Source organism: Agrobacterium sp. NPDC090283, assembly GCF_044769685.1.
Lineage (GTDB): Bacteria > Pseudomonadota > Alphaproteobacteria > Rhizobiales > Rhizobiaceae > Agrobacterium.
Genome location: NZ_JBIVYG010000004.1, coordinates 115344 through 171994, shown reverse-complemented (window position 1 = coordinate 171994; position 56651 = coordinate 115344). Strand labels below are relative to the sequence as shown.

Below are 56651 nucleotides of genomic sequence, written 5' to 3'. Positions count from 1 at the left end.
CTTCTCTCCGAAACCGCGACCATCGGCGGCAGGAGCGCCGCGGATTTCGCCGCAAACTGCGTCGCCGAACTCGAAGCCCTGCCGAATGTGACGGTGCTGCCGCGAACCACGGCCTTCGGCTGGTATGATGGCAATGTCTTCGGCGCGCTGGAGCGGGTGCAGAAACACCTGGCCAACCCGAAAGCGCATGTGCCCGTGGAGCGCCTGTGGCGCATCGTGGCCAAGCGCGCTTTGCTTGCCACCGGCGCCGAAGAGCGGCCGCTGGTGTTCGGCGGCAACGATATTCCCGGCGTGATGATGGCCAGCGCCATGCGCAGCTATCTCAACCGTTATGCCATAAGTCCCGGCACGGCGACGGCGATTTTCACCACCAACGACAGCGGTTATGCGCTCGCCCGCGACCTGGAAGCACAGGGTGTCACGCTCGCCGCCATCATCGATAGCCGCGAGCAGGGCAATCCGGGCTACGAAGGCAAGGCGCGGGTCATCAAAGGTGGCGTCGTTTCGAATGCGAAGGGCGGCAGGGCGCTTTCCGCCATCGAGATTTACGCGAATGGCCGCACGGAAAGCCTCAACGTGGATGCGCTCGCGATGTCGGGCGGTTTCAGTCCCATCATCCATCTCGCCTGCCATCGCGGCGGCAAGCCGGTCTGGTCGGAAGACCATGCCGCTTTCCTGGCGCCCGGCAATCTCAGGGGGTTGGAACTCGCCGGCGCGGTTTCCGCAGCGAACGGCATCGCTGCTTGCCTTGAGGATGGCGCGAGAAAGGGCGCGGCGCTCGCGCAAGACCTCGGCTTTGCATCAACCACACCGACATTCGGCATGGTGGAAAACGATATCGTGGCTCCGCCAGCAAAGGCGCTCTGGTCGATCCCCGGTATCAAGGCGAAAGCCTTTGTCGATTACCAGAACGATGTTCATCGCAAGGATCTGGGTCTCGCCATCCGTGAAGGTTACGGCCATGTCGAACTGGCCAAGCGTTATACGACAAACGGCATGGCGACCGATCAGGGCAAGCTTTCCAATGTCAACGCCATAGGCCTGCTGGCCGAAGCCCGCGGCGTTTCCCCGGCGGATGTCGGCACCACCACCTTCCGGCCGTTCTATACGCCCGTCTCCTTTGGCGCGCTCACCGGAGCCTATCACGGGCACCATTTCCAGCCTGTGCGCAAATCGCCGCTGCATGGCTGGGCCGAGAAAAACGGCGCGATCTTCGTTGAAACCGGCCTCTGGTATCGCTCCTCGTGGTTTCCGCGCAAAGGCGAAAACGGATGGCGGGAAAGCGTCGACCGCGAGGTATTGAACGTCCGCAAAAATGCCGGGCTCTGCGATGTCTCGATGCTCGGCAAGATCGAGATCTGCGGCAAGGACGCCGCCGAATTCCTCAACCGGGTCTATTGCAACGCTTTCCTCAAGCTGCCAGTCGGCAAGGCGCGTTATGGCCTGATGCTGCGCGAAGACGGCATGATCTACGATGACGGCACCACCAGCCGGCTGGAGGAGAACCGCTTCTTCATGACAACCACCACGGCCTATGCGGCGGGTGTCATGAACCATCTGGAGTTCTGCGCGCAGGCGCTCTGGCCGGACCTTGATGTACGCCTCGCCTCCGTCACCGATCAATGGGCGCAGATGGCGATTGCCGGACCGAAGGCACGCACCATCCTCCAGAGAATCGTCGATGAGGATATTTCCAATGAAGCCTTCCCCTTCCTTGCGGCCAGGGAAGTCTCGCTGTTTGGCGGGCAATTGCACGGACGCCTGTTCCGGATTTCCTTCTCCGGCGAACTGGCCTACGAGCTTGCCGTCCCGGCCGGCTACGGTGAAAGCGTTGCCGATGCACTGATGGAAGCAGGAAAGTCCAATGGCATCATGCCCTATGGCGTCGAGGCGCTGGGCGTGCTGCGCATCGAAAAGGGCCATGTCACCCATAACGAAATAAACGGCACGGTGGTGCCCACCGATCTCGGCTTCGGCAAAATGGTCTCCGCCACCAAGGCCGATTTCATCGGCCGGCGGATGCTGGAACGCGAGGGGCTTTCCGCAGCGGAGCGTCCAAGCCTCGTCGGCGTCGTGCCGCTTGATAAAAACCAGTCCTTCCGCACCGGTTCGCATATTCTCGAAAGGGATGCGGCGGCAACGCTGGAAAACGATCAGGGTTATGTGACCTCAAGTGCGTTTTCACCGCATCTCGGCTCCACTATCGGCCTCGCCCTCGTCAAGAATGGCCCTGCCCGCCACGGCGAGGAGGTCATGGTCTGGAACGGTCTGCGCAATGAATTCACCGCCGCCCGCATGTGCCATCCGGTTTTCTTCGACCCTGAGAACGAGAAGCTCCATGTCTGATTTCAAGCCTGATTTCAAATCCGGTTTCCGGCCGACGCTCCGCCCGGTGCTGGGCGCAAAGGGGGCGATTGCTTCCACCGCCATCAAGCTCTCTGCCCTGCCGGAAGGCGCGATCATCCATGTGCTGGCCGCGCCCGGCGCAGCGGATATGGAAGTCCGCCTGCGCAGCTTCGCAAAAGGCGATGTGCGGGCGGTCTCTCCCGGCCAATGGTTCATCGTCGGCGAAGAGCCACTGTCTCATGCGGATATGAAAGCGGTTCTCGCGGCACTTGAGCCGCAGGCAACGGGTGTGGACCAAAGTCAGGGGCGCGTACGAATCCGCATCGAAGGCAAGATGACCGAGCGGGTGCTGGCAAAAGGAACGGCGGTCGATCTTTCCCTCGCAGCCTTTCCGGTGGGACGTTCGGCCACGACATTGATCGGCCATATCGCCGCCCATCTCACTCGGCTTGATGAGCAGGTGTTCGAAGTCATCGTTTTGCGCGGTTTCGCCGAAAGCCTGTGGGACGATCTCGCCCGGATGAGCCTCGAATTCCAGTGATCCTGTCGACCTAGGTCCAGATGCTTTCGGGCGTCAGAATTTCAAAGGGAACGATCCGTTGTTCGACGGAGGACGAATCTCCGTTTTCGATGCGCCGTAACATCACATCGATCAATTGCTGCGGCATCCTGTCGAGGGGAAGCGGCAGCGAGGCGGTGATCAGCCCTTCGTTGAGGCCCTTGCGCGTTTCCGGACCGATATCGTTACAAACGATCTTTATGCCGCGCTGTTTCTCTGCAGGCAGTTCCCGAAGTGCCCGCAGAACGCCCGATATGCCACCGCCATTGACGTAAATTCCCCTGAGCCCGGGTTCGGCGGCGATCATGTCGCGAACAATGACATAAGCATTTTCCGGCTCCTCGTGGGTCAACAGCGTTTCTGCGACCTGCAATTCAGGTGTGTTCTCGCGCATGTAGGAGCGGAAACTCGCATCCGAAACATCCTGACACTGGTAACGATTGCTGCCGATAAGCGGCACGACCGTCCCCTCGTCCTTCACCGTCTGGCTGAGGAACCATGCCGCCGTGCGGCCGCGTTTCCAGCTATCGGTTCCGACAAAACCCGCCCGGCTTGCCGCCGACAAATCGGATACATAAGTCACCACGGGTACGCCCCTGCCACGCAGCTCATCGATTGCCTGGCTGACAAGCGGATGATCGGCCGTCACCACCGCGATTGCGCCGCAGGATTGCCCCATCTTCAGGAGATTGGCGGAAACGGCCTCGGGTGAAAGATCGTCCTCGAAAACGACGTCCGGCTCGATGACGCTGTCCGGCCTCTGGCGTGCAGCGGCGACGATCCCTTCCGCCCAAAGCCGATAGAGCGGCCGATGGGATTGCTGCAGCAGGAAACCGAGCCTGTAGTGGGGCATGGCCTCACGGCGCCGGTCCTTGATGGTGCCCAGACCATAAAAACCGATTTCCTCCGCCGCCTTGAGAATTTGGTCGATCGTATCCTGGCGCACGGCGGTCGAACCGTGCAGCAACCGGTTGACCGTGGAGATGCTGACGCCAGCGGCCTTGGCAAGATCGGTAATGGTCGGTCGGTTCATGGCGCCTCACAATCGTATCATCCATGAATGACATGGAATGATACGAAATGCAACATTAAATGAAATATAAATTCCATTCCTATGAAAATGAAAGATATAAATCATCTTGTCATTTTGGCCCATCGGGAGAATGGGCAGGGAGGAAACAATGGCATATTTCAAGAAATTTCTCATCGCGGGTGTCGCATCGCTGGTGATGGCGTCCGGCGCATTTGCGGCCAATATTGCCGTTGTCGGCGGCAAGAACGACGATGCGTTCTGGAACCTTATCAAAAAGGGGCTGGATGACGCACGCCTCGTGGTCGAGGCGAATGGCGGCAAGGTCAATTATCTCCGCCTGCAAACCTACGACAATTTTGCGCCCGATGTGGTGCAGCTGATCCAGACCGCCATCAGCCAGAAGGTCGATGGTCTCGTCATTCCGAACTGGGTACCGGAAGGCGAAGACCCGGCGATACGCGAAGCCATCAAGGCCGGTATCAAGGTCATTCTCATGAATGCCGGGGGCCATGAAAAGGCGAAAGAACTCGGTGCGATCAATTATGTCGGCTCCGACGAATATCTGGCGGGTGTGGCCGGCGGCGAATATTTCGCCAAACAGGGCAAAAACAACGTCATCTGTGTCAACACCGTTCCGGGCGCCGCCAATCTCGAAGCTCGATGCAAGGGCGTTCTGGACGGCATCACCAAGGCCGGCGGCACCGGCAAGCAGCTGCCGCTGCCCGCCACCAGCTTCGGCGACGCCACCGCCGTGGCTGAAGCAATCAAGGCGACACTGCTTCAGGACGGCAAGATCGACGGCGTTCTGACCATTTCCGCCGGTGATGCGGATTCGGCCGCCATCGGCGTCATGCAGGCCGGCAAAACCGAAACGGCCCTGCTCGGCACATTCGACCTCAACCAGTCCGGCCTCGACCGCATCAAGGACGGGACACAGGGTTTTGCAATCGACCAGCAGCCCTATCTGCAGTCGCTGCTGGCGGTGACGCTTCTGGCCTCGGCCATCGATTTCGGAACCGACCTGCCGACCGCACCGGTGCTGACCGGCCCCAACATCGTCGACAAATCCAACATCGAGGCCACGCTTGCGGGCGTCGCCAAGGGTGCGCGCTGAGCAATGATCCACGCTTTGTCCCGATCCCGATAGCCGGGCTCGGGACAAGCGGACAGGGACATCGACGCAAAACCCGGAATCTATCGTGGAGTAACGACGTGAAAAATCTCTCTTTGGGCGACCTTCTGCGCCGCCCGGAATCAGGCGCCTTTCTCGGCCTTGTTTTTGTTCTTGTCTTCTTCGTTGTCTTCGGCAGCATCGAATTCCTGAAACCGGCGGGCGCCGCAAGCTGGCTGAATGTCGCTGCCAATCTCGGCATCGTCGCCATTCCCGTCGGCCTTCTCATGATTTCCGGCGAGCTGGACATTTCCATCGGCGCGATGATCCCGGCCGGCGCACTGACTGTCGCCATCATCACCGGTTATTATGGCATGCCGATCTGGCTCGGCATCATCGGTGCGCTTGGCCTTGGGGTGCTTGTCGGGCTGATCAACGGCTTTCTGGTCATAAGAACCGTGGTGCCATCCCTGATCGTCACCCTCGGCACGCTCTTTGCCGTGCAGGGGCTGATCCTCGGTTTTTCCGTGCTGCTGACCGGCACGACCAGCGTGGCGCTGAGCCCGGCGCAATCCGGTCCGATCGCAAAATTCCTGTTCGGACAGTTCATCGGCGGCAGTTTTCAGGTCAGCATCGTCTGGTGGCTGCTGCTGACGGCGATCTATATCTTCTACGTCCATTATTCGCCCTTCGGAAACTGGATCTTCGCCATGGGCGGCGACCGGGTGAGCGCCCGCAACGCCGGCATTCCCACCGACAAGCTGACGGTCACGCTTTTTGTCCTGTCCTCCGTCAGCGCCTCCTTCGTCGGTGTCTGTCAGGCGATCCTCTTCAATGTCGCCCAGGTTTCGGCCGGCATGACCTTCATCTTCAACTCCATCATCGCGGTCGTCGTGGGCGGGGTGCTGCTGACCGGCGGTTTCGGTTCGGTGATCGGCATTTTTCTCGGCACCATCACCTTCGCCATCGTCAATCAAGGCATCTATTTCACCGCGTTTGACCGCAACTGGTCGAGCCTCATCATCGGCGTCATGCTGCTGCTCGCGGTGCTGATGAACAACACCTTCCGCGTCATGGCGCTCACCTATTCACCGAAGAAGAAGTGAGGCGGGACCATGACCACACCCATTCTCGAACTCAGAAACGTCAACAAGTCCTTCGGTCCCATCGATGTTCTGCACGATATCTCGCTGAAGGTGCGCGCCGGCGAGGTGCTCTGCCTGCTGGGCGACAACGGTGCTGGAAAATCCACACTGATCAAGACACTGGCCGGGGTTTATCAGCCCAGTTCCGGTGAGTTGCTGATGGATGGCAAGCCGGTTCATTTCGACGGGCCGCGCGATGCGCAGCGCATGGGCATTTCCACCGTGCACCAGTTCGGCGGAACCTTTCCGCTGATGAGCATCGGCCGTTCCTTCTTCATCGGCGCAGAACCCACGAAAGGCTTCTGGCCCTTCCGGATTTACGACCGCAAGAAGGCCAATGAAATCGCGGTCAAGGCGGTGCAGGAATTCGGCATCACCCGCATCGATGACGGTGACCGCCTGATCGGCGGGCTTTCCGGCGGCGAGCGGCAATCGCTCGCCATTGCCCGCGCGGTGCATTTTGGCGCACGCGTTCTGATCCTCGATGAACCAACGGCGGCGCTGGGCGTGAAACAGGCATCGCACGTCCTGCGCATCGTGCTGGAGGCGCGCAAGCGGGGCATCGCGGTGATCTTCATCACCCATCAGGTCACCCACGCCATCGCCGTCGGCGACCATTTCGCCGTGCTTATTCGCGGCGCGGTCGCCGCCAATTTCCGCAAGGGCGAAAAATCCCGCGAGGAGATCACCGACCTGATGGCCGGTGGTGAGGCGCTCGCCGATCTCGGCGCAGAGGTGGAGAATTACATGGCCAGCCATGGCGGCCATCCGCCGCAGCAGCCATCGAATTAAGACAGAGACAAGGATCAAGACCGATGAAAATCGCCATCGACCCCCACATGCACCGTTTCACCAGCCTCGATGAGCTGCCCGCCAAGGTGAAGGAACTCGGCTTCGACTGGATCGAACTTAGCCCGCGCGCCGATTTCCTCGAATGGTTCAAGGCGCCGCGCGTCTTTCCCGAGCGCATCCGGTCCTTCAAAAAGGCGCTGAAGGAGGCCGATGTCGGCATCGCCTCACTGTTGCCGATGTATCGCTGGGCCTCCAATGACGAGACCGAGCGGCAGGCGGCGGTAAAACACTGGAAGCGCGCCATCGAGATCGCCATCGAACTCGAGGTCGACACAATGAACTCCGAATTCGGCCGCGGACCGCATCCCGACAAGGGATCATGTTATTGCTGCCATACCGGCTCGATGATCGAGGCCTGCGAGGATGCCTGGTGGCGCTCCATGGAAGAGCTGGTACCGATCTTCGAACGCGAAAACATCAACCTGCATGTCGAGCCGCACCCGGAAGACTGGTGCGAAACACTGCAGCCGGCGCTGGATATCATCCGCACCGTCAATTCGAAGAATGTCAAATTCCTCTATTGCGCGCCGCATACCTTCTATTTCGGCGACGACACCAAGGCGATGCTGCGTGAAGCGAAGGACGTGCTGGCGCATGTGCATGTGGGCGATACCTTCAACCACAAGGCCAGCTCCGGGCTTCGCTATATCCTCAACCCGCCGGGCACGCAGGCGCGGGTGCACCAGCACCTGAATATCGGCCAGGGCGAAGTGCCGTGGGATGACTTCTTCAGCACACTCGCCGAAATCGGCTTCGACGGCATCATGACCTCCTGCGTCTTCGCCTGGGAGGACAGGGCGGATGAATCGAGCCGGTTCATGCGCAGCAAAATGCAGGACTATATCGACCTCTACTTCAAGAAATAACGCGGCAAACCGGCGCTGAAGCTGAGGCGGACCCTGCCTCCGGCCACGGCCATTGGCAACATCAAATGGAAAGACGACCGACATGATCAACGGAGAAAGACTGATTTCACGCCCGCTGCGCTGGGCCATGGTGGGCGGCGGACGCACGGGACAGGTGGGCTACAAGCACCGCACGGGCGCCCTGCGCGACGGCAATTACCAGCTCGTCGCCGGCGCATTCGACCTCGATGCCGAAAGAGGCCGTGACTTCGGCGTCAATCTCGGCGTGGCGGCGGAACGCTGCTATGCGGATTACAAGGCGCTGATTGCCGGCGAAACGGCGCGCGAAGACGGCGTGGACGTCGTCTCCATCGCCACCCCCAATTTCACCCACTACGAGATCACCAAGGCCTGCCTTGAAGCGGGGCTGCATGTGATCTGCGAAAAGCCGCTATTCTTCACCGTGGCCGAATGCGATGAAGTGGCGCGGCTGGCCGAACAGAAGGGGCTGATCGTCGGCGTCACCTATGGTTTTACCGGGCACCCGCTCGTCCACCAGATGGCGGCCATGGTGAAAAAGGGAATGCTGGGCGACATCCGCATCGTCGACCTGCAATATACCCACGGCTTTAATGCCGGTGACGATGTCGGCGCGGGCGAGGCCGTTAAATGGCGCACCAATCCCCGCACCGCCGGCCCGACTTTCGTTTTGGGCGATATCGGCACGCATCTTTATTATCTCTCGGAAGTCGTGCTGCCGCATATGAAGGTGGAACGCCTGCTCTGCGACCGCAAGGCCTTCATTCCCACCCGCGCGCCGCTGGAGGATCACGCCACGGTTCTGATGCATTACGACAATGGCGCACGCGGCCGCCTCTGGGTCTCCTCCGTCAATGCCGGCAATATGGGATCGCAGCGTTACCGTTTCGTCGGCTCCAAGGCTTCGCTCGAATGGTCCGATTCCCATCCAGACCAGCTGATCTACGAGGTTCAGGGTGAACCCGGCCGCATCCTGCACCACGGCATGCCCTATCTGGAACAGGAAAGCCTCGCCATCGACCGCATGGGTGCGCTGCATACAGAAGGTCTCGGCGACAGCTGGTCGAACATCTATCTATGGATCGCCCAGGCAATCGACGCGGCAAATCGCGGTGACAAGGCCTTTCTGACGACCCACCACTATCCCGGCATCACGGCCGGCACCGAAGGTGTTCGCTGGCTGGAAAACTGCGTGCGCTCAGCCGATGCCGGCGCCGCCTGGGTCGACTTCGCATAACCAGATTGGGGGCGCGCCGGACCACTCTCCCGTCCTCCTCTTCCTCATGCGCGTCCCCATGCCCTTTTTAGAAAGACGATACGATGAAACTCGCGATTTGTACTGATGTCATGGCGAACCTGCCGTTCACCGATATGCTCGACAAATGCGTCGCGCTCGGCGTCGAGGGCATCGAAATGACCGGCGGCGGCTGGTCCAGCGGTCCGCATTTCCGCGCCGACGAACTTCTGGCGGACAAGGGGCTGCTCAAATCCAGGCTCAAGGAAATCGAGGCCCGCGGCCTCGAAATCGCCGCGCTGAATTGCTCCGCCAACCCGCTCGATCCGGGCGACATGGGCAGGCGCCACCTGAAGGAAATGCAGGACACCGTCCGGCTGGCGGGCGAAATCGGCGTGACGAAGATCGTCACCATGTCCGGCCTGCCGGAGGCAGCACCGGGCGACACCGTGCCGAACTGGCTCGTCTACACCAAGAGCTGGCCGAACGAGATGCCGGAACGTGACCGTTACCAGTGGGAAGACCGCGCCTTTCCGCTCTGGCACGGGCTCGTGAAGCTCGCCAAGGAAGCGGGCGTCGAAAAATATGCGCTCGAGAATTTCTCGGCCATGCTCGTCTGGAACCCGGAGACCCTGTTTCGCCTGCGCAATGAGGTCGGCCCGACGGTCGGCATGAACCTCGATCCGTCACACCTGATGTGGATGGGGGCCGATCCCATCGCCTCTGCCCGTGCACTCGGCGGCGCAATCCACCATTGCCACGGCAAGGACACCCGCATTGAACGCGGGCTGGCGGATGTGAACGGCCTGTTGGAGCTGAAAGAGGTGACTGACGTCGCAAACCGCAGCTGGAACTATGTGGCAGTGGGCGCCGGCCGCGACCTGCAATGGTGGAAGGAATTTTTCTCCGTGGTGCGCATGGTCGGTTACAATGATTGGGTGAGCCTGGAAATGGAAGATTTCACCATGTCCACCGACGCTGGCATCCAGTCCTCCATCGATGCCCTGCAAGCCACCATCAGCCGCTGATACCCGCTCCGGGCCGCAGAAGGTGGCCCGGCGTCAATTGCGCCACGAGGATGCCATGACCAACCCGATCACCATCACCACCGCTCCCTGCTGCTGGGGGGTCGACGACGTGAAAAATCCGCATTTGCCCGATTGGGAAAGGGTGCTGGACGAGGCAAAGGCCGCCGGCTTCGGCGGTCTGGAACTTGGTCCCTATGGCTATCTGCCGCTCGATCTCAGTCGCGTTTCCCAGGCGCTGGACGAGCGCGGTCTGAAGATCGTCGCGGGCACGATCTTCGACGATCTCGTCTCACCGGGAAACCGTGACAAGCTGATGCGCCAGACCGACGATATCTGCGCGCTGATCACCCACCTGCCGAAACCGGAAACCCATGCCGGCCAGCGCTTTGCCGCGCCTTATCTGACGGTGATGGACTGGGGTCATGACGAACGTGATTTCGCCGCCGGACATTCCGCCCGCGCGCCACGCCTCGATAAAGCCACCTGGAACGGCATGGTGGAGAACATCCGCGCCATTGCAACCCTCGCTCGCGACAAATATGGCGTGCGCGCCACCATCCATCCCCACGCCGGCGGCTACATTGAATTCGCTGACGAGTTGCAGCAGATCGTTGAGGACATTCCCGCCGATCTGGCGGGCCTGTGCCTCGATACCGGCCACATGGCCTATTCCGGAATGGACCCCGTTGCCACACTTCGCAAATATTGGGACCACGTCGACTACATTCATTTCAAGGATATCGACGCCAAGGTTTTTGAAGAGGTTATGGCGGAGCACATCCGCTTCTTCGACGCCTGCGCCAAGGGCGTCATGTGCCCGATCGGTCGCGGCTCGATTAATTATCCGGCCATCCGCGGCCTTCTGACGGAACTAGGCTATGGCGGCTATATCACCATCGAACAGGAGCGCGATCCACGCAATGCCGGCAGTATTCTGGCTGATCTGGCGGCCAGCAGGGCGTTTCTCGCGGAAAATGGATTCTGAGCCAAACGGGCATCGTGACCCATGCCCGGCAGTTCACGCGCGATAAACGACCGCTCCGCCCGTCATACCGGCACCAGCCGCCGTCAAAAGCAGGGTTTCGCCTTCCGCAAACGGCCGTTCGGCATTGGTGACCGAGAGCGAAAGCGGGATGGTTGCGGCGGAGGAATTGCCGAAGGTTTCTATGGTGCGAACCGTCTTTTGCCTGTTCATGCCGAGATTGCCGCAGACGACGTCGAACATGCGGGCATTGGCCTGATGGGGCACGAAACGGTCGATATCGGCGGCCGTCATTCCGGCTTCGTGCAGCACCCTTTGCGAGGTCTCGGTCATCAGCGTTACGGCACGGGAGAAGACCTCGCGGCCGTCGCGCATCGTCATCAACGCATCTTCGGCAGGCATACCGGCGGAGAAAGGCTGGCTGCTGCCTCCCGCCGCTATCTGGATCAGATCGTAACCGCCGCCATCCGCAACGAGATCGGCCGACAAAAGCCCACGGTACCCCTCTTTTGAGGGCTTGAGTACGACGGCGCCGGCGGCATCGGCAAACAGGACCGCGCTTGCCCTTTCCGCCGGATTGATACGGCGGCTCAATATATTGGCGGCAACGACGAGGACGGCGCGGCCGTGCGTGCGGACAAAGCCATCCGCAAGGGTGAGCGCGTAAAGAAAACCGGAACAGGCCCCGGCGAGATCGATCGCGCCGGATCTGGCGAGGCCCAGCCCGTGTGCGAGCAGCGGCCCCGAGGGCGGCAAAAGATGATCCGGCGTGGAGGTCGCAAGCAACGTCAGCGCAATGTCGTCGGCGTTGATTTCCGCATTTTCCAGCGCCATGCGGCCGGCTCTCGTGGCAAGGCCGCTCAACGTATCGCCCTCTTGCGCCCAATAACGCGTGCGGATGCCGGTTCGCCGCTCGATCCAGCCGGTTTCCAGCCCGAGACTGGCCTCTATCTCGGCATTGTCGACACATCGTGACGGGACGGCATGACCAAAACCAGCCATGCGGGAAGAACGGGTCTGCATTGTCAGGACTTTCGGAGACGTTTCTGGAATATGCCGGACATGGCCGCGCCCCGTTTTCACGCGATGCCGACTGCATGCGATTTTAGCGATGGGGGTTCGGTGACGATCCCGGCCACCTCATCGATGGCGTCAAAGGCTCTGCCCAGATCTTCCGCCGTCGAACAATAGGGCGGCATCAGGTAAAGCACATTGCCGAGCGGGCGGATGACGAACCCGCGCTCGCGGAACAATTGCCGCATGCGCGGTCCCGCCTCGGCGAGATAGCCACCGGCCGGCACCACGAGGTCGAGCGCCACGATCGTCCCCATTTGCCGGATGCCGGTGAACCGCCGGTCATCGGCAAATCGCCTGAGATTGTCGCGCAGCATCTGTTGCAAATGCCCAATGCGCGCGCGCACCGGCTCATCCCGCCAGACCTGAAGATTGGCGACGGCGGCAGCACAGGCAATCGGATTGGCCGTATAGGAACTGGAATGGAAAAAGGTCCTGCGGCGATCCGTCGAAAAATGCGCGTCGAAGATTTCCCCGCTGCACAGCGTTGCTGCGAGCGGCAGCGAGCCGCCGGTCAGGCCCTTGGAAGTGCAGAGAATATCCGGCGACATGCCTGTCTGTTCGCAGGCGAACAGGGTTCCGGTTCTGCCCCAGCCCGTCATCACCTCGTCAGCAATGACGAGGCAGCCATGGCGTTCGGCGATCCGTTTCAGCCCGGCCAGAACATCCGCGCCGTATATCTTCATGCCGCCGGCACCGAGCACGAGCGGCTCGATCAGCAGGGCGGCGACACGGCCTGAACGGCAGAAGCTCTCGAACATGTCCAGCGTGTGCTGTTCGCCGCCCGCTTCTGGAAAGGCCAGCCGGTCGACGCCGAAAAGCAGCGGTTCATAAGCGGCATTGAACACACCGCGCTCACCGGTCGACATGGTGCCGATGGTGTCGCCGTGATAGCCATGTTCCATCACCACGATACGGTCGCGCTTTTGCCCGCGATTGTGGAAGTAACCGAGCGCCATTTTCAGCGCCACCTCAACCGCCGTCGAGCCGCTATCGGAATAGAACACGTGGCTTAACCCGGTGGGCGCAAGCTCGATCAGCCCGCTCGCCAGCGTTTCGGCGGGCTCATGGGAGAATTCGGCGAAAATGACCTGGTCGAAGGACTCGGTCGCTGCGCGGATGGCCGACATGATCGCCGGATGCCGGTGCCCGTGGGTGATGACCCACCAGGATGAAATGCCGTCGAACAGGCGATTGCCGTCCTCATCGATGAGAAATGCGCCTTCCACTGATACGACGCGTTTCATCGGCGGTTCCAGCCCATGCTGGGTGAAGGGATGCCAGACAGGGGAACGGCTCATGCCGGCGCCTCCAGAAAATCAGCGAGATTGAAGTGTTGGGCAAATGCCTGATGCAGTGCCTCTGATGTCATCTCCGGCAGGCGTGGCAGACGGCCGAGCGGGCGAACGGCGCCGATATTGGCGATGACGCGCTCATTTTCCCGGTTCTCGTCGCCGATGAAGACCACGCCCTGCACCGGAATGGCGCGCTGCCGCAACGCCTCGAGCGAGAGCAGCGTGTGGTTGATGGTGCCGAGCGAGGTCCTTGCGCAGAGGACAAGCGGAATTTGCCAGCGGGCGAAGATATCGGCGAACAACACCGTGTCCGTCAGCGGCACCAGAAGCCCGCCTGCCCCCTCGATGACAAGAGGCCCATCCGTTTGCGGCGGCAGCAGAAGCGCGGGATCGATCGTTACATTTTCGAGGCGGGCGGAAAGATGCGGTGAGGCCGGCATTTTCAGGCGATAGGCCTCCGGCAGGATACGCGCCCGCGGCGCGCCACCCAGCCGTTCCACCGTCTCGCTGTCTGTTTCTTCCTCCAGCCCGGATTGCACCGGCTTCCAGTAATAAGCCCGCAGGGCGTGGGTCAGCGCTGCGGAAAAAACCGTCTTGCCGATGCCCGTATCTGTGCCGGAGATGACGAAACGAAGGCTCATCTCCGTTTCTCCTCCAGCGAAAGGGCAAGCAGCCCGACCAAAGCGGCGATCTGGTTCTCATCCACATTGAGCGTGATGGCGACGCGTAGGCGCGCCGTGCCCTCCGGCACCGTCGGCGGGCGGATCGCCCGCACGTCGAAACCGCCCTTCCGCAGATGCGCGGCGATACGAAGCGAACGGGCATTCTCCCCGATCATCACCGGCAGGATCTGCGAGCCGCTGGGCGCAACGCCGAGCCGGGAGCGAAGTTCTTCGCCGGCAAAGTTTACCAGCTCCGCCAGCCGCAGGCGTCGCCAAGGCTCATCGACGATGATGCGTAGGGCTTCCCGAACCGCCGCCGCCATCAATGGCGAGGGTGCGGTCGAATAGATGAAACCGCGGGCGCGGTTGACGAGATAATCGGCGAGAACCGCCGGCAGGCTCAAAAGCGCACCGGAAAGACCAAGCGCCTTGCCGCAGGTATGCAATGCCACCACATTGCCCCGGCCTTCCAGTTCGGCGGCGAGACCGCGCCCGCCAGGGCCGAACACGCCGGTGGCATGCGCCTCGTCGACGACAAGGAAGCCTTCGTGTTTCTCGGCAAGATCAGCCAGGGCAGAGAGCGGAGCGCGGTCCCCATCCATGGAATAAAGGCTTTCGACGGCGATCCACGGACGGCCACGGCCACCCTCCTGCCGCCAGCGGACTATTTCCCGTTCGAATGCCTCGACCTGATTATGCGGCACGGCAATCGCCTTCGCCTTGCCGGCTGCAATACCGTCATGCACGCTGGCATGGATCAGGGTGTCGTGAAGAACGAGGTCTTCCCGCAGCGGCAATGTGGAGAAAAGCGCGACATTGGCGGCAAAACCGCTGCCGAAATAGATCGCTTTTTCCGCCCCGAAAAGCGCCGCCGCTTCCGCTTCCAGCGCCTCATGTTCGGGATGGTTGCCGCGCAACAGCCGCGAGCCGCCGGCCCCTGCCGGCACACCCCTGCCGATGGCGTCGGCAATTGCCGCCTTCAGCCGGGGTGAAGCGGCAAGCCCCAGATAGTCATTGGAGGTGAAATCGATGCCCTCCTGGGGAGCGAGCGAGCGCAGCCGCGATTTACGCTCCAGGCCGGCAAGCTTCGTCTCATAGGGAGAGAGCGCCGCCAGATTCACCGGCACCATCCCGTCTCCGCAGGCTGCAATTCCATTGGCTTCAGGCCCAGACGGCGGAAAAGCGCCGTATCGTGGTCCTCGCCCGGATTGTCCGCCGTCAGCAGCGTCTCGCCGATGAAGATGGAGTTGGCGCCGGCCAGGAAACAGAGCGCCTGTGTCTCGTCACTCATCTCGGTTCGCCCGGCCGAAAGCCGCACATGCGAACGCGGCATCAGGATGCGCGCCAGCGCGATGGTGCGGACGAAATCGATCGGATCGACGGGATCGGCCTTGGCAAGCTTCGAGCCGGGGATCGGGATCAGCATGTTGATCGGCACGCTTTCCGGCGGCACCGGCAGATTGGCGAGCGTCACCAGCATCGAGATCCGGTCTTCCACCGTTTCCCCCATGCCGAGAATGCCGCCGGCGCAGACCTTGATGCCGGCATCGCGGACATTGGCAAGCGTTTCCAGCCGGTCCTCGAAGGTGCGGGTCGTGATGATCTCAGAATAAAACCGCTCGGAAGTGTCGACGTTGTGATTGTAGTAGTCGAGACCGGCATCGGCCAGTCGTTCGGATTGCTCCGGCGTCAGCATGCCGAGCGTCATGCAGGTTTCCATGCCGAGCGCCTTCACGCCCTCGACCATGGCCACCACCGCCTCCATGTCGCGCTCCTTGGGGCTACGCCAGGCCGCACCCATGCAATAACGCGTCGCCCCGCCTTCCTTCGCCTTGCGCGCCTCAGCCAGCACGCGCTCCACTTCCATCAGTTTGGAGGCCTTGAGGCCGGTGGGGTTGCGGGCAGACTGGCTACAGTAACCGCAATCCTCGGGGCAGCCGCCGGTCTTGATGGATAGAAGCCGGCTCATCTGGATAGCATTGGGATCGAAATGACAGCGATGCACCTGCTGGGCACGGAACAGGAGATCGTTAAATGGCAAATTATAGATAATTTTGGCTTCTTCGAGCGACGAACTGTGCCGGAAACCCGGAACAGGCACTGGATTTCTGTCGATTTGCGTGGCGATCTGGTCCATCCGTCGATCTTTCCCTCAAAATAAATAGATAGAAGTTCTTTTTATCTATTTTTTTCGAGCCGCTTTTTGCAAGCACTTTTTTCGAGAAAAATTTTTCTGAAGGAAAAATGGCTGCATAGGCGAGGATCGGCATCGCCGGGTTTCAATGCTGAAACTCATTGAATACGCACGTGCTCACGGAAAAGATCGGGCCGACCCATGGCGAGAAAACTCGGCACTTGCTAAGGGTGGGGCATGATCACATTTCGTCCCTCCGAGAGCCGCGACGCTTCCCGCATCCTCGACATATGGAGCAAAGCAGTCGACGCCACCCATGACTTCCTTCTGCCGGCGGACCGCGCCGCGATCGGGGAGGAAGTCAAAGCGTTTTTGCCGCAGGCTCCTCTGACGCTGGCGGTCGATACTTCGGATCAGGCCCTCGGCTTCATGTTTCTGCATGAGGGGCATATGGAGGCACTTTTCATCCATCCGGACCATCGCGGCAAAGGCATCGGCAAGGCTCTGGTCCAGAGGGCGCTTGCGCTCCACCCCGCATTGACCACTGACGTCAACGAACAGAACGCCGAGGCTATGGGTTTTTATCGCCGTCTGGGGTTCGAACCGACGGGACGCTCCGATCTGGATGGACAGGGGCGACCCTATCCGCTCGTTCATCTTCGATTTCGCGCATCGGAAAAATAGGCCACCGGGACCGTCGGGGAGGATCAAGTCACGAACACCATAGTCCGCTTCGCAACCGACGATTTTCTGCCCGAACACCGCTTCGACCAATGGCGCGAAGTGCGCGGCAAGAGCCTGTTTGGCGTGACGATCGAGCTTGCACGGGATCTCCGCCGCAGCTTCAGGGGTTCGTTTCAGGCGCATGCCGTTGCCGGCGCCGTCGTAACCGAGATGCGCGCTTCCTCTTACCGGGTCAACCGCACCGAAGCCGATATTGCCCGCATTGCCGGCGACAGCCTCTGCATCGGCCTGCAGGTCAGGGGTTCGGGATTTCTGCATGCCGGCAGGGATCAGGTGCACGCCGTCGGCGGCGGCGATATCACCATCAACTATTCCGACTTGCCCTATGACGCGATACCGGGAAACGAGGCGGATTTTCACTATAAGATGCTGAAGATCCCCGTGGATTACGAGGTCATGCTCGGTCAGGCCACCGATGACCTGTTTGCGACGCGTTATGCGGAAAACAATAGTTTCTCCCTGCCCTTCCGGGCCCTTTTCAGCGCGCTGAACGCCGACCCCGGCAGGCTCATCGATCCCGCGCGCGATATAACGCATATCGCCCGGCTTGCCATGACGGCGCGCGGGCGGCTTTCGCCCGCCATGCCCGAGGTGCGCGCTGCGCTCAGGACCGGGCTCTGTTATGCGGCACAGGACATCATGATGCGGAAAAAATCCCGGCAGAACCTCACCCCTGCCGCCGTCGCGAGGGAACTGGGCATTTCGCTTCGGCAATTGCATGTGGTTTTTGAGGGTGCGGAACTGTCGTTTTCCCGCACGCTCTCCTCCATGCGGATCGAGGAAGCGAGGCGATTGCTGCTGGCGTTCCCCGCCTTGCCGGTCACCCAGGTCGCCTATGGCTGCGGCTTCGACAGCCTTGCCACTTTCTACAGGGTATTCGCCGGCACCTATGGCATGACGCCCGGTGACGCCCGCGCTGCGGATATGCCGCCGGCTTAAAATTTTACCTCTGCGCGCAATGAGAAGACGCGCCATTTCAGCTCCTGTAAGGCCCGTAGACCATCCCATTCCGGAGCGCGGCCATGACCAATTTTTTCGACTTTGCGATTTCCCAGTTACCGGCCGCGACAGCCGATCGCCGTGGGCCAGCACCCTGCGAGATAGAGGCGATGCTGCAGAAGGAACCATTCGCAGCCGCGTTGCGCCTGCTGGCGGGAAGTTTCATCACCCTCTACGAAGGCTCGCCCGGAATGACCGCGCTTTTTGCGACGCGCCAGAACCGGCTTCTTTGCCACGCGCTTCTGGCGCTCTATTTTCAGAAATGCGGCGCCTGTGAAACCGCAGAGGGAGAGGCCGCCCTGACACGTGAAGATTTCGGCCATCTGGCGCTCCGGCATGGGCTCGCCAGCCATGGTGTGGCTTATGCGTTCTTCAAAGAGGCGCTGAAACGCGGGCTGACACAGCCGGCAGATGCCACCGAAGAGCAAGCCGCCGGCGTCGTTCCTTCACCGCCGGCTCTCGCCATGCTGGCGCAATGGTACGACGTACATTTTCAGGCGCTGGACCTGCTCGACGAGGGCTTCAGGGCATCACGTTTCATCAAGCGGTCGGAGGCCATGCTTCCACATATCCACCCCCGCGTATCACAGGCGTTTCTATCCCATCCGGAGGTCCGCTGCCCCGGCCCGCTTTCCATCATCTTCAACTGGTTCGATGCGGGCGGACTGCTGATGGACCGCCTTATCGCCGGCATCGACTGGGAGAGGCCGCCCGAACAGGGCAGACGTCTGACCGACGTGGAAACCGTGACCCAACTGGCCACACCCCTCTCCCTGTCGCGTATCCATGTCGGTCGCAAGCTTGCGGCAGCCGAACTGATCGGCGGCATTGGCTGGAGCGGACGGCGCGGTCGCTCCGCACTGTGGATATCGCAGGGTTTTTACGAGGAATATGCCCGCATGCAGGCCCGCAAGCTGCTCATTCTCGATGAAGCCTTCATCGGTTTTGTATGATAAGGAAGCGACATTCGGCCTCACGACGAGATTTTCATCAATGGTTATGAAGTATATCCATTGACAAATCACAGGACTGCGGCTTTTCTAAAGAACATGCGTGAAACGTTGCGAGCATCGAAATTGCTGGCCCTGTTGTTCAGACTGGTGATGATCCTATCACTGGCGGGATACAGCGTTTCCACCGTCAATGCCGCAATGCATGGTCCCGACACCGGGGGAATGCGGCACGATCAATCCGCCATGATGGATCATGGCAAGATGATGGATCATGGCGGTTCCGCCATGATATCAGACAATCATGATAACCACGACATGGCCGACAATGACAGCGGCGCCAAAAAGCCCGCGAAGCCGCAATGTTGTGGCGATTTCTGTCTCGGCATGGCACTTCTGATCGGCCACGACACCATTGGCACGCCTGTCGTCCGCAGCATCCGTGCCTTCCTCGATGACAGCAAGGTGCCGGGCCAGAGCCCGCTGCTGCACCGTCCGCCTAATATCTGAACAGGCAGAGCCCGCCTTGGGCAATGACCGTGCGTGAGCGGCTTTAGCGCCGCCGCGCCGTTGCATCTCCTGTTCGGAAAACACCCATGAACCCAATCCATATTGTGGTTGCGGCGCCCCTGCTTCTGGGCGGCTGCACAGCCACATCCATGATGAATGACGCCGCCTCCTATGACGACGCGGCAAACCCGACGCTTGGCGTCGCCCCTCCCCGCTACCAGACCCCGGTCTCGGGTTATACCGCCCGCATGCCGGTCGATCCAAAACCCTGGCGTGACCAGAACGATGCGCAGGCTCCGAAAGGAGACGCATCATGACACGCCGGGCATTCAAACTCGGAGCAAAACTCGCAGCGGTCCTGTCCCTGCCGGTTTTTCTCAGCGGCTGTGTCACAGCCGCACAATATGCCTCCCGCGATGCCGGTTTCAGCAATGTCTCGGCAAAGACGTCCGAGGCGACCGGAAAGCAGACAGTCTGGGTGCAGAACCGGGCCGAAGCGCAGGCAACACAGGCCCGCGTCAAGTCGCTGATGGCGGCCAGCAAGACCCTTGATGTCGAGACGGCGGTGCAGGTGGCGCTTCTGAACAACAAGGGCCTGCAGGCGGCCTATGCCGGTCTCGGTGAATCCGCTGCAACCGCATGGCAATCGACCTTGCTGGTCAACCCAACGGTCGGCATAGGGCTGACGGGGATCGGCACGCCGGGTCTCAGGGCCTACAGAACGATTGAGGGTGTCATCGCCACCAATATTCTGGCGCTCGCCACCCTCAAAAAGAATGTCGAAATTGCCGATACCGGTTTCCGCAAGGCGCAGCTTGGCGCCGCGCTGAACACACTACAGCTGGCGGCGGATACCCGCCGCGCATGGATCAACGCTGTTGCCGCCTCCGAAAATGTCGGCCAGCTGGCGCAGGCGCAGACCGCGGCGGATGCCGCCTCGGAACTCGCCAAAAAGCTTGGCGAGTCGGGCTCGCTCAACAAAGAAGGCCAGGCCCGCGAGCAGGTCTTTTATGCCGAACTGACCGGCCAGATCGCCAAGGCGCGTCTGGAAGCCCGCCTTGCCAAGGAGGAACTGACGCGGCTGATGGGACTTTGGGGAGCGGATATAGAATACGGCATCCCCAATCGCCTGCCGTCGCTTCCCAAGGCCCTGGCCAAACGTGACATGATCGAGGCGGAAGCCCTGCAACGCCGCGTCGATCTGCAGATGGCCAAGCTCGATCTGGAGGCGACCGCACGGTCCTTCAAGCTCACCGAAGCCACTCGATACGTCACCGATCTCGGCCTCCGTTCCGGTTTCGAGACCGAGCGAGAAAGGGATGAAGACGGCATCAAGAAACAGACCACCGGCCGCGCGGAACTGGAATTCGTCATTCCGATCTTCGATTCCGGTCAGGCCCGCATGCGGGAATCCGAACTCGCTTATATGCGCGCCGCCAATCTGCTGGCGGAAAAGGCCGTCAATGTCCGCTCGGAGGCCCGCTCGGCCTATCAGGCATACCGCTCGAACTACGATATCGCCCGGCATTACCGCAACAGCGTGGTGCCGCTTCGCACGAAGATCGAGGAAGAGTCGCTGCTGACCTATAACGGCATGCTCACCAACACTTTCGAGCTGTTGGCCGACAGCCGCGAAAAGGTCAATTCGAACCTGCTCGCCATCGATGCCAAACGCGACTTCTGGCTCGCCGAAGCCGGTCTCGCCCCCGCCATTTATGGCGGCGGCGCGGGCGCGGCTGGCGGAGAGACCGAGGTTGCCGCCGCTTCCGGCGGCGGTGGCGGACATTGAGAAAGGAAAAGACCATGTTCAATAGAAGACAACTTCTGGGCGTCAGCGCCGCGATGGTCTCCTCGGCGGCCTGGGCGAAAACCTCCAACAGCAGCCTGCCCGAAGCGGCGGTGATGGAAACGGCGGCGACGCAGACGCCGGTGAAGCCAACCACCGGCCCCGATTACAATCCGGTCGTCACCCTCAACGGTTGGACCCTGCCCTTCCGGATGAACAACGGTGTCAAGGAATTCCACCTTGTCGCCGAGCCGGTGGAGCGCGAAATGGCGGAAGGCATGACCGCCCGCCTGTGGGGTTATAACGGCCAGTCGCCCGGCCCGACCATCGAAGCCGTCGAAGGCGACCGGGTGCGTATTTTCGTCACCAACAAGCTGCCGGAACATACGACGATCCACTGGCACGGCATGATCCTGCCGTCAGGCATGGACGGCGTCGGCGGTCTGTCGCAACCGCACATCCCCGTCGGCAAGACCTTCGTTTACGAGTTCGACCTCGTGAAATCAGGCACCTTCATGTACCATCCGCATTCGGACGAGATGGTGCAGATGGCGATGGGCATGATGGGCTTTTTCGTCATCCATCCGAAAGACCCGACCTTCATGCCCGTGGACCGCGATTTCGTGTTCCTGCTCAACGCCTTCGATATCAATCCCGGCGCTTCCGTCCCCAAAATCATGACGATGACGGATTTTAATCTGTGGGCATGGAACAGCCGGGTCTTTCCGGGCATCGATCCGCTGGTGGTTTCCAAGGATGACCGGGTGCGCGTGCGCGTCGGTAACCTGACCATGACCAACCACCCGATCCACATGCACGGCTACGATTTCGAGGTGACCTGCACGGATGGCGGCTGGGTGCGGCCGGAAGCGCGCTGGCCGGAGGTCAGCATCGATATCCCCGTCGGCGCCATGCGGGCCTATGAGTTCGACGCCAAATATGTCGGCGACTGGGCGATCCATTGCCACAAGTCGCACCATACGATGAATGCCATGGGACATGACGTGCCGACCTTCATCGGCGTCGACAAAAAAACCGTCACCGAAAAGATTCGCAAGGTCCGGCCGGACTATATGCCGATGGGCACCGCCGGCATGGCCGACATGGGCGCGATGGAAATGGAAATCCCTGAAAACACCGTTCCCATGATGACGGGCTGGGGTCCGCACGGCCCGATCGAAATGGGCGGCATGTTCTCCGTGGTGAAGGTTCGCGAAGGCATCTCCGCGGGCGATTACTCAGATCCCGGCTGGTACGAAAACCCGCCCGGCACCCAGGCCTGGGAATGGACCGGCGCATTGCCGGATACGCAGAAAAACACCGACCCAAAAACGCAGATCACGCCGCAACCGATGAAACACGGCTGAATACGACCCAACCCCCACCAGAACTCAACCCCATTAGAACCAAGGAACAATGACATGACCAGACTGAAACTTGCACTGCTCGTTGCCGCCTTCGCAGCGCCAGCTATTGCCACGCCGGCCCTTGCATCGGGCACCCACGGCGGCGGCCATGAAGCGATGGCGATCGGTGAACCCGGCGACAAGGCGAAGGTGACCCAGACCATTCAGGTTACGATGAAGGAAACGCCCGACGGCAAGATGATCTTCACCCCCGCCAAGTTCGAATTCAAGAAGGGCAAGACTGTGCGTTTTGCCGTGAAGAATGCCGGCGAACTGGACCATGAATTCATTCTCGACGAACAGAAGGCCAATCTGGAGCACAAGGCCGCCATGGAGAAGGCTCCGGAGATGGAGCACGACAATCCGAACGCCATCAGCCTCGCGCCCGGCGAAAGCGGCGAAATCATCTGGAAATTCACCAATGACGGCATGTTCGAATTCGCCTGCCTGAAACCCGGACATTACGAGGCCGGCATGCGCGGCGATCTCAAAGTTTCTGCAAAGTAATCCAGCAACAAAGGACTCTGATCATGAAAACCATCGTTAACATTACCCTCGCAGCGGCACTTTTGCTCACCGCACCCTTCGGCGCCTTCGCCCAGGAATTCACCAAGGGCACGGTGAAGAAGGTGGATGCCGCCGCCAAGAAGGTCACCATTACCCATGAGGAGCTGAAAAACCTCGACATGCCAGGCATGACCATGGTGTTCCGCATCAAGGACGACGCCCTCCTCGCCAAGCTCAAGGAAGGCGCGAATATCGAATTCGTCGCCGAACGCGCCGACGGCAAGCTGATTGTCGCGCAGGTGAAATAAGGCCTCTGCAGCCAGTCCAAAGAAACAGAAAGGGCAGCGGTTTCCGTTGCCCTTTCGTTGTTGGCCGATGGGCTTGCTGCGGGCTTCATTGTTCGGCAAGCGGCCTTGTTTCTGCGGCGGGCCGCGTCCCGCCGACCTTGCGCGAGAAGGCGGCGTCGATCGCCTGCCGATTGTTCATGAATGGCCTGTGGAGCAGAAGAAACACCGCAAACATCAAAGGCCATGCAATCAGCACATCGGAGAGGAAGTGGGAGCCCATTGCCACCCTGTTGAGGGAGACAAGTACGATAAACGGCACCAGTATGGCAGTGCCGATCAGGCGAAACCTCTCCGGCAGGAGGAGGATAAAAGCCAGAAGGGCGACTGCGGACGCGCTTTCACCGGAAGGGAAAGAACAATTTCGGATGCAGCCGCCATCAATGGAAATTGTCGTTGGCGGCATGCAGGGCCCCCGCGCCGCGAAAGAGCAAATGGTGTCGGTGACGCGCGATCTCTCGGGACTTCGCCCCAAGGAGGCTGCACTGATGGTTCTGCAAGGTCTCGCCTGCGAGGGTGCGGGTCGCTACTTCGCTGTCGCCCACTCCAGACACCCCATCCGCTACCGTCGCGCCCGACGGCAAAAAATGATGGTTTCGGACATCGATACCTTCTGGCGGGAGCGCTCTGCCGAGCCGGACGACATGTTCGGTTTCAAAGTGCCGTTCTCCAACCTTGAGGGGGAAGATAAACGCAGCCATATGAAGTTGTCTTTTTTCAACCTAGGCAAACGCTTTCCCGAAAGCACAGCGAACGAAAGCGCCTGAAAATCCCCTTGAAAAAGGCTCGTGGCGAAAAGACCTTGTCGTCATGCGCCAGCCGCATCACTATCAGCCTCTCGTCAAATGGCATCAGTGAAAGGCGGCAGAATGTCCACGTTCACCTTCGCAACCGTCCCGCGAATCATTGCGGGACCGGGCAGCATCTCGAGGATTTCAGAGCTTAGCACCCTGCTCGGGCCGCGTGTCCTGGTGGTTTCGGACGACGGTGTCGTCAAGGCGGGGCTTGTTCAGCCGGCCCTCGACGGCCTGGTGGAAGCCGGCTCTGAAACATCAATCTTCGCAGGCGTTGTTGCCGATCCGCCGGAAGCGACCATCCACGCCGCCGTGGCGCAGGCGAACGGGTTCGGCGCAACCGGCGTGCTGGGCATCGGTGGCGGCTCGTCGCTCGATGTCGCAAAACTTGTCGCGCTTCTCGCCAGAAGCGGCGAAGCGCTCGAGAACATATACGGCGTCGGCAAGGTGACGGGAGAGCGTCTGCCGCTGGTGCTCGTGCCGACAACGGCGGGGACGGGATCGGAAGTCACGCCCATCTCGATCGTTACAACCGGGGCAGACCAGAAAAAGGGCGTCGTATCGCCGGTTCTGTTACCGGATGCAGCCTTGCTGGACGCAAGGCTGACAATCGGCCTTCCTCCGGCCGTCACCGCGGCAACGGGAATTGACGCGATGGTTCATGCCATCGAGGCCTTCACGTCTGTAAGCCCAAACAACAATCCGGTTTCCCGTGCCCTTGCAAAGGAAGCTCTGCGGCTTCTCGGGGCAAATATCGCAACTGCCGTCGGTAACGGAACTGATCTTGCAGCGAGACAGGCGATGCTGCTCGGCGCGATGCTGGCGGGCCAAGCCTTCGCCAATTCCCCCGTCGCTGCCGTTCATGCGCTCGCCTATCCCATCGGCGGCCGGTATCACGTTCCGCACGGCCTTTCCAACAGCCTGGTTCTGCCGCATGTCTTGCGCTTCAACGCGATGGCATGCGGCGATGCTTATACGGAACTGGCGCCGTACCTCTTTCCGCATCTTGATTCTGCCGATCAAGCCGGCCGGCTTTCCGGCTTCATCGAAGGACTGACGCTGATGCCCGAGCGTCTCAACCTGCCCGTCCGGCTGCGAGAGGTGGGAATTCCCCGGAACGCGCTTCCCCTGCTGGCCGAAAGTGCGATGGAACAGACCCGGCTCCTCGTCAACAATCCACGAACGGTGTCGCTGGCGGATGCCGAAAGAATCTACGAAGATGCCTGGTAGGCTGGCACCCTGCCCTCCTCGCCACCGTCAGGGGCACCCGATCATTTCGACATCATCGCCAATGGCCAAAGGACGATTTGCGGAAAGATGACGAGTAGCACAAGGACCGCGATCTGGGCGATCATGAAGGGCACCACACCCTTGATGACGCCGGACATCGGAACGCGTGCCACCCCGCAGACGACATTGAGCACGGTGCCGACCGGAGGTGTTACCAGCCCGATTGCATTGTTCATGATGAACAATACCCCGAAATAGACCGGATCTATTCCTGCCTGCTTGACGATCGGCATCAGCACCGGAGTCAAGATCAGAACCGTCGGTGTGAAGTCCATCGCCGTGCCGACGATGAGGACGATCACCATGAGGATCGCCATCAGGACAATCTTGTTATCCATGAATGGCTGAACCATGTCGGCCAATTGCTGCGGAATGTTCGCGGTCGTGATGAGCCAGGCGGAAACACCGGCAGCGGCAACGAGGAACATGACGACGGCGGTGGTTTCGGCCGCGCGATACATCAGCCCGAACAGGTCGGAGAGCTTGATCTCGCGATAGACAAAGACGCCGACGAACAGGGAATAGACCGCCGCTATCACCGCCGCTTCGGTCGGCGTGAAGGCGCCGATCTTCAGGCCGCCGATGACGACGACAGGCATGACGAGCGCCCAAAGCGCCTTGCGTGTCTCGCTCAGTCGCTCGGCAAGGTTCCGTCTGGGTTCGACACCGGGATTGTCGCGGCCGATGCTCCAGCGCCAGGCCAGCATGATGGCAAGGCCCATCAGGATTCCGGGCACGATGCCGGCCAGAAAGAGTTTGGTGATGGATACGCCGCCAGCGACACCAAAGATGATCATGCCGACCGAAGGCGGGAGCACCGGCGCGATGATGCCGCCGCAGGAGATGAGACCGCAGGAACGATTGATGTCGTAGCCGGCATTGCGCATCAGCGGGATGAGCACGGATGCAAGTGCCGCCGCATCGGCAACCGCCGAGCCGGAAAGCGACGCCATGACAATGGCGGCCAGAACCGCGACATAACCGAGACCGCCGCGAATATGTCCGATCCACGCCATGGCCATGGTGATGATGCGCCGGGTCATGCCGCCGGCATTCATCAGTTCGCCGGCCAGCATGAAGAAAGGAACGGCAAGCAGGGGAAAGCTGTTGGCGCCGTCCCACATGTTCTGGATGACGATCTGCGGATCGGTGATGCCCATGTAGAACATCATCACGAGACCGCACCCGATCAGCGCGAACGCCACCGGCATGCCGAGCGCCATCAGGCCAAGAAGCGACCCTATGAAGACAAAAACGATCATGATCAGCGTCCCTTCTGCTCGTCGGTCGCGCGTGCCGCCTGAAGCCCCTCATCGAGGCCTTCCTCATGCACGTCGATCAGTTCGTCATCGGCAATGTTTCCCATGGCCAGCCGCACGAGGTTCGACAGGCAGATCAAAGCGATTGCCGCGCCGGTCACGTAGCTGACGCCATAGACCCACAGCATGCTGATCTCCGCGACCGGAGATTGCGTGATTTTCAGGATGTCGTGCTGGAGCCAGGTGCCGTAGAAGATGAAGGCGGCGCAGATGAGCATCACCACCTGGCTGATTGCCCAGCACAGTTTTCGCCCAAGGACCGGCAATGTCTGCACGACAATATCGACACCCAGATGGCTGCGTCTGTGCAGGCCGATGATCCCGCCGAGGAAGGTCATCCACACGAAGGCGAACCGTGGAAGCTCCTCCGAAATGTCGATACCGGTGTTAAAAAACAGACGTAAAACGACATTGCCGAAGACCATCACAAGCATTGTGGCCATGCAGAGTACAAGGATGATCTCAATCGCGCGGTAAAAACCGCCGACGCCTGCATCCAGAAATGCGCGCATTTTCCTCTCCCCAGCGAGACGGCCGCCGCATTCGATGTGCAGCGCCCCTCGCAGATTTCACAGTTCCGCTCAAAACGCGGCGGTGGCGAGCCGGCATCCGGCCGGCCCGCTGGCGATAACGGTGTTATTTTCTGTGTTTGGCGATCTCGGCATAGAACTGGTCGACGAACTCGGCGCCGATCACGTCCCTCGCCTTGGTAACGACCGGCTCTATCGCCGTGCGAACCGCATCGAGTTCCGCCTGCGGCATCACGGTCGCCGACATACCCTCGGCCTCGAGTTTCTTCAGGGCTTCGCCGGCATCGCGCAATTCGGCCTCCCGCTGGAAGGTGCGCGTTTTCTCCGCTGCAGCCTGAACGGCAGTCTGCTGTTCCGGCGTCAGCGAATCATGGAACTTCGTGGAAGAAAGCAGCGCCACCGGCGTATAGACGTGGTTGGTGACTGTCAGATATTTCTGCACCTCGAACATCTTGTTTGCATACATGTCCACGAAAGGATGCTCGTAGCCATCGAGCGCTCTTGTTTCCAGCGCCGTATAGACCTCGGTGAACGCCATGGGCACGGCGTTCATGCCAAGCGCCTTGAAGCTTGCGAGCGCCATGGGGCTTTGCATGACCCGGACCTTCAGCCCCTTCATATCGGCGAGCGATGCCACCGGGTGCTTGCTGTTCGACAGATTGCGGAACGCGCCACCGGCCCACACAAGGCCGTGGATTTTCATGTCGGCAAGGTTGTCGAGCAGGCGCTTTCCCTGTGGACCGTCGAGCACGTCCGCCGCCTCGGCATCGGTCGCGAACAGGAAAGGAATGTCGAAGATTTGAAGTTCCTTCTCATGGGTGGCGATTGGCGCGAGTGCACCCATGTAGAAGTCGATGGTTCCCGACTGGAGCGCCATCAGCATCTTTTCTTCGGAGCCGATCGCGGAATTGCCGAAGACATCGACTTTCACGCTGCCGCCGGTTGCCTTCGCCACTTCCTCGGCAAAATATTTCATCGCCGCCGAGCGTGGATGGGTGTCGGCGAAGCCATGGCCGAGTTTTGCCACCTTCACGTCCTGCGCAAAGATCGGCGTCACCGGCATGGCGGCAAAAGCAATCGCCGCACATAGGCCGACACCGAATCCGCGCCGCACCCTATCCTGCGTGACGCCCGTGCCGAAGCACGATGCCAGATATCGTTTTCCCGCGCCCAATGCGCGCTTCATCGATAAGAGTTTCATGTTGCTCCTCCCTTTGGTTTTACTGGAACCCGTCACGCTCTCCCTAAGCGTGACGAAACGAATTGCGAGCGTTCGCCTACAGCACGGAGATCATGCCGCCATCGGCATAGACGATCTGGCCATTGACGTAATCGGACGCGGCAGACGCAAAATAGATGACGGTTCCCGCCAACTCCTCCGGCCGGCCCCAGCGCCGCGCCGGCGTGCGCGCCTTGACCCAGGCGTCAAATTCCGGGTTGGCGAGCAGGGCCTCGTTCATATCCGTGATCATGTAACCGGGGCCGATCGCATTGGCCTGAATGCCCTTTTCGGCCCACTCGGCCGCCATGGCCTTGGTCAGCATCTTGATGCCGCCTTTCGCCACGGTGTAAGGCGCGACCGTTGCCCGGGCGAGTTCGGAGGTCAGCGATCCTATATTGATGATCTTGCCAGAACCGCGCTCGGCCATCCGTCTGGCCGCCTCCCGGCCGACAAGGAAGGCCGACGTCAGATTGGTATCGATCACCCGGCGCCAGTCGGCGGTCTCCAGCTCAAGCATCGGCTTGCGAAACTGGATACCGGCATTGTTGACGAGGATATCCACCCGGATACCGTCCCGGTCGAACCGCTCGAAGGCTACGATGACAGCGGCTTCGTCGGTCACGTCAAACGCCGCCGTCAGCACGTCGCGGCCGGCCGAGCGCATCGCCGCAGCCGCCTCTTCCAGTCGGGCGGCGTCGACGCCGTTGAGGATCACCCGGGCACCGGCATTCGCCAGCCCCTCGGCAAAGGCCCTTCCCAAACCGCGGGACGAGCCGGTGATCAGTGCCGTCTTGCCGCTGAGATCGAAAAGTGAAACGCTCATGACGATTTCCCTCTCAGAGTTCGGACATACGGACCGTGAGATCCGGGCGATCGAAGAAGGACGGTTGCAGTTCGGTACCGAGACCGGGGCCTTCCATCGGATAAACGAAGCCGCCCTCGATTCGCGGAACCTCCGTCACCAGTTCGCGATACCAGCCCTTGTAAAAGGCGCGCACGCTTTCCTGTATGAGGGTATTGGGCTGCGAAAAGCTCATGTGAATGGCGGCGGCAAACCCGACCGGGCCGATGCAATCATGCGGGGCAAAAGGCCGGTGATAGGTTTCCGCCATGGCCGCGATCTTGCGACCCTCGGTCAAACCGCCCGTCCAGCACAGGTCGGCCATGACGACATGGGCGGCGTCCCGGTCGAGATAGTCCTTGTAGGCAAAACGTGTGCCGAGCGTTTCGGAGGCGCAGGTCCATACGTCGGTAGAATGCGCATATTCGGCAAGCGCCTGCGGCGAATTCATCCGTATCGGATCTTCGTACCATGTGGGCTTGAAGGGTTCGAGCGCCCGTGCGATCTGCTTGGCAACCGGCAGGTTCCACAGCGAATGGAACTCGACCATGATATCCATCTTGTCGCCGACGGCCTTGCGGATCAGCTCGAACGGCTTGATCGCCGTTTTCATCTGTTCCGCCGAGATGAACAGGCCGCGGTTTTCCATCGCCGGAGGATCGAACGGCCAGATCTTCATGGCCGTGATGCCGTTCGACAGCAGATCTTCGGCCAGTTCGCCCGCCCGGTTCATGAAACCGTCCAGATCCTCGTAAGGGCCGGCCTCTTCCCCGAGATTCCAGGTATCGACCGGCTTGATCTTCTTCGTCCGCACATAGCGGCTTCCGGCACAGGTATTGTAAACGCGCATCTTCTCCACGCAGAGCCCGCCCAGCATCTGGTGAACGGGCTGCCCGCATACCTTGCCGAACAGATCCCATAGCGCGATGTCGATTGCGGAGGCGGCCCGATGTTCCGCTCCCGTCGAAGCGTGAGCCATGGGGAGGTTGAGCATTTCCCGGTGAAGGGCCTCGATATGGAGCGGATTGCGGCCCACCAACCGGCTCGCCAGCGTATCGTGAATATGGGCCTCAACGGCCGCCGCCCCGTAAAAGGTTTCGCCGAGGCCGGTGATGCCCTGATCTGTCTCCACATGCACCCAGAGAACGTTGGAGAACTCTTCTGCACGAAAAGTCTTGATCGCAGTTATTTTCATCATCGCTTCCGTTCACTCTGCCCGACCTCAGCCAAGCCACCATTTCAGCGGGAAAACCGCAGAGACAAAGGAAGTCCATCGATCGCATGCGAGAGCATGCGGCCCTGTTTTTCCATCAAAGTCACGCTGACGTTTCTTTCCGCCCGATTTTTATGGCAGAATTTCTGCCAGTCTCTTATAATGCTGTCAACCAAAATTATGAAAGCAGTATCCCGAAATGGCAAAAGATGTAGTACAGGTTTATGAAGAAGAGATAGGCCTCGTTGAACGGGCCATTGTCGACGTGCGCGCCTATATGCGCGAAAACCAGCTTCGGCCGGGCAGCCCCATGCCAAGCGAAACAGCCATGGCCGCGAAGCTCGACGTTTCCCGATCCGTGGCGCGAGAGGCCTTTCGCGCCCTTGCCGCGCTTGGAATCTTGGAGGTCAGTTCCGGCCGCCGGGCGCGTGTTGCGGCACCGGATGCGGTGCCGCTCAGCATGATTCTCGATCACACCGTGACAATGAAACAGCTCAGCGTTCAGCAGGTTCTGGACGTTCGGCGCACGCTTGAGTTGCGCACGGCGAGCCTTGCATCGCTGCGCCGGACGGATGCGCAGGCGCGGGAACTTCTCCAGATTGTGGAGGACATGTTCAACGCGCTCGAAACACCGGAGGTGGTGATGGAGCTCGACATTCGCTTCCACGAACTGATCGCCCAGGCTTCGGGCAATTCTCTCTATGGAATCATCGTAGGCTCTTTCCGCGTCGTAACGCAGCAGACCTGGCATATCGGGTGGCGCAGCCGCGCCACGCTGGAGAACCGCATGGAAAACATTCGTTGCCATCAGAGGATCGCTGAAGCGATCAACCACCAGAATCTGGAGATGGCGGAGGCCGCCATGACTGAGCATTTCGACTCGGCCGTCGGCGTCCTGCTTCGAGCGGGCGTCAACTGACGAAAGCATGATGCGAGATGTTTGAGCCCAGCTTTAATGGGGCGTCCTTATCATCCGCATCAAGGAATGCGGCTACGGGATCAACCAGAAGACCATCGCCAAGTGACGGAGGAGGTCCGCACCCTAACCCTGGGCAAGCTTCCGCGCCGGGCCGAAGATCATGAAGCTGATGGCGGCCAGTAGCCAGACACTGATGCCGGCATAGAGCATGACCAGACCGAACCCGTCTGCAAGCGCCCGATGGACGAGCGCCTCCGAAACACCCTGTGCCGAGGCGCCGGCAGTTCCCGCCGCGATCTTTTCCGCGAGCGACTGCAACGCATGCATATCCGCACCTGATGGCAGGCTTGCCCGAAGCGAAGCCCGGACGCCCTCGACCAGAATAAAGCCCATGATCGGGATGTTGATGGCGAGCGAAATCATGCGCGCACTCATGTCGATGCCAGAGGCCATGCCGGAACGGGCGGGGGAAACCGAACCGGTGGTGGTGTTGGTGACTGGCGTATTGGTCAGCCCGAGCCCGATGCCCGCAAGGATGCAGCCGGGCAGCATGGTGAGCCAGCTCGCATTTTCGATACCGCTTCCCAATTTCATCAGCATGAAACCGAGGCCGATGGTGAACAGCCCGGCCGGAATGACGAGGCGCGGCTGATAGCGCAAGGACAGGCGCTCCGCCAGCGGCGGCATCACCAGCGCCGGCAGCGTATAGGCAAGCAGGCCGAGGCCGGCGGTGACGCTGTCATAACCGAGGCCCGCCTGAAACCAGATCGGCAGATAGATCATGAAAGGCCAGAAGCTGATGTTCATCGCCGCCGAGCCGATGATCGCCCCGGAAAAAGGCCGGATGCGGAACACGGAGAAGTCGAACATCGGTCTTGAACTAAGCTTTTCAGCAATCACGAAGGCAATGAAGCTCGCAGCCGCAACGCCGAGGATCAGGAGTGCCGCCGGGCTCACAAAACCGAGCGCGGGTCCCTGCGTGATGAAAAAGGCAAGGCAAAAAACGGCAATGGAAAGGGTGACCATGCCGGCAAGATCGAGACGCGCCGCTTCCGGATCGCGCGATTCTCCGACACCGCCCGCGGCGAGCAGCCATGTTCCCGCGCCAAGCGCGACGTGAACGAGGAACACCCATTCCCAGCTCCACAGCGCAACGATGGCGCCGCCGATGATCGGGCCGAAACCCAGCCCCACGCCCGAGACGATGCCCCACCAGCCGAACGCCATGCCGCGTTCACGGGCCGTACGGAACTGATGCGACAGGATGGCGATCTGACACACCAGCATCGCCCCGCCGCTCAATCCCTGAAGGAAACGGGCGCCGATCAGCACGGAGACATTTTCCGTCATTCCGCAGGCCAGAGAGGAAAGCGCGAAAGCGACGATGCTGGCGATGAAGACACGTTTGCGGCCGAAGCGATCAGCAAGCGCTCCCGTTGCCATCAGCACCATCGTCACGCCGATCGTATAGGCATTCATGATCCACTGGAGTTGCCGGAAATCCGCGTGCAGCACCTGTTCGAGTGTTGGCAGGATCGCCGGAACGCTGGAAATTTCCAGTCCGAACATCAGGGCGGAGAGACAGACGGCAGCCAACGCCATGGCGCTTCTGCTGCTTGCTGGTGCGGTAACGGCAAGGGTCATTCTTCAACCTTTCATGGCTCGGCCCGCAACTGCGAAAACCGATCTGTGGAGGAGGCACGCTAGACAAAGCTTGACCATAACTGAATTGGATGATTGGCTATTTCAGAGACAACAAATCGGAATTATCGAGATGAGCACGCTGGATGTGGATGCCGTCGAGGCCTTCGTCACCATCGCCGATCTGCAGAGCTTCACCCGTGCTGCCGAAGCGCTCGGCACCACCCAGGGCGCCATCAGCGTCAAGCTCAAACGGCTGGAGGACAGGCTCGGCCAGCGGCTGCTCGAACGCACACCGCGTTCGGTGCGGCTGTCAGCGCAGGGTGCGGTGTTTCTGGCACCCGCCCGCGAGTTTCTCGCCGCACATGATCGGGCGCTTGCGGGCCTCTCCTCCCCGCGCCGCCGCTTCGGCCTTGGCATTGCCGCCCATGTGGCAGGACCGGAGGTTCCGACGCTGCTTGCACGCCTCAACGACCATGACCCCGGGCTTACGATTGAAGTGCGCATGGATCATTCCCGATCCCTGCTGGATGCCTTTGACCGTGGGGAGATCGATGCGGCAATCATCCGGCGCGAGGACGACCGGCGCGACGGCGAGGTGCTTGGGCCGGAACATTTCGGCTGGTATGCAACCCCGCAATTCGAACATCGTCAGGGTGAACCGCTGCGGCTGGCGGCGCTCTCGCCGGCCTGCGGCGTGCGTGACATCGCCACCCGTGCCCTGGACGCGGCTGCGATTGCATGGACGGAAGTATTTCTCGGCGGCACATCGTCGATGGTGACTGCAGCCGTTTCGGCAGGGCTTGCGATTTCCGCCTTTTCCTGCCGTCTGGCCCCACCCGGCACGGTCGAGGTCAGCGAGCGTTTCGGTCTGCCACCCCTGCCCTCCACGGAAATCATCATGTTCTCGACCCTGACGGACAGCAGATCCCGGGAAGCGCTACGCACGCTCGCCGCCGCCTTTCGGGAACATCGGCCGGGATCGTGACGCAAACCCGCCCGGCACCGGCTAGGCGCCGAACACGTCCGGCTTCAGCTTTCCGCCCCTCAGGAGATGTTGCAGGGCATAAGAAACCGAAAGCGCATCATCGAGCGCATCGTGCCCCCGCAACGGCGGATGCTCGACACCATAATAATCGGCCAGCCTGTTGCTCGGCGTTTTTGCCAGCTCCTCCACCGGCATTCCCGCTGCAAGCAGAAGTCTGACGGCGTTGTCGAAACGCTCGGCAGGGATGGGCGGCTTTATGCCGGCGACATAACAGCTGATCGCCACCATATTCAGCTCGTCCTTGCCCCATGACCAGCATTGGGCGCCTTCAGAAAAACTGTCGAAGCTTGAAAGGGCCTCCTGCAAGGAAATTCCCTCCGCTTCGATGATCTCCTCGGTGATACCTGTCAGCCCGGTGAAAAAGGGATCGATCGCATATCGTCTGCCATGGCGGTCGATCGGACATATATAGGCCTTATAGGTCCCAAGAAGCGGAAAATCGTCCTCCAGCCCGAGCCTGACGGCGCCAATCTGCGCGATGACCGGATCGGGATCATGGGCGGCACACCAGAACCTGCGCTGGGAGCCCTCCAGGCAGAGGAATTCACAATCGAATATGATTGCCTTTTTCACAAACCAACCTCCCGTTTTGCACGGATCAACCCTTGAAAGCACAAATGAAGTGCTTTATATATTTCACATGAGCACGAAACTTCTGTCCAACGTTATCCTGGCACTCAATCTTTCGGAGGGGAACCGCTCTTCTCTCGAAGAAACGCTCCTTGCCTATCGTCGTGCGATGGCGATCCTTGACCAGACTGAAGGCGCCAATCTCGTAGCCTTGCACGCGGCAGCTTATGAAGAGATCAGGATCAAGACCAGCCTTCCTTCCCGCATGGTGACGCTGGCCCTGCGCGACCATAGCCAGCGCGATCCGCAAGAGCCGGTGCGGGACATTCCGCTCGACAGCAAGCTCTTTTCGGTCAAGGGGCCGGACACGGTGAGCATCGCAACCCTCTCGGGTCGCGTCGTGGTGCCCTATACCGTCCGTGGCTATCACGACGGCTGGAATGACTTTTCAGAAGCGCGCCTTGTGTTCGAGGGCGAATCCATCAGCATCCATGCCGGGATAAAAACCGGCTTTCAACCAAACCGGGAGGCTTCGATGAACAATGAAGGTATTCTTGGCAGGCTCGGGCGTGTCATCGCCGGTGTCATGAACAATGCTGTCGATGCGGCGGAGGCATCCAATCCGGTTGCGGTCGCCCAGCAGGCGGTGCGGGAAATCGCACAGATCGCCGATGAGGCCCGATCCGCACTCGGCGTGGCGGTCGCAGCCGGCCATCGCCTGAAAGCCAAGGCTGCCGATCTCGACGAAGAAATTCGCGACCTTGACGACAAGATCCGGATCGGACTTGAAAACGGCCGCGAGGATCTGGCCCGTGCGGCAACCGGGCTGCAGATCGATCTGGAAGCACAGCGGGAAGCGCTGAACAAGGCGATACTCGAGAATGCCGCCGAAATTGCCGAGGCGGAAACCACATTGCGCAGCATCGCCTCCGCAAAGGCGGATGCGCAAAAGCGGCTTGAGGACGCCAAGCGCGCCGAACGCATCACGCCGGCAACCGATACGACCCCATCCCAGCGCAACGACCGCCGTCTGGCTGACGCGCTCGACGCCATCGAAAGAGTAACCGGCACCCCCGCCAAGCCCAATAACGGTGCGGCGGAGGTTGAGGAGCTCGGCCGGATGCAGCGCCAGAGCGCCATCGAAGCACGGCTCAAGGCATTCCGCGAGGGACAGCGCTGATGGAGAGCATTGTCCAGCCAGGCACTGCTCCCTTCTGGATCGCCTTGCTGACGGTCGCCGGTCTCGGCATCGTCGAACTCGTGTCGGTTCTTCTTGGAGTATCGGCTTCGGGACTGCTCGACGACAACTTCAGTTACCACGCGCCCGGCGATGCTGAGGCGGGGTTACTCGGCAGCTGGATGTCCTGGCTCAATGCGGGCGGCGTGCCGCTTCTCGTTCTGGCAGTCATCCTGCTCTCGGCTTTTTCCGTCGCCGGGTTCTTCCTCCAGGGGATCGCTTCCGCAACGCCGCTCGGGCCATTGCCGTCCTATCTGGCCATGACCGGTGCCATTGCCGCCGCCCTGCCGGCCACGCGGTCACTCAGCCGCGCCGTTGCCAAGGTCATCCCACGGGATGAGACAAACGCGCTCGAGCAGACCGATTTTCTGGGACTCGTGGGCACAGTTACCATCGGGCCTCTGGATCAGGGCAAGCCCGGCACCGTGCGGGTCAAGGACCGGCACGAGAATATTCACTTCCTGCGCGCGCAGGCCGCATCCGGTCACACGATCAATACGGGTGCGCAGGTACTGATCGTCGACGGTGCGGACGGGCTTTTTCAGGCCATTCCCGCACCGCCGGACCTGGAAATTCACCATAGCGGGCATCAATAGGGGCTAACTCACCATGGATTTCTTTTCTTTGAGCCTGATTGCGGGGGCCATTGTCACGGCCATCGTCGTCATCGGCATCATCATGACATCGCTTTACACGCGGTCGACACGCGACAAAGCCTATGTAAGGACCGGTCTCGGCGGTAAGAAAGTCGTTCTCGATGGCGGCGCCATCATCCTGCCGATCTTCCATTCCTATTCCTGGGTCTCGCTCAGCACATTGCGGCTGGAGGTGAAAAGATCCGAACATGAATCCCTGATCACCAAGGATCGCATGCGGGCTGACATCACCGCCGAATTTTACGTGCGGGTAAAGCCCGACGCAGAAAACATCGCACTTGCCGCCCAGACACTCGGTGACCGGACAAATGATGCCGACGCGCTGAAGTCACTGGTCGAAGCGAAATTTGTCGACGGTTTGCGTTCGGTTGCCGCGACCATGTCGCTGCGCGACCTTCAGGAGCAGCGCGCCGAATTCGTCAAATCCGTGCAGGCGGCCGTCGCGCACGATCTGCAGTCCAACGGTCTGGAACTGGAATCGGTCTCGCTGACACGGCTCGATCAAACCGATATCAAGCACTTCAATCCCAACAACTCGTTTGATGCGGAAGGCCTGACGGCGCTCACCCGGATCACCGAAGAGCGCAAGCGCGAACGCAACCAGATTGTCCGCGACAACGAAGTCGAAATTGCCACGAAGGACCGCGAAGCGGTGCTGCGGCGCCTGACCATCGAGCGCGAACAGCGTGATGCGGAACTGACGCAGGAGCGCGATATCGCCAACAAGACGGCGGAAACGCGGGCGGAAGCGGCAAAGGCCGAGCAGGCGGCCCGCCTCAACGAGGAAACGGCAAAGCTCGATACCGAGCGCGGTATCGCCGAACGGGACGCTCAAGCCCGCCAGGCGCGTGAAACTGCCCGCATCGAAGCCGAGCGCGGTATCGCCGAACGCGAGGCGGAAGCACGCAAGATCACCGAAACGGCGCGAATCGAAGCCGCTATCGCCGTGGCGCAGAAGGTGGAGCAGGAACAGGCCGCCCGCGCCAAGGCGGATGAAGCCAAGGCTTCCGCCATCACTGCGGAAGAACAGGTGGCAACCGCCCGCGAAGTGGAAATCGCCGAACGCGCCAAGCGTATCGCCGTGATCGACGCCCGCAAGGCGGCAGAGCAGGAAGCGACGGCCATCACGGTAAAGGCGGAAGCCGAACGGCAGGCCGCCGAAAACCTGGCTGCGGCCACCAAGATCGGTGCCGAAGCCGAGGCACAGGCCGCGAAAATCCGCGCCGAAGGCGTCATCGCGCTCGGCGATGCCGAAGCGCAGGCGGAACGCGCAAAGAACGATGCACGCAACGCGCTATCGGGCGACATCATCGCATTCGAACTCGCCCGTGCAAGGATCGCCATCATTCCCGAAGCACTTTCCGAGGCGATGAAGCCCATCGAGAAGATTTCCGATATCCGCATCTTCAGCGCCGGTAATCTGGCCGGCGCTCTCGGTGGCGGCGGCGACGCCAAAAACGGCAATGGCCTCGGCGATCTTTCGAGCCAGCTTCTCAGCTTCACTGCGCAAAAGCCGGTTCTTGACGAAATCCTCGCACAGGCCGGTTTCAAGGGTACGGACCCGACACAGGCGCTGTTGGCCGCATCAATCGCAAACGCTGCGGATCAGCCGGCATCAGAGAAACAGCAGCGCAAAGAGACGTAGAAAAGTCCTATCTTCTACGGCAACGACAACAAGCGCGGTCAGTCTCAAGGTGGCCGCGCTTTTCATTTGCCCTGCGGCACTCAGTGCGAGAAGCACCGATGGCTCAAATCAGGCCGCCGCATGAAAACGCACCGGCATACGCCTAGGCAGACGGCCGCAGGCTACTCTCCAGCGTCTCGAACGACGTGACATCCTGGCGCGCCAGTGAAACAACCCATGCGCCCTGCAGCCCGATCACCAGTCTTTCGGCATCGGTCTGCGGATCATGACTGCCCAGACGCCTTGCCTGAGCTGCTATCCTTGTGGTCCAGTCGTTGAGAACATCCGCACCGATCTGACGCAAATCGGGCTTTTCATCGCCGGCCTGAATGATGCTGAGCACCGGGCAGCCCATGATGCGGCCATTTTCCTGCGAAAGGCGGACTATCGCACGGCACAGCGCCACCGAGCCCGAGGCGAAGCTCTCCGCATCCTCGAAACTCGCATCGATCAGCTCAGCCACCTTCCGGCCCGCCCATCGTGTCGCCTCGGCGGCAAGCTGCTCCTTGCCACCGGGAAAATGATAATAAAGAGAGCCTTTCGGCAGGCCCGTCTCCGCGAGAATTTCAGCCAGTCCGACACCCGCATAACCGCGCCGCCGAAACAGCGCGGAGGTGGCCCGGATCAGGGCGTGGCGGTTCTTGCTTTCGTCCATTCGCCTGTTTTAAACGCTGTAGACCATTTGGTCCATAGATGTTATTAGACCAAACGGTCCAGGAAGAGCGAGGGACGGATGACAGATATTGCAGAGAGCCGGGAGATCAGCATTGTTTCGGAAGGACACAGGCTCGCCGGCCGGTTCTTTCCGCCCACGGGGCCAGCCCGCGCGCATCTTGTCCTTCACGGCGCAACAGGTGTTCCGGCGCGCTATTATCGCGCCTTCGCCACATGGGCGGCCGGTCGGGGCATCGGTGTCCTGACCTATGATTATCGCGATTTCGGCGCATCCCGACAACGCCCGGTCCGCGAAAGCCGGGCCACGATGGCCGACTGGGGAATTGCCGACCAGACGGCAGCGGAGGCCGCACTTTGCCAGATCGCACCGGAAGGCCCCCTCTGGCTGCTCGGCCATTCCCTTGGCGGGCTGACATTTGCGTTTCGAGGCCATGACGAACGGCTTGAGCGCGTCATCACCATCGGTTCGGGCTTTGCCCATGTCAGCGATCATCCTTGGACCTATCGGCCCACGGTCATCGCTTTCTGGTATCTGCTCGGGCCTGTCAGCACGACACTCGCGGGCTACCTTCCCGGGCGAAGATTGCTGCTGGGTGCGGATCTGCCCGCTGGAATCTACTGGCAATGGCGCCGCTGGTGCACGAGCCGGGATTTCTTCCGGCGCGATATCGGCAAATCACTGCCAGAACCGGATTTTTCCGCCACCCGCTTCGATCTGCGCATGATGACAATGGCAGACGACGTGGTGGTGCCGCCCGCCGCCGTCTGGCGTTATGCCGACGTTTTCCCGCAGGGAAGCGTCAGCCGCAGAACCTTGCATCCGGAAGAATTCGGTCTCACCTCGCTGCGCCATATCGAGGTCATGTCAGAGCGTGCGGCACCGGCATGGCCGGCGATATTGGGGCTGGAGGAAGCGGATGCGCATTGATTTTGCGAGGCTATACTACCCCCGTTCCGGCTTGTGACCGCATCGACTAGCCGGCACCCGACCGATCACGACGCCACCTCGACCGCAAATTGACATACCCTCCTTGTCGACAATTCCGGGCGGAAAATCTAGCATTGCGCGAAAACGACCGATGCCTCTGTCGGTTTCCCTCACCGCTACGGAGCAATCATGTCCCTTCCCCAGAAAATCGGTTTTATCGGCACAGGAGCCATCACGGACGCCATGGTAAGGGGCCTGCTCGCCAGGCCCGCCGCCGTACCGCATGTCATGGTGTCACAACGCAGTGCCGATATCTCGGCGAGACTCGCCGCCGATTTCCCGCAGGTGATCGTTTCGGGCGATAACCAGGCGATCATCGATGGCTGCGATACCGTCGTGCTGGCTATCCGGCCGCAGATCGCTGAAGAAGTCATCCGGCCGCTGCGGTTCCGGGACGGGCAGAAGATCGTCAGCGTCGTTGCCGCAACCGGCCGCGAGGCGCTTCTGGACTGGATCGGGGCGGATGTGCGTCTCAGCCAGGCGATCCCGCTGCCCTTCGTTGCCCGGCGCAAGGGCGTCACCGCCATTTATCCTGCCGATACGGACACAGCTGCGATTTTCAACGTGCTGGGCAATGCGGTGGAATGCGAGACCAAGGCGGAATATGATCTTCTGGCGGCCGCCAGCGCCCTGATGGCCACCTATTTCGGCATCATGCAAACGACGACGGAATGGCTTGCCGAGAACGGTCTGCCGGAAGAAAAGGGGCGCGCTTATCTTGCACCCCTCTTCGCCGGCCTCTCCGAGGTGGCCCTGCTTGCCGGCACCAAGGCGGATTTCATCGATCTCAGCCGCGAATTCGCCACCAGGGGCGGCCTCAATGAGCAGGTATTGCTGGACTTCGACAGCAAGGGCGGCTCCGGCGCGCTGAGAGATGCATTGAGCCGCGTGTTGGCGCGGATTGCGCGATAGTCGGTCGCAACGGCAACAATAAAAAAGGGGCCTTTCGGCCCCTTTCTGTTTCACGCCTTCCCCGGACGGTTGATTGTGAGGAAGTGCCGCACGACAGGCTTTTCCAGCCCGGAATGATAAGCCAGCACTTTGCCCTGCAAATCCGCATCGGCATTGGAAACCCGCTTGTGCTGGCGCAGATGCTCGGCCCAGGATTCCACCATGAACCATTCGACGATCTTCTGCGGATCGGCGGAGTCCTCCGTCACGCCCCAGCCATAGGCGCCATCGCGTCGGCGCTCCTGGGAAAGCTCGTCCAGTGCATGCAGGAAAGCGGAGCGGTGATGCTTTTCGACATTATATTCGATCAGGATCAGAACCGGGCCGCGGTCATGGGCCACCGGCTCGGCAACGAGCGGTTCCGGCCAATGGTTGGAGGGCACCATATCCGCATCACCCGCAGGCAGTTTCAGGCGATGCATGACGAGGCCGGCGATGAAGAGACCGGCTGCACCGATCAGCAGCGTGCCCGGCACACCTGCGGCTTCACCTACAGCGCCCCAGCCAATGCTGCCCGCCGTCATCGCACCATTAAAGACAGTGAGATAGACCGCCAGACCACGACCCCGGACCCAGTTCGGCAGGATTGCCTGGGCTGCACCATTCAGCGTCGTCAGTGCGGTGATCCAGGCACCGCCGAGGAACAGCAGGATGATGATGGCAAGCCATTTCGGCGGTGCGAATGACAGCCCGGCCATGACGAGCGCGGTGATGATGGCGGCACCCAGAAGCAGGCCATCGGCATCGAAACGGGCGCGCAGCTTCGGCATGACAAGCGCACCGCCGATCGCACCGGCCCCGACGGCGCCGAGCAGAATGCCGTAGAAACTCGCATCTCCACCCAGCAATTGCCGGGCGACCAGCGGCAGCAGCGCCCAGACGGCACTGGCGAAAGCAAAGAAGATCGCAGCCCGCAGCAGGACGACATGCAGCGGCCGGCTGGCGCGGGTGTAACGGAGACCTGCCCGGAATGCGCCAAAAAAATTCTCCTGCAGCGCATCATTGGCGTTCTTGGCTCGCGGCCACCACAGAAGAGCGGCGATGACAACGAAATAGCTGGCGACATCGGCACCATAGGTGAAGGCCGCACCGAAGGCCGCAAGCAGGATACCGCCGGCCGCGGGACCGATGGAACGGGCGATGTTGATGCCGAGCGAGTTCAGCGCCACGGCGCTTTTGACATCCTCGCGTTTCACCAGTTCCGGCACGATCGCCTGCCAGGTCGGCCCCATCAGTGCCGCACCGATGCCACCGAGAAAGGTGAGGCCGATCAGGGCGCTGACGGACAACATGCCGGTATGGGCGAGAACCATAAGGGTGACGCTGACCGAGGCCAGTAGTAGCTGGACCGCGATCAGGAATTTGCGGCGGTCGAGAATATCCGTCAGCACGCCGGCTGGGATCGCCAGAAGAAAGATAGGCAGGGTTCCGGCCGCCTGGACCAGGGCGACCGCCGCCGGTGATGCCGAAAGATCGGTCATCAACCATGAACTGGCGACGTCACGCATGAAGCTGCCGGTATTGCCGAGCACCGTCGCGGCCCAGAGGACGGCGAAAACCGGTTGCGCGAGAGGAGCAAAGCTGCTCGCGGAGGATTTTGCGGCACTCATTTGCCTGTTCCTTTCGTGAGATCGATTGCAGCGACGATGATGAAGGCACCGGCAAGGCCAAGATGCTCGAAGAAGGCATTTGTGGCCATCATGCGGTCCATGCCGGGCGCCATTTCCCAGAAGCGTAGGGCGATAAAGGTGGCCAGAAGCGTGAAGCCAGAGAGCGCCAGAGCACCCGCCCAGCGCAGGAAGCCCGATACCACCATGGCGGAGGCGGTGAGTTCAAAAATAATGACAAAGACGGCAAATGCCGCCGCCGGCTGCAGGCCAAAATGGTTCATTTCCGCGATCGCACCGGGGAAATCGAAAATTTTGGTGAGCGGCCCCTGAATATAGGCCGAACAAAGCGCCAGAAGAGCCACGGTTCGTGTGACGGGCGCGGCGACGATTTGAGCAAGAAGCCCGCGAAGGCGAAGGGTGGAAGATGGGTCGGTCATTTTAATGCTCCTGCGATCTGGCCGTCGATGTGTGCGGCGCTGCGTTCATCTGATGGAGCGATATTGGCGCAAAGGATTGCCGCCAACAATTGCATCAATAGTTTCGATATAATTGCATAATCTGCAATATTCTTTGGCAGGTAACGGGCGGCGGCGTGCGCCGCCCGCTGGATTTCCTTGCCGATCAGGCTCAGACCGCCCAGCAGGAGCAGCCCAAAGCGCCGAAGAAGCCTTTCAGATCGGCAATCGGCAGTTTCGATGTCCAGGCGCCGGCATGGTCGTGGCCATGAACGCCGCAATCACTGGCGCAACCGCAGGAGGTGATGGCGGCGCGTCTCAGCGAGTTCTTTCCGGCACCCTGCGGCTCGCCCCAGGCGGCATAACCGCCGAAGGTGCGAACCGGCGACCAGTCGGGCATGGCGGGCGGAATGTTGCTCTCATCGAGCGCCTTGAAGTCACCGGCGCCATAAACGATCTTGCCACCCACCATGGTCAGTTCCGAGGTCAGGAAGGAGATTTCATCTTCCGCGCAGGAGAAATAATCCTTGTCCGGCACGACGAGATCGGCGAACTGCCCTTTCTCGATACGGCCCTTCTTCCCTTCTTCGTTGGAGAACCATGTGACTTTTTCGGTCCACATGCGCAACGCCGTCTCGCGGTCGAGGCAATTGGCGCGCGGATAAAGCTGCATGCCGCCCACCGTCTTGCCCGTCACCATCCAGAACAGCGACACCCAAGGATTATAGGAGGCAACGCGCGTTGCATCCGTGCCCGCCGAAACGTTTACGCCCTTTTCCAGCATTCGCGCGATTGGTGGCGTCGCCTCTGCGACGCCCTGGCCATAACGTTCCACGAAATACTCGCCCTGATAGGCCATGCGGTGCTGGGTGGCGATGCCGCCACCAAGGGCGGCGATGCGGTCGATGGAGCGATCGGAGATGGTTTCGGCATGGTCGAAGAACCAGTTCAATCCTTCGAGCGGGATATCCCGGTTGACCTTTTCGAACACATCAAGCGCCCGGGAGATGGTCTCGTCATAGGTGGCGTGCAGACGCCAGGGCCAGCGGTTTTCCGCCAGAATCCGAACGACATCTTCGAGCTCGCCTTCCATCTCCGGTGGCATATCGGGCCGCGGCTGACGGAAATCCTCGAAATCGGCAGCGGAAAAGACCAGCATTTCACCCGCACCATTATGCCGGAAATAATCGTTGCCCTGCTTGTATTTGACCGATGACGTCCAGTTGAGGAAGTCCTCTTTCTCCTGCTTCGGCTTCTGCGTGAAGAGGTTGTAGGCCAGCCGAACCGTCATCTGGTTCTCATCCGACAGCTTCTGGATCACTTCGTAGTCGTCAGGATAATTCTGGAAGCCGCCACCGGCGTCGATCACGCCGGTCACACCCAGCCGGTTCAACTCACGCATGAAGTGGCGGGTGGAATTGACCTGATAGTCGAGGGGCAGTTTCGGCCCCTTGGCAAGCGTCGAATAGAGGATGCCGGCATTCGGCTTGGCGAGCAGCAGACCCGTGGGATTGCCGTTGGCATCGCGGGTGATCTCGCCGCCGGGCGGGTTCGGCGTATCCCTAGTATAGCCCACGGCACGCAGGGCTGCGCCGTTCAGCAGCGCCCGGTCATAGAGATGCAGAAGGAAGACCGGCGTATCCGGCGCCACCGCATTGATTTTCTCGATGGTCGGCAGACGCTTTTCGACGAATTGATGCTCGGTGAAACCACCGACGACGCGCACCCATTGCGGGGCCGGCGTGATTGCCACCTGGCGCTTCAGCATATCCATGGCATCGGAAAGCGAGCGAACGCCGTCCCAGCGCAGCTCCATGTTGAAGTTCAGGCCACCACGAATGACGTGGGTGTGGTTGTCGATCAGGCCGGGCAGCACACGCTTGCCCTTGAGGTCGATGATCTTCGTTTCCGGCCCGGCAAGGGCCATGACCTCGGCATCGCTTCCCACTTCAACAAACAGACCATCCTTGATGGCGACTGCCGTTGCATTCGGATTGCCGCGATCAAGTGTCGTGACGCGGCCATTGTGAAGGATGGTATCTGGATGCATGGACGAAGCTCCGCTCTTGATGGGATCAGCGGCCTTAGCCGGTGAAAACAGATTCGGAAAGGCGAGACTGGATGCCGCGCCGAGGAAAGTGCGTCGCGTCGGCATCAGCTTTTCTCCCGGTTGGTTGGCTGCTGTGTCTGCGCGAGATCAGTGGTTTCGGCACCACCCTTGGGCATGTGGCCGAACATGTGCGGCTTGATCTGGTTGAGCCACGAGACGGCGGCCGGTTCCCTGTCGATGATCGTCCTTGCGAAGGGGATGATCTGTTCTCCGACCAGAATGCCCAGCAGGCCGACAAGCGCAATGACGGGCGGCGCGGGGGAACGCACGTTGAGCAGGCTGTAGACGATGCCGACCAGCAGGCCGGCGCCAAGCGACAGAAGATAGACTTTCATGGAAACCTCCTTTGGATGGATAAAGCCGCGCCGGCCGGGATACTGATCCCGCCGGCGCGGCATGGTCGAAAGCTTATTTCGCGGGGTTCGGGCCGATGCGCTTGCCGTGCTTGACGCGCTCTGCACCGCCATGGACATGGGTGACGGCATAATCGATGCCCATGCCGTAAGCGCCGGAATGTTCCTTCACCAGCGAGGTGACAGCGTCATAGGTTTCCTTGCGGGCCCAGTCGCGCTGCCATTCCAGCAGTACCTGCTGCCAGGTGACGGGAATGACGCCCGCCTGCACCATGCGGTCCATGGCATATTTATGCGCGTCGAGAGAGGTACCACCGGAGGCGTCCGCCACCATGTAGATCTCGTAGTCCGCGACATCATGCAGCGCCGAGAGTGCGAAGGTGGTGTTGCACACTTCCGTCCAGAGACCGGAGACAACGATCTTCCTGCGGCCGGTGGCGGCATTTTTCGCCAAGGCATCGCGAACATTCTGATCATCCCAGGAATTCATCGAGGTCCGTTCGAGAATATCGTTTTCCGGGAAGACCGCGAGCAATTCCGGGAAGGTATTGCCGGAGAAGCTTTCCGTTTCGACCGTGGTGATGGTTGTCGGGATGTTGAAGATCTTTGCCGCCTTGGCGAGGCCGACGACATTGTTCTTCAGGGTCTGGCGGTCGATCGACTGCACACCGAAAGCCATCTGTGGCTGCTGGTCGATGAAGATCAACTGGCTGTTGGCGGGGGTAAGGACTTCAAGCTTCGACATGGTGGTTCTCCGTTCAGGTGGTGATTGCCGGTCTACGGCGGTGAAATTGACAAGGCTTCACCGGTCGGCTGCCTCTGATCGGCAGCCGTCTTGAGAAGGCGGAATGATATGGTCAGTCGATACGGATCAGCGATCCGCCTATGCGGCGAGCGACACCAGGTTCGCCTCGATCTGGTTGCGGAAAGGCTCGTAGCGGCTGGGCAGCTTCAGCGCTTCGCCCAGATGAGCCGTATCCTCGTCACGGTCGAAACCGGGTTCGTTGGTTGCGATCTCGAACAGGATGCCGCCCGGGGTCCGGAAATAGATCGCCCAGAAATAATCGCGATCGATGACGGGGGTGACCTGGTAACCGGTATCCATCAGCGCCTTGCGCACTTCCAGCTGCTTTTCGCGGTTTTCGACCGCAAAGGCGATATGGTGGACCGAACCTGCCCCCTGACGGGCAAAGGGCGTATTCGGCAGGGTCGCAAGATCGATCGTATCGGCCCCATTGCCGCCGGGAATGACGTAACGCGTCACATTACCCTCGGCATCGGCCCGCTCATATCCCATGAAGCGAAGAAGTTCTTCGGTCGCCGCCGTGTCGTTGAGATTGAAGCGTGCGCCGGAGAAACCGCGTATGGCGTTCTCTTCGGAAATGCCCTCGGCCTGCCAGGCGGCGCGTGCGTCATTTGCCGTCTCGATCAGCGCCAGCCCATCGCCATCGGGACCGATGAAGCGCAGGCGATTGGCACCAAAGACCTTGTCGGCCTCAATGCCGGCGACACCCTTTGCAATCAGCCGGTCTTTCCAGAAACCCATGGCACCCTTCGGGATGGAAAACTGGGTCTCGCCCACCTCTCCCACGCCGGGACGGCCGGCCATCATGTGGTCGAAAGGAAAATAGGTCATGACCGTGCCGGGCGTTCCCGTTTCGTCACCGTAATAAAGGTGGTAAACGCTGGGTTCGTCGAAGTTGACGGTCTTCTTCACCCGGCGCAGGCCGAGCGTATCGGTGAAAAAGCTGTTGTTCTGCCGCGCATCCGACGCCATCGAGGTAACGTGGTGCAGGCCCTTGATATCCTTGATCATCATCGGCGCCTTTCGTGGTCGCTGTGTTTGTTTCGATGGACAAAGATATAACCCGCTTGATCACATCGCGGAATTGCAATATTTCTCTCGAATGAATTGCGATTTTTGAAATAATGCGATGAACGATCACAAAGCTCTCAAAATCTTCCTGATGGCGGCCGAGAAGCGCAATTTCGCGCAGGTCGCCCGCGAACTCAGCATGACAGCCGCCGGCGTCACCCGTGCCATCGCCGCGCTCGAATGTGATCTCGGTGTGCAATTATTCGTCCGCACCACCCGGCAGGTATCCCTGACGACGGACGGCGCCGTCTTCGCCGCGCAGATACAGCCCGCGGTCGAGGCGCTGGAGAATGCCCGGCGCGATGTCCGCAACGCCCACAAGGCCGATGAGGGGCGGCTCAGGATCAGTGCGCCGACATGGCTCGGCAAGACGGTGCTGCCGCCGATCCTGTCGGGTTTCCGGGAATTATATCCGAAAATGTGTTTCGAGATTTCCCTGTCGGACGGCCTCGTCAATATTGTCGATGATGACTACGATCTGGCGATCCGCATTTCGTCGGCCCCCTCAGACAAATTCACCATCTGGCGCAAGATCAGGGCCGTACCGAGAATCCTGGTGGCGGCACCGGGCAGCCGGTTCGCGCAGATGAAACATCCAGGCGACCTCACGCCCGACGATTGCCTTGCCTATAGCGGTGAAAGCCGGCGGGAGAACTGGGTCCTTTCGGATGGCGGATCGAGCATCACCATAACGGCCGGTCGCGCCTTCAGCGCCAATAATGGCGAGGTTCTGGCCGATATGGCAGCCGATGGCGCCGGCGTGGCCATGCTGCCGGGATTTCATATCGCCGAACATATCCGCAGTGGGCGGCTTGTCCATGTTCTGCCGGGCTGGGCCCCGCCGGAACTCTGGCTGACGCTCTATTATCCGCCCTATCAGACCCTGCCGCCCCGCATCGCCACCTTCTCGAAATTCTTCGAAGAACAGCTGGCGGCCCATATGGTGACGCTGGACTAAGGCCGGCACATTCCACCATGACGAAGCGCGGAAAAGCGGCGGTTACAAAACGATCCGGCTGCAATAGCGGGAAGGCTCTTTCTACGCCCGTTTGCAGAATGACGTCATCAGAGCATGGCCGAATCAGCCTATTGTTCGCATCTGCCGGGCTAAAGCATTGTCATGGCCTGAAAACAGCTTCCGATTTTAAAAAGCCAAATACGCAGCGTAGAAAATGAGGGAAAAAAGCAAATTTTCAATCGCAGCTGGCAAGCGTTACATAAGCACATCAGCTCTTATCAAGCATCGTTATTCAGTTTGCAACGAGATCAGCAACCAGAACCAGACACCTCTGCCCTCCTGAAGTCATACTACTTATACGATAGCGAACGCATCTGGCTTGTGGCAGTGAAATATGGTCAAGCAGACATTTGTCCGTTCCATTCTATACTTCACTAGAATCTAAAATATGCATCTACCAAGAATAGATGGCGCCACATTAAATATTAACTCGGCTTTAAATGTTCGCCTGATATGACACGCACGTCGCGAGCTTCTTAAGCGGCAAGAAATTATTAGCGGCATTCGCACAAGCTAGCGTGGAAAATCCGGGTCCGATTTTTGGCTCGAATTGCATGAAGCGTTTCCAGCGCAGGTTCACATGAGCCATGTTCTCCACAATTTCGCTTTATTTGCGGATGCCGGATCGCTGTCATCAAGGACAGTGTCTGGCGGCAGATAGGCGTGACCATTCACCATTCGGTAAAGGACACGTTCATGACTTCGATCCTCTCCTCATTGTCTGCGGTGCAGATTTCCAAGCTTTCTACGTCCACGATCGCCGGCCTGACGTCGGAAGACGTGAATGCTCTTGATAGCACCAAGATCAAGGCTCTCTCTTCGTCCCAGATCGCCTCCTTGAGCACGGATAACCTTGCTCTTTTCAGCTCCGAAGACCTCCGCGCCATTTCGGTAACCGCCGTCAAGGGCCTGACGCTCACCCAGATGGCGAAACTGAGCTCCGCCCAGGTCAGCAGCCTGTCTTCGTCTCAGGTCACGGCACTTTATGCCAGCCAGATTGACGCCCTTTCGACCGACCAGATCAAGGCGCTCAACTCGTCGCAGGTCGCAGGCCTCAGCTCCGCCCAGGTTGCGACGCTCAGCAGCGACGAACTGGCTCTCTTCTCCACCGACGAGATCAAGGCGATCAGCGCCAATGCCATCGCCGGTCTTTCCACGGCAGCCATCGCCGGTCTCAGCACCGACAATGCAGCCGCGCTGACAAAGACACAGATCGCCGCCCTGTCTTCCACACAGTTCAATGCGCTCAGCTCCGGCAGCCTTGCAACTTTCTCGGCTGACGAAGTCAAGGCGATCACCACCAAGATCCTCGCTGGCCTCGACGTCACCAAGCTCAGCACCGGCAACATCGCCGCACTCAGCAAGGCACAGGTTTCGGCGCTTTCGACGGCGCAGTTTGCAGCCATGTCGACCGACCAGATCAAGGCCCTCACCTCCGAGCAGGTGTCTGGCCTCAGCTCCGCTCAGGTTGCGACGCTCAGCAGCGACGAACTGGCTCTCTTCTCTACCGATGAGATCAAGGCCATCGCCGCTAACGCCGTCGCCGGCCTTTCTTCCGCCGCTCTGGCTGCCCTCACCACCGACAATGCAGCCGCGCTGACGAAGACCCAGATCGCTGGTCTCTCGTCCACGCAGCTGAACGCCCTGACCTCCGCAAACCTTGCCACGTTCTCGGCAGACGAGATCAAGGCTATCAGCACCAAGGCACTGGCCGGCCTCGATGTCACCAAGCTTAGCACCGGCAACATCGCCGCACTCAGCAGAGCCCAGGCGACATCGCTCTCCTCTGCACAGTTTGCGGCCCTGTCGACCGACCAGATCAAGGCGCTCACCTCCGATCAGGTTGCCGGCCTCAGCTCCGCTCAGGTTGCGACGCTCAGCAGCGACGAGCTCGCCCTCTTCTCCACCGGCGAGATCAGCGCTTTCAGCGCGAATGCGGTCTCTGGCCTTTCAACGGCGGCTCTGGCTGCGCTTACCACCGATAATGCAACCGCGCTGACAAAGACCCAGATTGCTGGTCTGTCGTCCACGCAGCTCAATGCGCTCACCTCCGCAAACCTTGCCACCTTTACGGCGGACGAAGTCAAGGCGATCACCACCAAGGCACTGGCCGGCCTCGATGTCACCAAGCTCAGCACCGGCAACATCGCCGCGCTGACCAAAGTTCAGGTTACCTCGCTGTCCTCGACGCAGTTCGCAGCACTCTCGACCGACCAGATCAAGGCCCTCACTTCCGAGCAGGTTTCGGGCCTCAACTCTGCCCAGGTCGCGACGCTCAGCAGCGACGAGCTGGCTCTCTTCTCCACCGATGAGATCAAGGCCATTGGTGCCAACGCCGTTGCCGGCCTTTCTGCCGCCGCTCTGGCCGCCCTCACCACCGACAATGCAACCGCGCTGACAAAGACCCAGATTGCGGGCCTGTCGTCCACGCAGCTCAATGCCCTGACCTCTGCGAACCTTGCCACCTTTACGGCGGACGAAGTCAAGGCGATCACCACCAAGGCTCTCGCTGGCCTCGATGTCACCAAGCTCAGCACCGGCAACATCGCCGCGCTGACCAAAGCTCAGGTTACCTCGCTGTCCTCGACGCAATTCGCCGCACTCTCGACCGACCAGATCAAGGCCCTCACCTCCGAGCAGGTTTCAGGTCTGAACTCTGCCCAGGTCGCGACGCTCGACAGCGCAGAACTGGCTCTCTTCTCCACCGATGAGATCAAGGCCATCGCCGCCAACGCCGTTGCCGGCCTTTCCGCCGCCGGTCTGGCTGCCCTCACCACCGACAATGCAGCCGCGCTGACGAAGACCCAGATCGCTGGTCTCTCCTCCACGCAGCTCAACGCCCTGACCTCCGCAAACCTCGCCACCTTCACGGCGGACGAGATCAAGGCGATCAGCACCAAGGCGCTGGCCGGCCTCGATGTCACCAAGCTCAGCACCGGCAACATTGCTGCTCTCAGCAGAGCCCAGGCGGCATCGCTCTCCTCGGCACAGTTTGCGGCCCTGTCGACGGACCAGATCAAAGCCCTCAATTCCGACCAGGTCGCCGGCCTCAGCTCCGCCCAGGTTGGGACGCTCGACAGCGCAGAACTGGCTCTCTTCTCCACCGATGAGATCAAGGCGATCGGCGCCAATGCCGTCTCAGGTCTGTCTACTGCGGCTCTGGCGGCGCTTACCACCGACAACGCAGCAGCACTGACGAAGACCCAGATCGCAGGTCTGTCGTCGACGCAGCTTAACGCCTTCAACTCCGCGAACCTCGCCACCTTCACGGCAGACGAAGTCAAGGCGATCACCGCCAAGGCTCTCGGCGGTCTCGACGCCACCAAGCTCAGCACCGGCAACATCGCCGCGCTCAGCAAGGCACAGGCCGCAGCGCTGTCCTCGACGCAGTTCGCAGCACTCTCGACCGATCAGATCAAGGCCCTCACCTCCGAGCAGGTTGCCGGCCTCAGCTCCGCTCAGGTCGCGACGCTCGACAGCACCGAGCTGGCCCTGTTCTCCACCGACGAGATCAAGGCCATCAGCGCCAACGCCGTCTCCGGTCTTTCCACCGCCGCTATTGGCGGTCTCAGCAGCGCGCAGGCTGGAGCACTTTCGGCCCAGCAGCTGAAGGTCATGAACGATGCCCAGGTCGAAGCGGTCATCAAGGCCTACAAGACTGTCTAAGACTTAAGAAACCAGACAACGCACGACGCGGCCAAAAGCCGCGTCGTGTTGCATTTTACACGCTTCATTGCACAATGCCCGGGAAGGCTATTCAGTATCTGTCCGAGCAAATATCCATCGCCATCGGGCCTTCAATCATGGCCAATCTTGTCGGTGCGATACGCGACAGTATTCTTACCACAAACCCGAGATGTATATTCTCGTCATGGGCACAAAATATATCGCGCACTCTTTACAGTACTTCTCAGAAAATACATCGGCAGTGTTTATCGAAACAATCCGTTCGTCGCCTGGGCGAACAACAGGATGAAACACTCTCGCCTGCAGAACATGTGGGCAATAGGTCGCTCGGCATGACTGTGTCAATGCCTCCAGGGCAGCCGTTTAACTGGAAAGACATTTCATCTCTCCGGGTCGGCTGCTGATCGGGGCAAGCAATCGGGCCTTCAACACATCCAGCCACGGGCAAGTTATCTGCGATAGCTAAAGACGGCCCATCAACAGGCTGTTTTATCTTCGACCCTTTGTCGCCTTGCCGCAGGATGTCATGACCGCCAACCACGCCTCTCCTTCAAACGACGCCGCCGCTCCCAGCGCCCTCGATCTCGCGCGGAACCAACGGTTGAGCCTCATGGATCTGCTGAGCGTATCAGAGGCGCTCAATGCCGCCGGCCAACAGGCCGCTGCTGCGGAGCTCTACAAGACCTGGGTGGCATTCAATGACAGTAACCCGACGATCCATCTCGCCTATTTCAACTATGCCGTCATTCTCAACCAGCTGGGCGACCGTGCGGGTGCGGTACAGGCGTTTCGCGCGTGTCTCAAGGCCAATCCGCAATTCGCTCCCGGCCACATCAATCTCGGCCGCGCACTTGAAGATGCCGGGCTGATCGGCCACGCGGTGGAGCAATGGTCGCATTATGCCGAGGTGACGAAAAATGTCGACGCCGAGACGATCGGCCATCGGCATATGACCCTGCAGAACATGGGCCGGGTTCTCGAGGGCGCCGGCAAGCTTGAGGAGGCCGAAACCGCTTTGCTGCAGGCGTTCGAGCTGCGGCCGGAACTGCCGGAAGCCGGCCAGCACTGGGCATCGTTGCGACAGCGCCAGTGCAAATGGCCGGTCCTTGCACCTTCGAACCACATTCCCGCGCGCAAGATGCTCGATGCCATGTCGTCGCTGACGCTGAGCTGTTACGCCGACGACCCGATGTTCCAGTTGGCCAAGGCTCACCGCCTCAGCAAAACGCTGATCGGCGCGCGTCCGGATCTCAGCCGTTTTCCGCGCAGGTCGCCCAAGCTGAAGTCCGCAACCGGTCAGCGGCTGCGCGTCGGCTACCTCTCGTCGGATCTTCGCGATCATGCCGTCGGCTTCGCTCTCTGCGAGGTTCTGGAACTACATGACAAGGACAGCCTTGAGGTCTTCGCCTATTATTGCGGCAATGTCCGCGGCACTGACAGCACGCAGGAGCGCATCAAGGCCGCGGTCCATTGCTGGCGGGATATTCACAGTGTGGACGACGCCACCGCCGCCTCGCAGATCATCGCCGACGAGATCGATATATTGATCGACGTGAACGGCTACACCAAGGATGCACGCGCGAAAATCTTCGCCTATCGCCCCGCACCCGTCATCGTCAGCTTCTGCGGTTACCCCGGATCGATGGGAAGTCCCTTCCATCAATATCTGATCTCCGACGGCTACATGATCCCGCCGGAAAACGAAATCTACTATTCCGAGAAGGTGCTGCGCATCGCCTGCGACCAGCCGCTCGACCGCAAGCGGCCCATCGCCGCCCGGCCGAGCCGCGCCGAGCTCGGACTGCCGGAGGATGCCTTCGTTTATGCGAGCTTCAACGGCATGCAGAAGATCACCGAAAACTGCTTCGCACGATGGATGACGATCCTCTCGGAGACGCCCGGCAGCCTGTTGTGGCTGCTGACGGGGGATGAGGACGTCAATCAACGCCTGCGAGACCTTGCGGAAAAGAGCGGCGTCGCGTCCGAACGGCTCGTCTTCGCGCCGAAGGCCCAGAACCCGCAGCATATCGCCCGCATCGGCCTTGCCGATCTGTTTCTCGACACATTCCCCTATGGCGCGCACTCCACGGCATCGGATGCGATAACATCCGGCCTGCCCGTCCTTACCATGTCCGGCAAGACCTTTGCCGCGCGCTTCTGCGGCAGCATCGTCACCGCGGCGGGTGTGCCGGAAATGATCTGCTCTTCACCGGAAGATTATGTCGCCCGCGCCATCGGTTTCGAACGCGACCGCAAGAGCCTCCTTGAGGTCAGGGAATCGATTGCCCGCCAACGCGAAACAAGCGTCCTGCGCGATATTCCCGCCCTGGCGCGGCGTCTGGAAGAGCTGTTCTGGCAAATGCAGGGCGAGTGCGAGCGCGGCGAGACGCCGGTGCCCGATCTCAGCAATCTCGATATTTATTATGAAGCCGGCGTCGAAGCCCTGCTCGAAAACATCGAGTTTGAAGATGAGCAGAGCTATCGCGAGCGTTACCTGAAGAAGCTGAGGCAATGGCACGATTATGCGCCAATCCCCTATGACCGCCGGCTCTGGCAGAAACCGGACAATTGAGCGCGGGAGCGAACGGCACCGACCGCGCCAGGCACTAAAAGATACCTCCCAGCAAATCTTGACCGCCCGCAGGGCGACGTATGAACAGGGCTGACTTACCAATGATCGCGGACGAAAAAATTGTCATTGTGGGTGCCGGGCTTTCCGGCGCGGTCATCGGCCGCGAGCTTGCACTGGCGGGCCATAGGGTCGACATCATCGACGCCCGCGATCACATTGCCGGCAATTGCCACACCGAACGCGATGGCGAAACCGGCGTCATGGTGCATGTCTACGGCCCGCATATTTTCCATACCGACGACAGGGAGGTCTGGGACTATGTCAACAGTTTCCAGACCTTCATGCCCTACAAGAACCGTGTGAAAACGACGAGCGGCGAACAGGTCTATTCCCTCCCGGTCAATCTGCACACGATCAACCAGTTCTTCGGCAAGAATTTCCGGCCCGATGAAGCGAAAGCCTTCATCGAGGAAAAGGCCGACAAGTCTATTACCGATCCACAGACCTTCGAGGAGCAGGCGCTGCGCTTTGTCGGCCGCGATCTCTACGAAGCCTTCTTCAAGGGATATACCGAGAAGCAATGGGGCTGCTCACCGACGGAACTGCCGGCCTCCATCCTGAAACGCCTGCCCGTGCGCTTCAATTACGACGACAACTACTTCTTCCATAAATATCAGGGCATGCCGGAAACCGGCTATACGGACATGATCGAGCGCATTCTCGATCACCCCAATATCACAGTCACGCTCGGCACGCGCTTTGACCGCGCCGAAGCGCCAGCCGCCGGGCACGTCTTTTATTCCGGCCCGCTTGACGGCTATTTCGATTTCGAATTCGGCCGTCTGGCATATCGGACGCTCGACTTCGAGCGTTTCACCTATGGCGGCGATTACCAGGGCTGCGCGGTGATGAATTACGGCGACGTGTCGGTGCCCTTTACCCGCATCACCGAGCACAAGCATTTTTCTCCATGGGAAGACCATGCCGGTTCCGTCTGCTACCGGGAGTTCTCTCGCGAATGCGGCCCGCAGGACATTCCCTATTATCCCATCCGGCTGATCGAGGACAAAGAACAGCTTGCCGATTATGTGGCACGCGCCGAACGGGAAGCCTCGGTCACCTTTGTCGGACGGCTTGGGACCTATCGTTATCTCGACATGGATGTGACCATTCGGGAGGCGCTTGAGACTGCCCGCCTCTATCTCGCCAGGCGATCCGAGGGCGCTCCCATGCCGGCATTTGTGCATTCGCCCCTCTGAGACGAAACCGTCGCGTTCTCCATAAATGCAGGAGGCTCAAACCTGCGGCTTTGCCGAAGCTCGTCAACGTTTTTCCAGCACGGCACAGCGACTGACGCTTTGGTGGCACTGAAAAGGGAAATCGGCTGAAGCGTAGCAACTTCAGGTTCAGGCAAGCCCGATTGCGTACTCAACATCTGAAAAGTGGTGGACCTGCATAACCGACGCCCTTCCGGTGCTTCGGCAGAAAATCCACCTGTTGGGCTGGACTTTAGGATTTTTCAGACATGACGTCGATCATCTCTTCCCTGAACGTCAATCAGATCAGATATCTCTCGACAGAGGCGGTCGCAGCCTGGACAACCGACGACGTGGCGTCGCTTTCCACAACGCAGATCAAGGCGCTCTCGTCGGCTCAGATCGCGGCATTGGATGTGGAGGATGTCAAAGTCCTCAACTCCCAACAATTGAGCGCCATTTCGCAGGGCGCCATCGTTGGCCTGACGCTGGATCAGCTCAATATTCTCGATCAGTACGCCATCAAGAGCCTGAATTCGAGCCAGGTTTCC

Annotated in this window: 53 protein-coding genes (2 of these 53 cut by a window edge); 32 read left to right on the top strand and 21 right to left on the bottom strand. The window is 60.5% G+C overall.

Annotation, left to right across the window (positions count from 1 at the left end):
• Positions 1 to 2346, top strand: partial view of a sarcosine oxidase subunit alpha gene (locus ACIQUH_RS08155; protein ID WP_400813589.1) — the 3' portion only. It extends 618 nt beyond the left edge of the window; 2346 of the gene's 2964 nt are visible here — the last part of the coding sequence; its start codon lies beyond the left edge, outside the window; it ends in the stop codon at positions 2344 to 2346.
• Positions 2339 to 2887 carry a sarcosine oxidase subunit gamma family protein gene (soxG, locus tag ACIQUH_RS08150; RefSeq protein ID WP_400813588.1) on the top strand — a complete coding sequence of 183 codons (549 nt, stop codon included), beginning with the start codon at positions 2339 to 2341 and terminating at the stop codon, positions 2885 to 2887. Before ACIQUH_RS08155 ends, soxG begins: the two co-directional genes overlap by 8 nt.
• A gap of 10 nt (positions 2888 to 2897) precedes the next feature.
• On the opposite strand, the gene ACIQUH_RS08145 is transcribed toward soxG, so the two are convergent.
• Positions 2898 to 3938 (bottom strand): LacI family DNA-binding transcriptional regulator, encoded by a 1041-nt coding sequence (locus ACIQUH_RS08145; RefSeq protein ID WP_400813586.1) that lies wholly within the window; start codon positions 3936 to 3938, stop codon positions 2898 to 2900.
• Positions 3939 to 4086: 148 nt separating this feature from the next.
• Here ACIQUH_RS08145 and ACIQUH_RS08140 point away from each other — a divergent pair, with 148 nt between their 5' ends.
• From ACIQUH_RS08140 to ACIQUH_RS08110, 7 genes are all read left to right on the top strand, one after another.
• Positions 4087 to 5052: a substrate-binding domain-containing protein gene (locus ACIQUH_RS08140; protein WP_400813585.1), complete on the top strand. Its 966-nt coding sequence runs from the start codon at positions 4087 to 4089 to the stop codon at positions 5050 to 5052.
• Between the two features lie 98 nt (positions 5053 to 5150).
• Positions 5151 to 6155, top strand: coding sequence for an ABC transporter permease (locus ACIQUH_RS08135; protein ID WP_181423961.1), 1005 nt, complete (start codon positions 5151 to 5153; stop codon positions 6153 to 6155).
• A gap of 9 nt (positions 6156 to 6164) precedes the next feature.
• Positions 6165 to 6986, top strand: coding sequence for an ATP-binding cassette domain-containing protein (locus ACIQUH_RS08130; RefSeq protein WP_400813584.1), 822 nt, complete (start codon positions 6165 to 6167; stop codon positions 6984 to 6986).
• A gap of 23 nt (positions 6987 to 7009) precedes the next feature.
• On the top strand, positions 7010 to 7912 hold the full coding sequence (locus ACIQUH_RS08125) for a sugar phosphate isomerase/epimerase family protein (protein ID WP_400813583.1): 903 nt from the start codon (positions 7010 to 7012) through the stop codon (positions 7910 to 7912).
• A gap of 82 nt (positions 7913 to 7994) precedes the next feature.
• A complete protein-coding gene (locus ACIQUH_RS08120) occupies positions 7995 to 9167 on the top strand; it encodes a Gfo/Idh/MocA family protein (RefSeq protein ID WP_400813582.1) in 1173 nt (390 codons plus the stop codon).
• 83 nt (positions 9168 to 9250) lie between these two features.
• Positions 9251 to 10192 carry a sugar phosphate isomerase/epimerase family protein gene (locus tag ACIQUH_RS08115; protein ID WP_400813581.1) on the top strand — a complete coding sequence of 314 codons (942 nt, stop codon included), beginning with the start codon at positions 9251 to 9253 and terminating at the stop codon, positions 10190 to 10192.
• A 55-nt stretch (positions 10193 to 10247) separates the two neighbouring features.
• A complete protein-coding gene (locus tag ACIQUH_RS08110) occupies positions 10248 to 11177 on the top strand; it encodes a sugar phosphate isomerase/epimerase family protein (RefSeq protein WP_400813579.1) in 930 nt (309 codons plus the stop codon).
• A gap of 33 nt (positions 11178 to 11210) precedes the next feature.
• Here the strand turns inward: ACIQUH_RS08110 and ACIQUH_RS08105 are convergent, their stop codons facing one another.
• From ACIQUH_RS08105 to bioB, 5 genes are read right to left on the bottom strand one after another with little or no spacing between them, the layout of a single operon-like run.
• The gene (locus tag ACIQUH_RS08105) at positions 11211 to 12197 is read right to left on the bottom strand and encodes a beta-ketoacyl-ACP synthase III (RefSeq protein WP_400813577.1); all 987 of its coding nucleotides are present in this window, start codon (positions 12195 to 12197) and stop codon (positions 11211 to 11213) included.
• Positions 12198 to 12253: 56 nt separating this feature from the next.
• Positions 12254 to 13549: an adenosylmethionine--8-amino-7-oxononanoate transaminase gene (locus ACIQUH_RS08100; RefSeq protein WP_400813576.1), complete on the bottom strand. Its 1296-nt coding sequence runs from the start codon at positions 13547 to 13549 to the stop codon at positions 12254 to 12256.
• Positions 13546 to 14184, bottom strand: a complete 639-nt coding sequence (gene bioD, locus ACIQUH_RS08095) for a dethiobiotin synthase (RefSeq protein ID WP_400813575.1) — start codon at positions 14182 to 14184, stop codon at positions 13546 to 13548. The genes ACIQUH_RS08100 and bioD overlap by 4 nt, the downstream gene beginning before the upstream one ends.
• Complete coding sequence (locus ACIQUH_RS08090) at positions 14181 to 15326, bottom strand: 8-amino-7-oxononanoate synthase (RefSeq protein ID WP_400814007.1); 1146 nt, start codon at positions 15324 to 15326, stop codon at positions 14181 to 14183. Before ACIQUH_RS08090 ends, bioD begins: the two co-directional genes overlap by 4 nt.
• Positions 15323 to 16342, bottom strand: a complete 1020-nt coding sequence (gene bioB / locus ACIQUH_RS08085; protein ID WP_400813573.1) for a biotin synthase BioB — start codon at positions 16340 to 16342, stop codon at positions 15323 to 15325. The genes ACIQUH_RS08090 and bioB overlap by 4 nt, the downstream gene beginning before the upstream one ends.
• Before the next feature lie 234 nt (positions 16343 to 16576).
• On the opposite strand from bioB, the gene ACIQUH_RS08080 reads away from it, so the two are divergent.
• The 9 genes from ACIQUH_RS08080 (at position 16577) to ACIQUH_RS08040 (ending at position 23549) form a co-directional block, all read left to right on the top strand.
• Positions 16577 to 17023: an acetyltransferase gene (locus ACIQUH_RS08080; protein ID WP_400813572.1), complete on the top strand. Its 447-nt coding sequence runs from the start codon at positions 16577 to 16579 to the stop codon at positions 17021 to 17023.
• 99 nt (positions 17024 to 17122) lie between these two features.
• Complete coding sequence (locus ACIQUH_RS08075; protein ID WP_400813571.1) at positions 17123 to 18022, top strand: AraC family transcriptional regulator; 900 nt, start codon at positions 17123 to 17125, stop codon at positions 18020 to 18022.
• 83 nt (positions 18023 to 18105) lie between these two features.
• Entirely contained in the window at positions 18106 to 19035 is a 930-nt protein-coding gene (locus ACIQUH_RS08070) for a hypothetical protein (RefSeq protein WP_400813570.1), read from the top strand.
• Positions 19036 to 19131: 96 nt separating this feature from the next.
• Positions 19132 to 19542 (top strand): hypothetical protein, encoded by a 411-nt coding sequence (locus ACIQUH_RS08065; protein WP_400814004.1) that lies wholly within the window; start codon positions 19132 to 19134, stop codon positions 19540 to 19542.
• An 86-nt stretch (positions 19543 to 19628) separates the two neighbouring features.
• Positions 19629 to 19859, top strand: a complete 231-nt coding sequence (locus ACIQUH_RS08060) for a hypothetical protein (protein ID WP_400813569.1) — start codon at positions 19629 to 19631, stop codon at positions 19857 to 19859.
• Positions 19856 to 21331, top strand: coding sequence for a TolC family protein (locus tag ACIQUH_RS08055; protein ID WP_400813568.1), 1476 nt, complete (start codon positions 19856 to 19858; stop codon positions 21329 to 21331). The genes ACIQUH_RS08060 and ACIQUH_RS08055 overlap by 4 nt, the downstream gene beginning before the upstream one ends.
• 14 nt (positions 21332 to 21345) lie before the next feature.
• A complete protein-coding gene (locus tag ACIQUH_RS08050; RefSeq protein WP_400813567.1) occupies positions 21346 to 22695 on the top strand; it encodes a multicopper oxidase family protein in 1350 nt (449 codons plus the stop codon).
• Between the two features lie 54 nt (positions 22696 to 22749).
• Positions 22750 to 23241, top strand: a complete 492-nt coding sequence (locus tag ACIQUH_RS08045; protein ID WP_400813566.1) for a plastocyanin/azurin family copper-binding protein — start codon at positions 22750 to 22752, stop codon at positions 23239 to 23241.
• 23 nt (positions 23242 to 23264) lie between these two features.
• Entirely contained in the window at positions 23265 to 23549 is a 285-nt protein-coding gene (locus ACIQUH_RS08040; RefSeq protein ID WP_269347402.1) for a copper-binding protein, read from the top strand.
• 85 nt (positions 23550 to 23634) lie between these two features.
• On the opposite strand, the gene ACIQUH_RS08035 is transcribed toward ACIQUH_RS08040, so the two are convergent.
• Positions 23635 to 23991, bottom strand: coding sequence for a phosphatase PAP2 family protein (locus ACIQUH_RS08035; RefSeq protein WP_400813565.1), 357 nt, complete (start codon positions 23989 to 23991; stop codon positions 23635 to 23637).
• On the opposite strand from ACIQUH_RS08035, the gene ACIQUH_RS08030 reads away from it, so the two are divergent.
• Positions 23954 to 24352: a DUF535 family protein gene (locus tag ACIQUH_RS08030; protein ID WP_400813564.1), complete on the top strand. Its 399-nt coding sequence runs from the start codon at positions 23954 to 23956 to the stop codon at positions 24350 to 24352. The genes ACIQUH_RS08035 and ACIQUH_RS08030 overlap by 38 nt on opposite strands.
• A gap of 102 nt (positions 24353 to 24454) precedes the next feature.
• Positions 24455 to 25609 (top strand): iron-containing alcohol dehydrogenase, encoded by a 1155-nt coding sequence (locus tag ACIQUH_RS08025; RefSeq protein WP_400813563.1) that lies wholly within the window; start codon positions 24455 to 24457, stop codon positions 25607 to 25609.
• 41 nt (positions 25610 to 25650) lie between these two features.
• Here the strand turns inward: ACIQUH_RS08025 and ACIQUH_RS08020 are convergent, their stop codons facing one another.
• The 5 genes from ACIQUH_RS08020 to ACIQUH_RS08000 all read right to left on the bottom strand — a co-directional run bounded on the left by ACIQUH_RS08020 (position 25651) and on the right by ACIQUH_RS08000 (position 30776).
• Positions 25651 to 26931: a TRAP transporter large permease gene (locus tag ACIQUH_RS08020; RefSeq protein ID WP_400813562.1), complete on the bottom strand. Its 1281-nt coding sequence runs from the start codon at positions 26929 to 26931 to the stop codon at positions 25651 to 25653.
• A 2-nt stretch (positions 26932 to 26933) separates the two neighbouring features.
• The gene (locus ACIQUH_RS08015) at positions 26934 to 27500 is read right to left on the bottom strand and encodes a TRAP transporter small permease (protein WP_400813561.1); all 567 of its coding nucleotides are present in this window, start codon (positions 27498 to 27500) and stop codon (positions 26934 to 26936) included.
• Positions 27501 to 27624: 124 nt separating this feature from the next.
• Positions 27625 to 28719 (bottom strand): DctP family TRAP transporter solute-binding subunit, encoded by a 1095-nt coding sequence (locus ACIQUH_RS08010; protein WP_400813560.1) that lies wholly within the window; start codon positions 28717 to 28719, stop codon positions 27625 to 27627.
• A gap of 76 nt (positions 28720 to 28795) precedes the next feature.
• Positions 28796 to 29563 (bottom strand): SDR family oxidoreductase, encoded by a 768-nt coding sequence (locus ACIQUH_RS08005; protein ID WP_400813559.1) that lies wholly within the window; start codon positions 29561 to 29563, stop codon positions 28796 to 28798.
• A 13-nt stretch (positions 29564 to 29576) separates the two neighbouring features.
• Entirely contained in the window at positions 29577 to 30776 is a 1200-nt protein-coding gene (locus ACIQUH_RS08000) for a mandelate racemase/muconate lactonizing enzyme family protein (RefSeq protein WP_400813558.1), read from the bottom strand.
• A 217-nt stretch (positions 30777 to 30993) separates the two neighbouring features.
• Here ACIQUH_RS08000 and ACIQUH_RS07995 point away from each other — a divergent pair, with 217 nt between their 5' ends.
• A complete protein-coding gene (locus ACIQUH_RS07995) occupies positions 30994 to 31713 on the top strand; it encodes a FadR/GntR family transcriptional regulator (protein WP_400813557.1) in 720 nt (239 codons plus the stop codon).
• Positions 31714 to 31836: 123 nt separating this feature from the next.
• Here ACIQUH_RS07995 and ACIQUH_RS07990 read toward each other — a convergent pair whose 3' ends face one another.
• Positions 31837 to 33357: an MFS transporter gene (locus ACIQUH_RS07990; protein ID WP_400813556.1), complete on the bottom strand. Its 1521-nt coding sequence runs from the start codon at positions 33355 to 33357 to the stop codon at positions 31837 to 31839.
• Positions 33358 to 33487: 130 nt separating this feature from the next.
• Between ACIQUH_RS07990 and ACIQUH_RS07985 the strand changes: the two genes are divergently transcribed.
• Positions 33488 to 34342 (top strand): LysR family transcriptional regulator, encoded by an 855-nt coding sequence (locus ACIQUH_RS07985; protein WP_400813555.1) that lies wholly within the window; start codon positions 33488 to 33490, stop codon positions 34340 to 34342.
• Between the two features lie 21 nt (positions 34343 to 34363).
• On the opposite strand, the gene ACIQUH_RS07980 is transcribed toward ACIQUH_RS07985, so the two are convergent.
• The gene (locus tag ACIQUH_RS07980) at positions 34364 to 34975 is read right to left on the bottom strand and encodes a 3'-5' exonuclease (protein WP_400813554.1); all 612 of its coding nucleotides are present in this window, start codon (positions 34973 to 34975) and stop codon (positions 34364 to 34366) included.
• 67 nt (positions 34976 to 35042) lie between these two features.
• On the opposite strand from ACIQUH_RS07980, the gene ACIQUH_RS07975 reads away from it, so the two are divergent.
• The 3 genes from ACIQUH_RS07975 to ACIQUH_RS07965 are packed head-to-tail and all read left to right on the top strand — an operon-like array spanning position 35043 to position 38510.
• Positions 35043 to 36152 (top strand): PspA/IM30 family protein, encoded by a 1110-nt coding sequence (locus ACIQUH_RS07975; RefSeq protein WP_400813553.1) that lies wholly within the window; start codon positions 35043 to 35045, stop codon positions 36150 to 36152.
• The gene (locus ACIQUH_RS07970) at positions 36152 to 36805 is read left to right on the top strand and encodes an OB-fold-containig protein (RefSeq protein ID WP_400813552.1); all 654 of its coding nucleotides are present in this window, start codon (positions 36152 to 36154) and stop codon (positions 36803 to 36805) included. Before ACIQUH_RS07975 ends, ACIQUH_RS07970 begins: the two co-directional genes overlap by 1 nt.
• A 13-nt stretch (positions 36806 to 36818) precedes the next feature.
• Positions 36819 to 38510 carry a flotillin family protein gene (locus ACIQUH_RS07965; RefSeq protein WP_400813550.1) on the top strand — a complete coding sequence of 564 codons (1692 nt, stop codon included), beginning with the start codon at positions 36819 to 36821 and terminating at the stop codon, positions 38508 to 38510.
• Positions 38511 to 38652: 142 nt separating this feature from the next.
• Here the strand turns inward: ACIQUH_RS07965 and ACIQUH_RS07960 are convergent, their stop codons facing one another.
• On the bottom strand, positions 38653 to 39204 hold the full coding sequence (locus tag ACIQUH_RS07960; protein ID WP_400813549.1) for a TetR/AcrR family transcriptional regulator: 552 nt from the start codon (positions 39202 to 39204) through the stop codon (positions 38653 to 38655).
• A gap of 78 nt (positions 39205 to 39282) precedes the next feature.
• On the opposite strand from ACIQUH_RS07960, the gene ACIQUH_RS07955 reads away from it, so the two are divergent.
• Positions 39283 to 40152 (top strand): alpha/beta fold hydrolase, encoded by an 870-nt coding sequence (locus tag ACIQUH_RS07955; RefSeq protein WP_400813548.1) that lies wholly within the window; start codon positions 39283 to 39285, stop codon positions 40150 to 40152.
• Positions 40153 to 40341: 189 nt separating this feature from the next.
• On the top strand, positions 40342 to 41124 hold the full coding sequence (locus ACIQUH_RS07950; RefSeq protein ID WP_400813547.1) for a pyrroline-5-carboxylate reductase: 783 nt from the start codon (positions 40342 to 40344) through the stop codon (positions 41122 to 41124).
• A gap of 50 nt (positions 41125 to 41174) precedes the next feature.
• On the opposite strand, the gene ACIQUH_RS07945 is transcribed toward ACIQUH_RS07950, so the two are convergent.
• From ACIQUH_RS07945 to ACIQUH_RS07920, 6 genes are all read right to left on the bottom strand, one after another.
• Entirely contained in the window at positions 41175 to 42773 is a 1599-nt protein-coding gene (locus ACIQUH_RS07945; RefSeq protein WP_400813545.1) for an MFS transporter, read from the bottom strand.
• Positions 42770 to 43210 carry a DoxX family protein gene (locus ACIQUH_RS07940; protein WP_400813544.1) on the bottom strand — a complete coding sequence of 147 codons (441 nt, stop codon included), beginning with the start codon at positions 43208 to 43210 and terminating at the stop codon, positions 42770 to 42772. The genes ACIQUH_RS07945 and ACIQUH_RS07940 overlap by 4 nt, the downstream gene beginning before the upstream one ends.
• A gap of 190 nt (positions 43211 to 43400) precedes the next feature.
• Positions 43401 to 45383 (bottom strand): amidohydrolase family protein, encoded by a 1983-nt coding sequence (locus tag ACIQUH_RS07935; RefSeq protein ID WP_400813542.1) that lies wholly within the window; start codon positions 45381 to 45383, stop codon positions 43401 to 43403.
• Positions 45383 to 45673, bottom strand: coding sequence for a XapX domain-containing protein (locus tag ACIQUH_RS07930; protein WP_400813541.1), 291 nt, complete (start codon positions 45671 to 45673; stop codon positions 45383 to 45385). The genes ACIQUH_RS07935 and ACIQUH_RS07930 overlap by 1 nt, the downstream gene beginning before the upstream one ends.
• A 73-nt stretch (positions 45674 to 45746) precedes the next feature.
• Positions 45747 to 46436 (bottom strand): hydrolase, encoded by a 690-nt coding sequence (locus ACIQUH_RS07925; protein WP_010973478.1) that lies wholly within the window; start codon positions 46434 to 46436, stop codon positions 45747 to 45749.
• A 138-nt stretch (positions 46437 to 46574) separates the two neighbouring features.
• On the bottom strand, positions 46575 to 47507 hold the full coding sequence (locus tag ACIQUH_RS07920) for a VOC family protein (protein WP_400814000.1): 933 nt from the start codon (positions 47505 to 47507) through the stop codon (positions 46575 to 46577).
• A gap of 118 nt (positions 47508 to 47625) precedes the next feature.
• Here ACIQUH_RS07920 and ACIQUH_RS07915 point away from each other — a divergent pair, with 118 nt between their 5' ends.
• The 5 genes from ACIQUH_RS07915 to ACIQUH_RS07895 all read left to right on the top strand — a co-directional run.
• Positions 47626 to 48525: a LysR family transcriptional regulator gene (locus tag ACIQUH_RS07915; RefSeq protein ID WP_400813540.1), complete on the top strand. Its 900-nt coding sequence runs from the start codon at positions 47626 to 47628 to the stop codon at positions 48523 to 48525.
• Between the two features lie 756 nt (positions 48526 to 49281).
• Positions 49282 to 52251: a beta strand repeat-containing protein gene (locus tag ACIQUH_RS07910; RefSeq protein WP_400813539.1), complete on the top strand. Its 2970-nt coding sequence runs from the start codon at positions 49282 to 49284 to the stop codon at positions 52249 to 52251.
• Between the two features lie 547 nt (positions 52252 to 52798).
• Positions 52799 to 54844: a glycosyl transferase gene (locus ACIQUH_RS07905; RefSeq protein WP_400813537.1), complete on the top strand. Its 2046-nt coding sequence runs from the start codon at positions 52799 to 52801 to the stop codon at positions 54842 to 54844.
• A 101-nt stretch (positions 54845 to 54945) separates the two neighbouring features.
• Entirely contained in the window at positions 54946 to 56103 is a 1158-nt protein-coding gene (glf, locus tag ACIQUH_RS07900; RefSeq protein ID WP_400813536.1) for a UDP-galactopyranose mutase, read from the top strand.
• Positions 56104 to 56369: 266 nt separating this feature from the next.
• Positions 56370 to 56651 carry the beginning of a beta strand repeat-containing protein gene (locus tag ACIQUH_RS07895; RefSeq protein ID WP_400813535.1) on the top strand. It continues 4911 nt past the right edge of the window, so 282 of the gene's 5193 nt are visible here — the first part of the coding sequence; its start codon is at positions 56370 to 56372; its stop codon lies beyond the right edge, outside the window.

What these genes read in the sequence shown, in the direction of transcription:
- soxG (WP_400813588.1), top strand. Translation starts at nt 2,339, where the DNA reads ATGTCTGATTTCAAGCCTGATTTCAAATCCGGTTTCCGGCCGACGCTC.
- ACIQUH_RS08110 (WP_400813579.1), top strand. Translation starts at nt 10,248, where the DNA reads ATGACCAACCCGATCACCATCACCACCGCTCCCTGCTGCTGGGGGGTC.
- ACIQUH_RS07950 (WP_400813547.1), top strand. Translation starts at nt 40,342, where the DNA reads ATGTCCCTTCCCCAGAAAATCGGTTTTATCGGCACAGGAGCCATCACG.
- ACIQUH_RS08035 (WP_400813565.1), bottom strand. Translation starts at nt 23,991, where the DNA reads ATGCCGCCAACGACAATTTCCATTGATGGCGGCTGCATCCGAAATTGT.
- ACIQUH_RS08000 (WP_400813558.1), bottom strand. Translation starts at nt 30,776, where the DNA reads ATGAAAATAACTGCGATCAAGACTTTTCGTGCAGAAGAGTTCTCCAAC.
- ACIQUH_RS08030 (WP_400813564.1), top strand. Translation starts at nt 23,954, where the DNA reads ATGCAGCCGCCATCAATGGAAATTGTCGTTGGCGGCATGCAGGGCCCC.
- ACIQUH_RS08100 (WP_400813576.1), bottom strand. Translation starts at nt 13,549, where the DNA reads ATGAGCCGTTCCCCTGTCTGGCATCCCTTCACCCAGCATGGGCTGGAA.
- ACIQUH_RS07970 (WP_400813552.1), top strand. Translation starts at nt 36,152, where the DNA reads ATGGAGAGCATTGTCCAGCCAGGCACTGCTCCCTTCTGGATCGCCTTG.
- ACIQUH_RS07905 (WP_400813537.1), top strand. Translation starts at nt 52,799, where the DNA reads ATGACCGCCAACCACGCCTCTCCTTCAAACGACGCCGCCGCTCCCAGC.
- ACIQUH_RS08145 (WP_400813586.1), bottom strand. Translation starts at nt 3,938, where the DNA reads ATGAACCGACCGACCATTACCGATCTTGCCAAGGCCGCTGGCGTCAGC.
- bioB (WP_400813573.1), bottom strand. Translation starts at nt 16,342, where the DNA reads ATGGACCAGATCGCCACGCAAATCGACAGAAATCCAGTGCCTGTTCCG.
- ACIQUH_RS08055 (WP_400813568.1), top strand. Translation starts at nt 19,856, where the DNA reads ATGACACGCCGGGCATTCAAACTCGGAGCAAAACTCGCAGCGGTCCTG.
- ACIQUH_RS08115 (WP_400813581.1), top strand. Translation starts at nt 9,251, where the DNA reads ATGAAACTCGCGATTTGTACTGATGTCATGGCGAACCTGCCGTTCACC.
- ACIQUH_RS07960 (WP_400813549.1), bottom strand. Translation starts at nt 39,204, where the DNA reads ATGGACGAAAGCAAGAACCGCCACGCCCTGATCCGGGCCACCTCCGCG.
- ACIQUH_RS08080 (WP_400813572.1), top strand. Translation starts at nt 16,577, where the DNA reads ATGATCACATTTCGTCCCTCCGAGAGCCGCGACGCTTCCCGCATCCTC.
- bioD (WP_400813575.1), bottom strand. Translation starts at nt 14,184, where the DNA reads ATGAGCCTTCGTTTCGTCATCTCCGGCACAGATACGGGCATCGGCAAG.
- ACIQUH_RS08010 (WP_400813560.1), bottom strand. Translation starts at nt 28,719, where the DNA reads ATGAAACTCTTATCGATGAAGCGCGCATTGGGCGCGGGAAAACGATAT.
- ACIQUH_RS08070 (WP_400813570.1), top strand. Translation starts at nt 18,106, where the DNA reads ATGACCAATTTTTTCGACTTTGCGATTTCCCAGTTACCGGCCGCGACA.
- ACIQUH_RS08140 (WP_400813585.1), top strand. Translation starts at nt 4,087, where the DNA reads ATGGCATATTTCAAGAAATTTCTCATCGCGGGTGTCGCATCGCTGGTG.
- ACIQUH_RS08050 (WP_400813567.1), top strand. Translation starts at nt 21,346, where the DNA reads ATGTTCAATAGAAGACAACTTCTGGGCGTCAGCGCCGCGATGGTCTCC.
- ACIQUH_RS07990 (WP_400813556.1), bottom strand. Translation starts at nt 33,357, where the DNA reads ATGACCCTTGCCGTTACCGCACCAGCAAGCAGCAGAAGCGCCATGGCG.
- ACIQUH_RS07955 (WP_400813548.1), top strand. Translation starts at nt 39,283, where the DNA reads ATGACAGATATTGCAGAGAGCCGGGAGATCAGCATTGTTTCGGAAGGA.
- ACIQUH_RS08015 (WP_400813561.1), bottom strand. Translation starts at nt 27,500, where the DNA reads ATGCGCGCATTTCTGGATGCAGGCGTCGGCGGTTTTTACCGCGCGATT.
- glf (WP_400813536.1), top strand. Translation starts at nt 54,946, where the DNA reads ATGATCGCGGACGAAAAAATTGTCATTGTGGGTGCCGGGCTTTCCGGC.
- ACIQUH_RS08065 (WP_400814004.1), top strand. Translation starts at nt 19,132, where the DNA reads ATGCGTGAAACGTTGCGAGCATCGAAATTGCTGGCCCTGTTGTTCAGA.
- ACIQUH_RS07920 (WP_400814000.1), bottom strand. Translation starts at nt 47,507, where the DNA reads ATGATCAAGGATATCAAGGGCCTGCACCACGTTACCTCGATGGCGTCG.
- ACIQUH_RS07930 (WP_400813541.1), bottom strand. Translation starts at nt 45,673, where the DNA reads ATGAAAGTCTATCTTCTGTCGCTTGGCGCCGGCCTGCTGGTCGGCATC.
- ACIQUH_RS08120 (WP_400813582.1), top strand. Translation starts at nt 7,995, where the DNA reads ATGATCAACGGAGAAAGACTGATTTCACGCCCGCTGCGCTGGGCCATG.
- ACIQUH_RS08130 (WP_400813584.1), top strand. Translation starts at nt 6,165, where the DNA reads ATGACCACACCCATTCTCGAACTCAGAAACGTCAACAAGTCCTTCGGT.
- ACIQUH_RS07915 (WP_400813540.1), top strand. Translation starts at nt 47,626, where the DNA reads ATGAACGATCACAAAGCTCTCAAAATCTTCCTGATGGCGGCCGAGAAG.
- ACIQUH_RS07985 (WP_400813555.1), top strand. Translation starts at nt 33,488, where the DNA reads ATGAGCACGCTGGATGTGGATGCCGTCGAGGCCTTCGTCACCATCGCC.
- ACIQUH_RS07975 (WP_400813553.1), top strand. Translation starts at nt 35,043, where the DNA reads ATGAGCACGAAACTTCTGTCCAACGTTATCCTGGCACTCAATCTTTCG.
- ACIQUH_RS08060 (WP_400813569.1), top strand. Translation starts at nt 19,629, where the DNA reads ATGAACCCAATCCATATTGTGGTTGCGGCGCCCCTGCTTCTGGGCGGC.
- ACIQUH_RS08125 (WP_400813583.1), top strand. Translation starts at nt 7,010, where the DNA reads ATGAAAATCGCCATCGACCCCCACATGCACCGTTTCACCAGCCTCGAT.
- ACIQUH_RS08020 (WP_400813562.1), bottom strand. Translation starts at nt 26,931, where the DNA reads ATGATCGTTTTTGTCTTCATAGGGTCGCTTCTTGGCCTGATGGCGCTC.
- ACIQUH_RS08045 (WP_400813566.1), top strand. Translation starts at nt 22,750, where the DNA reads ATGACCAGACTGAAACTTGCACTGCTCGTTGCCGCCTTCGCAGCGCCA.
- ACIQUH_RS07935 (WP_400813542.1), bottom strand. Translation starts at nt 45,383, where the DNA reads ATGCCGACGCGACGCACTTTCCTCGGCGCGGCATCCAGTCTCGCCTTT.
- ACIQUH_RS07965 (WP_400813550.1), top strand. Translation starts at nt 36,819, where the DNA reads ATGGATTTCTTTTCTTTGAGCCTGATTGCGGGGGCCATTGTCACGGCC.
- ACIQUH_RS07940 (WP_400813544.1), bottom strand. Translation starts at nt 43,210, where the DNA reads ATGACCGACCCATCTTCCACCCTTCGCCTTCGCGGGCTTCTTGCTCAA.
- ACIQUH_RS08105 (WP_400813577.1), bottom strand. Translation starts at nt 12,197, where the DNA reads ATGCAGACCCGTTCTTCCCGCATGGCTGGTTTTGGTCATGCCGTCCCG.
- ACIQUH_RS07995 (WP_400813557.1), top strand. Translation starts at nt 30,994, where the DNA reads ATGGCAAAAGATGTAGTACAGGTTTATGAAGAAGAGATAGGCCTCGTT.
- ACIQUH_RS08025 (WP_400813563.1), top strand. Translation starts at nt 24,455, where the DNA reads ATGTCCACGTTCACCTTCGCAACCGTCCCGCGAATCATTGCGGGACCG.
- ACIQUH_RS07925 (WP_010973478.1), bottom strand. Translation starts at nt 46,436, where the DNA reads ATGTCGAAGCTTGAAGTCCTTACCCCCGCCAACAGCCAGTTGATCTTC.
- ACIQUH_RS08005 (WP_400813559.1), bottom strand. Translation starts at nt 29,563, where the DNA reads ATGAGCGTTTCACTTTTCGATCTCAGCGGCAAGACGGCACTGATCACC.
- ACIQUH_RS07910 (WP_400813539.1), top strand. Translation starts at nt 49,282, where the DNA reads ATGACTTCGATCCTCTCCTCATTGTCTGCGGTGCAGATTTCCAAGCTT.
- ACIQUH_RS08040 (WP_269347402.1), top strand. Translation starts at nt 23,265, where the DNA reads ATGAAAACCATCGTTAACATTACCCTCGCAGCGGCACTTTTGCTCACC.
- ACIQUH_RS07945 (WP_400813545.1), bottom strand. Translation starts at nt 42,773, where the DNA reads ATGAGTGCCGCAAAATCCTCCGCGAGCAGCTTTGCTCCTCTCGCGCAA.